Source organism: Polymorphobacter multimanifer (genome assembly GCF_014205635.1).
In the GTDB taxonomy this organism is placed as follows: domain Bacteria; phylum Pseudomonadota; class Alphaproteobacteria; order Sphingomonadales; family Sphingomonadaceae; genus Sandarakinorhabdus; species Sandarakinorhabdus multimanifer.
In genome coordinates, this window is record NZ_JACIIV010000007.1 from 1 (window position 1) to 54,217 (window position 54,217).

At 66.1% G+C, this 54,217-nt stretch carries 59 protein-coding genes, 1 tRNA gene and 2 pseudogenes (1 of these 62 cut by a window edge); 28 read left to right on the forward strand and 34 right to left on the reverse strand.

The window, feature by feature from the left end; all coding sequences use genetic code 11:
• The 6 genes and pseudogenes from FHS79_RS05365 to FHS79_RS05385 all read right to left on the reverse strand — a co-directional run.
• Positions 1–767: IS256 family transposase (locus FHS79_RS05365; protein WP_184196548.1), on the reverse strand; the 767-nt coding region annotated here is incomplete at its 3' end.
• Between the two features lie 427 nt (positions 768–1,194).
• A pseudogene (locus FHS79_RS19410) lies at positions 1,195–1,305 on the reverse strand (PEPxxWA-CTERM sorting domain-containing protein); the annotation flags it as partial.
• 9 nt (positions 1,306–1,314) lie between these two features.
• A pseudogene (locus tag FHS79_RS18735) lies at positions 1,315–2,436 on the reverse strand (NF038122 family metalloprotease); the annotation flags it as partial.
• Positions 2,437–2,709: 273 nt separating this feature from the next.
• A tRNA-Leu gene (locus FHS79_RS05375) sits at positions 2,710–2,796 on the reverse strand.
• A 225-nt stretch (positions 2,797–3,021) separates the two neighbouring features.
• Complete coding sequence (locus FHS79_RS05380; protein WP_184196551.1) at positions 3,022–4,242, reverse strand: acyl-CoA dehydrogenase family protein; 1,221 nt, start codon at positions 4,240–4,242, stop codon at positions 3,022–3,024.
• Between the two features lie 81 nt (positions 4,243–4,323).
• Entirely contained in the window at positions 4,324–5,061 is a 738-nt protein-coding gene (locus FHS79_RS05385) for an MJ0042-type zinc finger domain-containing protein (protein ID WP_341534419.1), read from the reverse strand.
• A gap of 20 nt (positions 5,062–5,081) precedes the next feature.
• Here FHS79_RS05385 and serS point away from each other — a divergent pair, with 20 nt between their 5' ends.
• Together serS and surE are read left to right on the forward strand one after the other, a co-directional pair.
• Complete coding sequence (gene serS / locus FHS79_RS05390; protein WP_184196558.1) at positions 5,082–6,359, forward strand: serine--tRNA ligase; 1,278 nt, start codon at positions 5,082–5,084, stop codon at positions 6,357–6,359.
• Positions 6,360–6,369: 10 nt separating this feature from the next.
• On the forward strand, positions 6,370–7,143 hold the full coding sequence (gene surE, locus FHS79_RS05395) for a 5'/3'-nucleotidase SurE (RefSeq protein ID WP_184196561.1): 774 nt from the start codon (positions 6,370–6,372) through the stop codon (positions 7,141–7,143).
• A 266-nt stretch (positions 7,144–7,409) separates the two neighbouring features.
• On the opposite strand, the gene FHS79_RS18740 is transcribed toward surE, so the two are convergent.
• The 4 genes from FHS79_RS18740 to FHS79_RS05415 form a co-directional block, all read right to left on the reverse strand.
• Positions 7,410–8,150 carry a PEPxxWA-CTERM sorting domain-containing protein gene (locus tag FHS79_RS18740; RefSeq protein WP_243452689.1) on the reverse strand — a complete coding sequence of 247 codons (741 nt, stop codon included), beginning with the start codon at positions 8,148–8,150 and terminating at the stop codon, positions 7,410–7,412.
• Positions 8,151–8,413: 263 nt separating this feature from the next.
• A complete protein-coding gene (locus FHS79_RS05405) occupies positions 8,414–9,220 on the reverse strand; it encodes a PEPxxWA-CTERM sorting domain-containing protein (RefSeq protein WP_184196564.1) in 807 nt (268 codons plus the stop codon).
• Between the two features lie 607 nt (positions 9,221–9,827).
• Positions 9,828–10,559, reverse strand: a complete 732-nt coding sequence (locus tag FHS79_RS18745; RefSeq protein WP_243452690.1) for a PEPxxWA-CTERM sorting domain-containing protein — start codon at positions 10,557–10,559, stop codon at positions 9,828–9,830.
• A 305-nt stretch (positions 10,560–10,864) separates the two neighbouring features.
• A complete protein-coding gene (locus FHS79_RS05415; RefSeq protein ID WP_243453543.1) occupies positions 10,865–11,410 on the reverse strand; it encodes a PEPxxWA-CTERM sorting domain-containing protein in 546 nt (181 codons plus the stop codon).
• Here FHS79_RS05415 and FHS79_RS05420 point away from each other — a divergent pair.
• The 5 genes from FHS79_RS05420 to FHS79_RS05440 all read left to right on the forward strand — a co-directional run bounded on the left by FHS79_RS05420 (position 11,400) and on the right by FHS79_RS05440 (position 15,754).
• Positions 11,400–11,669: a hypothetical protein gene (locus FHS79_RS05420; RefSeq protein ID WP_184196567.1), complete on the forward strand. Its 270-nt coding sequence runs from the start codon at positions 11,400–11,402 to the stop codon at positions 11,667–11,669. The two genes, FHS79_RS05415 and FHS79_RS05420, sit on opposite strands and share 11 nt — an antisense overlap.
• A gap of 356 nt (positions 11,670–12,025) precedes the next feature.
• The gene (locus FHS79_RS05425) at positions 12,026–12,775 is read left to right on the forward strand and encodes a M23 family metallopeptidase (protein WP_184196570.1); all 750 of its coding nucleotides are present in this window, start codon (positions 12,026–12,028) and stop codon (positions 12,773–12,775) included.
• A gap of 88 nt (positions 12,776–12,863) precedes the next feature.
• The gene (locus FHS79_RS05430) at positions 12,864–14,249 is read left to right on the forward strand and encodes a leucyl aminopeptidase family protein (protein WP_184196572.1); all 1,386 of its coding nucleotides are present in this window, start codon (positions 12,864–12,866) and stop codon (positions 14,247–14,249) included.
• Positions 14,246–15,115, forward strand: a complete 870-nt coding sequence (locus tag FHS79_RS05435) for a C40 family peptidase (protein WP_184196575.1) — start codon at positions 14,246–14,248, stop codon at positions 15,113–15,115. Before FHS79_RS05430 ends, FHS79_RS05435 begins: the two co-directional genes overlap by 4 nt.
• Before the next feature lie 120 nt (positions 15,116–15,235).
• On the forward strand, positions 15,236–15,754 hold the full coding sequence (locus tag FHS79_RS05440) for a hypothetical protein (RefSeq protein WP_184196577.1): 519 nt from the start codon (positions 15,236–15,238) through the stop codon (positions 15,752–15,754).
• A gap of 57 nt (positions 15,755–15,811) precedes the next feature.
• Here the strand turns inward: FHS79_RS05440 and FHS79_RS05445 are convergent, their stop codons facing one another.
• From FHS79_RS05445 to FHS79_RS05460, 4 genes are all read right to left on the reverse strand, one after another.
• Positions 15,812–16,357, reverse strand: a complete 546-nt coding sequence (locus FHS79_RS05445; protein WP_184196580.1) for an HD domain-containing protein — start codon at positions 16,355–16,357, stop codon at positions 15,812–15,814.
• Positions 16,358–16,368: 11 nt separating this feature from the next.
• A complete protein-coding gene (locus FHS79_RS05450) occupies positions 16,369–18,090 on the reverse strand; it encodes a class I adenylate-forming enzyme family protein (protein ID WP_184196583.1) in 1,722 nt (573 codons plus the stop codon).
• Between the two features lie 77 nt (positions 18,091–18,167).
• Positions 18,168–19,307 (reverse strand): acyl-CoA dehydrogenase family protein, encoded by a 1,140-nt coding sequence (locus FHS79_RS05455; RefSeq protein ID WP_184196586.1) that lies wholly within the window; start codon positions 19,305–19,307, stop codon positions 18,168–18,170.
• 1 nt (position 19,308) lies between these two features.
• Complete coding sequence (locus FHS79_RS05460) at positions 19,309–20,481, reverse strand: acyl-CoA dehydrogenase family protein (RefSeq protein WP_184196589.1); 1,173 nt, start codon at positions 20,479–20,481, stop codon at positions 19,309–19,311.
• Positions 20,482–20,576: 95 nt separating this feature from the next.
• Between FHS79_RS05460 and lgt the strand changes: the two genes are divergently transcribed.
• Genes lgt through pgeF form a run of 4 tightly spaced genes read left to right on the forward strand, consistent with a single transcriptional unit; the run spans position 20,577 to position 23,693 of the window.
• A complete protein-coding gene (gene lgt / locus FHS79_RS05465; RefSeq protein WP_243453537.1) occupies positions 20,577–21,437 on the forward strand; it encodes a prolipoprotein diacylglyceryl transferase in 861 nt (286 codons plus the stop codon).
• On the forward strand, positions 21,434–22,423 hold the full coding sequence (locus tag FHS79_RS05470; RefSeq protein WP_243452692.1) for a class I SAM-dependent methyltransferase: 990 nt from the start codon (positions 21,434–21,436) through the stop codon (positions 22,421–22,423). The genes lgt and FHS79_RS05470 overlap by 4 nt, the downstream gene beginning before the upstream one ends.
• Entirely contained in the window at positions 22,420–22,929 is a 510-nt protein-coding gene (locus FHS79_RS05475) for a GNAT family N-acetyltransferase (RefSeq protein WP_184196592.1), read from the forward strand. Before FHS79_RS05470 ends, FHS79_RS05475 begins: the two co-directional genes overlap by 4 nt.
• Complete coding sequence (gene pgeF / locus FHS79_RS05480) at positions 22,926–23,693, forward strand: peptidoglycan editing factor PgeF (protein ID WP_184196595.1); 768 nt, start codon at positions 22,926–22,928, stop codon at positions 23,691–23,693. Before FHS79_RS05475 ends, pgeF begins: the two co-directional genes overlap by 4 nt.
• On the opposite strand, the gene FHS79_RS05485 is transcribed toward pgeF, so the two are convergent.
• Both FHS79_RS05485 and FHS79_RS05490 read right to left on the reverse strand, forming a co-directional pair.
• On the reverse strand, positions 23,683–24,438 hold the full coding sequence (locus tag FHS79_RS05485) for a MauE/DoxX family redox-associated membrane protein (protein WP_184196597.1): 756 nt from the start codon (positions 24,436–24,438) through the stop codon (positions 23,683–23,685). The genes pgeF and FHS79_RS05485 overlap by 11 nt on opposite strands.
• A 69-nt stretch (positions 24,439–24,507) precedes the next feature.
• The gene (locus FHS79_RS05490; protein WP_184196599.1) at positions 24,508–25,743 is read right to left on the reverse strand and encodes a penicillin-binding protein activator; all 1,236 of its coding nucleotides are present in this window, start codon (positions 25,741–25,743) and stop codon (positions 24,508–24,510) included.
• On the opposite strand from FHS79_RS05490, the gene rsmI reads away from it, so the two are divergent.
• Genes rsmI through gshB form a run of 4 tightly spaced genes read left to right on the forward strand, consistent with a single transcriptional unit; the run spans position 25,744 to position 28,752 of the window.
• Positions 25,744–26,616 (forward strand): 16S rRNA (cytidine(1402)-2'-O)-methyltransferase, encoded by an 873-nt coding sequence (rsmI, locus tag FHS79_RS05495; protein ID WP_184196602.1) that lies wholly within the window; start codon positions 25,744–25,746, stop codon positions 26,614–26,616.
• Positions 26,616–26,987: a YraN family protein gene (locus FHS79_RS05500; RefSeq protein ID WP_184196605.1), complete on the forward strand. Its 372-nt coding sequence runs from the start codon at positions 26,616–26,618 to the stop codon at positions 26,985–26,987. The genes rsmI and FHS79_RS05500 overlap by 1 nt, the downstream gene beginning before the upstream one ends.
• Positions 26,978–27,787: a transglutaminase family protein gene (locus FHS79_RS05505; RefSeq protein WP_184196608.1), complete on the forward strand. Its 810-nt coding sequence runs from the start codon at positions 26,978–26,980 to the stop codon at positions 27,785–27,787. Before FHS79_RS05500 ends, FHS79_RS05505 begins: the two co-directional genes overlap by 10 nt.
• Positions 27,788–27,798: 11 nt before the next feature.
• Entirely contained in the window at positions 27,799–28,752 is a 954-nt protein-coding gene (gene gshB / locus FHS79_RS05510; RefSeq protein ID WP_184196611.1) for a glutathione synthase, read from the forward strand.
• A gap of 91 nt (positions 28,753–28,843) precedes the next feature.
• Here gshB and FHS79_RS05515 read toward each other — a convergent pair whose 3' ends face one another.
• From FHS79_RS05515 to FHS79_RS05525, 3 genes are read right to left on the reverse strand one after another with little or no spacing between them, the layout of a single operon-like run.
• The gene (locus tag FHS79_RS05515) at positions 28,844–29,236 is read right to left on the reverse strand and encodes a hypothetical protein (RefSeq protein WP_184196614.1); all 393 of its coding nucleotides are present in this window, start codon (positions 29,234–29,236) and stop codon (positions 28,844–28,846) included.
• 57 nt (positions 29,237–29,293) lie between these two features.
• Positions 29,294–30,016: a hydroxyacylglutathione hydrolase gene (gene gloB, locus FHS79_RS05520; protein ID WP_184196617.1), complete on the reverse strand. Its 723-nt coding sequence runs from the start codon at positions 30,014–30,016 to the stop codon at positions 29,294–29,296.
• Positions 30,016–30,432 carry a VOC family protein gene (locus FHS79_RS05525; RefSeq protein ID WP_184196620.1) on the reverse strand — a complete coding sequence of 139 codons (417 nt, stop codon included), beginning with the start codon at positions 30,430–30,432 and terminating at the stop codon, positions 30,016–30,018. Before FHS79_RS05525 ends, gloB begins: the two co-directional genes overlap by 1 nt.
• Before the next feature lie 85 nt (positions 30,433–30,517).
• Between FHS79_RS05525 and FHS79_RS05530 the strand changes: the two genes are divergently transcribed.
• The gene (locus FHS79_RS05530) at positions 30,518–31,240 is read left to right on the forward strand and encodes an SIMPL domain-containing protein (protein ID WP_184196623.1); all 723 of its coding nucleotides are present in this window, start codon (positions 30,518–30,520) and stop codon (positions 31,238–31,240) included.
• 2 nt (positions 31,241–31,242) lie between these two features.
• On the opposite strand, the gene FHS79_RS05535 is transcribed toward FHS79_RS05530, so the two are convergent.
• From FHS79_RS05535 to FHS79_RS05550, 4 genes are all read right to left on the reverse strand, one after another.
• Positions 31,243–31,998, reverse strand: a complete 756-nt coding sequence (locus FHS79_RS05535) for a hypothetical protein (RefSeq protein ID WP_184196626.1) — start codon at positions 31,996–31,998, stop codon at positions 31,243–31,245.
• 16 nt (positions 31,999–32,014) lie between these two features.
• Positions 32,015–32,737: an alpha/beta hydrolase gene (locus tag FHS79_RS05540; protein WP_184196629.1), complete on the reverse strand. Its 723-nt coding sequence runs from the start codon at positions 32,735–32,737 to the stop codon at positions 32,015–32,017.
• Between the two features lie 44 nt (positions 32,738–32,781).
• Positions 32,782–33,378 (reverse strand): PEPxxWA-CTERM sorting domain-containing protein, encoded by a 597-nt coding sequence (locus tag FHS79_RS05545; protein ID WP_184196632.1) that lies wholly within the window; start codon positions 33,376–33,378, stop codon positions 32,782–32,784.
• Positions 33,379–33,497: 119 nt separating this feature from the next.
• A complete protein-coding gene (locus FHS79_RS05550) occupies positions 33,498–34,295 on the reverse strand; it encodes a DUF2189 domain-containing protein (protein ID WP_184196635.1) in 798 nt (265 codons plus the stop codon).
• A gap of 148 nt (positions 34,296–34,443) precedes the next feature.
• On the opposite strand from FHS79_RS05550, the gene thrS reads away from it, so the two are divergent.
• The 4 genes from thrS to FHS79_RS05570 all read left to right on the forward strand — a co-directional run bounded on the left by thrS (position 34,444) and on the right by FHS79_RS05570 (position 37,794).
• Entirely contained in the window at positions 34,444–36,447 is a 2,004-nt protein-coding gene (thrS, locus tag FHS79_RS05555) for a threonine--tRNA ligase (protein ID WP_184196638.1), read from the forward strand.
• Between the two features lie 23 nt (positions 36,448–36,470).
• Positions 36,471–36,710 carry a UvrB/UvrC motif-containing protein gene (locus FHS79_RS05560; RefSeq protein WP_243452693.1) on the forward strand — a complete coding sequence of 80 codons (240 nt, stop codon included), beginning with the start codon at positions 36,471–36,473 and terminating at the stop codon, positions 36,708–36,710.
• Positions 36,711–36,808: 98 nt separating this feature from the next.
• The gene (gene infC / locus FHS79_RS05565; RefSeq protein WP_184196641.1) at positions 36,809–37,333 is read left to right on the forward strand and encodes a translation initiation factor IF-3; all 525 of its coding nucleotides are present in this window, start codon (positions 36,809–36,811) and stop codon (positions 37,331–37,333) included.
• 14 nt (positions 37,334–37,347) lie between these two features.
• Positions 37,348–37,794 (forward strand): AAC(3)-I family aminoglycoside N-acetyltransferase, encoded by a 447-nt coding sequence (locus FHS79_RS05570; protein WP_274603690.1) that lies wholly within the window; start codon positions 37,348–37,350, stop codon positions 37,792–37,794.
• A gap of 22 nt (positions 37,795–37,816) precedes the next feature.
• On the opposite strand, the gene FHS79_RS05575 is transcribed toward FHS79_RS05570, so the two are convergent.
• Entirely contained in the window at positions 37,817–38,482 is a 666-nt protein-coding gene (locus tag FHS79_RS05575) for a hypothetical protein (protein WP_184196647.1), read from the reverse strand.
• An 89-nt stretch (positions 38,483–38,571) separates the two neighbouring features.
• On the opposite strand from FHS79_RS05575, the gene FHS79_RS05580 reads away from it, so the two are divergent.
• The 3 genes from FHS79_RS05580 to ccmE are packed head-to-tail and all read left to right on the forward strand — an operon-like array spanning position 38,572 to position 39,871.
• The gene (locus FHS79_RS05580; protein WP_184196650.1) at positions 38,572–39,300 is read left to right on the forward strand and encodes a heme ABC transporter permease CcmC; all 729 of its coding nucleotides are present in this window, start codon (positions 38,572–38,574) and stop codon (positions 39,298–39,300) included.
• Positions 39,297–39,443 carry a heme exporter protein CcmD gene (gene ccmD, locus FHS79_RS05585; protein ID WP_184196653.1) on the forward strand — a complete coding sequence of 49 codons (147 nt, stop codon included), beginning with the start codon at positions 39,297–39,299 and terminating at the stop codon, positions 39,441–39,443. The genes FHS79_RS05580 and ccmD overlap by 4 nt, the downstream gene beginning before the upstream one ends.
• The gene (gene ccmE / locus FHS79_RS05590) at positions 39,440–39,871 is read left to right on the forward strand and encodes a cytochrome c maturation protein CcmE (protein WP_184196656.1); all 432 of its coding nucleotides are present in this window, start codon (positions 39,440–39,442) and stop codon (positions 39,869–39,871) included. Before ccmD ends, ccmE begins: the two co-directional genes overlap by 4 nt.
• A 3-nt stretch (positions 39,872–39,874) precedes the next feature.
• Here ccmE and FHS79_RS05595 read toward each other — a convergent pair whose 3' ends face one another.
• The 6 genes from FHS79_RS05595 to FHS79_RS05620 all read right to left on the reverse strand — a co-directional run bounded on the left by FHS79_RS05595 (position 39,875) and on the right by FHS79_RS05620 (position 46,650).
• Complete coding sequence (locus tag FHS79_RS05595; RefSeq protein WP_184196659.1) at positions 39,875–41,095, reverse strand: argininosuccinate synthase; 1,221 nt, start codon at positions 41,093–41,095, stop codon at positions 39,875–39,877.
• A 10-nt stretch (positions 41,096–41,105) separates the two neighbouring features.
• Entirely contained in the window at positions 41,106–42,599 is a 1,494-nt protein-coding gene (locus FHS79_RS05600; protein ID WP_184196662.1) for a S10 family peptidase, read from the reverse strand.
• Between the two features lie 9 nt (positions 42,600–42,608).
• Positions 42,609–43,862 (reverse strand): SAM-dependent methyltransferase, encoded by a 1,254-nt coding sequence (locus FHS79_RS05605; RefSeq protein ID WP_184196665.1) that lies wholly within the window; start codon positions 43,860–43,862, stop codon positions 42,609–42,611.
• Positions 43,863–43,941: 79 nt separating this feature from the next.
• Complete coding sequence (locus FHS79_RS05610) at positions 43,942–44,394, reverse strand: hypothetical protein (protein WP_184196667.1); 453 nt, start codon at positions 44,392–44,394, stop codon at positions 43,942–43,944.
• 49 nt (positions 44,395–44,443) lie between these two features.
• Positions 44,444–45,760, reverse strand: coding sequence for a 23S rRNA (adenine(2503)-C(2))-methyltransferase RlmN (gene rlmN, locus FHS79_RS05615; RefSeq protein ID WP_184196670.1), 1,317 nt, complete (start codon positions 45,758–45,760; stop codon positions 44,444–44,446).
• 29 nt (positions 45,761–45,789) lie between these two features.
• On the reverse strand, positions 45,790–46,650 hold the full coding sequence (locus FHS79_RS05620) for an MBL fold metallo-hydrolase (protein WP_184196672.1): 861 nt from the start codon (positions 46,648–46,650) through the stop codon (positions 45,790–45,792).
• Between the two features lie 70 nt (positions 46,651–46,720).
• Here FHS79_RS05620 and FHS79_RS05625 point away from each other — a divergent pair, with 70 nt between their 5' ends.
• The 3 genes from FHS79_RS05625 to FHS79_RS05635 are packed head-to-tail and all read left to right on the forward strand — an operon-like array spanning position 46,721 to position 48,325.
• Positions 46,721–47,071, forward strand: coding sequence for an ArsR/SmtB family transcription factor (locus FHS79_RS05625; protein WP_184196674.1), 351 nt, complete (start codon positions 46,721–46,723; stop codon positions 47,069–47,071).
• Positions 47,049–47,555, forward strand: a complete 507-nt coding sequence (locus FHS79_RS05630) for a rhodanese family protein (RefSeq protein ID WP_184196676.1) — start codon at positions 47,049–47,051, stop codon at positions 47,553–47,555. The genes FHS79_RS05625 and FHS79_RS05630 overlap by 23 nt, the downstream gene beginning before the upstream one ends.
• A complete protein-coding gene (locus tag FHS79_RS05635) occupies positions 47,555–48,325 on the forward strand; it encodes a sulfite exporter TauE/SafE family protein (RefSeq protein WP_184196678.1) in 771 nt (256 codons plus the stop codon). Before FHS79_RS05630 ends, FHS79_RS05635 begins: the two co-directional genes overlap by 1 nt.
• A 105-nt stretch (positions 48,326–48,430) precedes the next feature.
• On the opposite strand, the gene FHS79_RS05640 is transcribed toward FHS79_RS05635, so the two are convergent.
• The gene (locus tag FHS79_RS05640; protein ID WP_184196680.1) at positions 48,431–49,204 is read right to left on the reverse strand and encodes a glucose 1-dehydrogenase; all 774 of its coding nucleotides are present in this window, start codon (positions 49,202–49,204) and stop codon (positions 48,431–48,433) included.
• Positions 49,205–49,396: 192 nt separating this feature from the next.
• Here FHS79_RS05640 and FHS79_RS05645 point away from each other — a divergent pair, with 192 nt between their 5' ends.
• Positions 49,397–52,180, forward strand: coding sequence for a TonB-dependent receptor (locus FHS79_RS05645; RefSeq protein ID WP_184196682.1), 2,784 nt, complete (start codon positions 49,397–49,399; stop codon positions 52,178–52,180).
• 72 nt (positions 52,181–52,252) lie between these two features.
• Here the strand turns inward: FHS79_RS05645 and FHS79_RS05650 are convergent, their stop codons facing one another.
• From FHS79_RS05650 to FHS79_RS05660, 3 genes are read right to left on the reverse strand one after another with little or no spacing between them, the layout of a single operon-like run.
• Positions 52,253–52,894 (reverse strand): MarC family protein, encoded by a 642-nt coding sequence (locus FHS79_RS05650; RefSeq protein ID WP_184196685.1) that lies wholly within the window; start codon positions 52,892–52,894, stop codon positions 52,253–52,255.
• The gene (folD, locus tag FHS79_RS05655) at positions 52,891–53,754 is read right to left on the reverse strand and encodes a bifunctional methylenetetrahydrofolate dehydrogenase/methenyltetrahydrofolate cyclohydrolase FolD (RefSeq protein ID WP_184196688.1); all 864 of its coding nucleotides are present in this window, start codon (positions 53,752–53,754) and stop codon (positions 52,891–52,893) included. The genes FHS79_RS05650 and folD overlap by 4 nt, the downstream gene beginning before the upstream one ends.
• Positions 53,751–54,053 (reverse strand): YggT family protein, encoded by a 303-nt coding sequence (locus FHS79_RS05660; RefSeq protein WP_243452695.1) that lies wholly within the window; start codon positions 54,051–54,053, stop codon positions 53,751–53,753. Before FHS79_RS05660 ends, folD begins: the two co-directional genes overlap by 4 nt.
• Before the next feature lie 118 nt (positions 54,054–54,171).
• Between FHS79_RS05660 and FHS79_RS05665 the strand changes: the two genes are divergently transcribed.
• Positions 54,172–54,217, forward strand: partial view of a 3-hydroxybutyryl-CoA dehydrogenase gene (locus tag FHS79_RS05665; RefSeq protein WP_184196691.1) — the beginning only. The gene runs 818 nt beyond the window's last position; the window shows 46 of its 864 coding nt (coding positions 1–46); the start codon lies at positions 54,172–54,174; its stop codon lies beyond the right edge, outside the window.

Here is a 54,217-nt window from a genome sequence, read left to right on the forward strand (position 1 = left end):
TGGGCATTGCGGGAGAAGTGGACGCGGCAGCGTTGCCATGCGGCGCTGAAGACGCGGGAGACGGAAGCCTTGATGCCCTCATGGGCATCCGAGATGATGAGCTTCACGCCGCGCAAGCCGCGACGCGCGAGGCTGCGCAGGAAATCGGTCCAGAAGGTCTCGGCCTCTGACGCGCCGATTGCCATGCCGAGCACCTCGCGGCGACCATCGCTGTTCACGCCGACCGCGATGGTGACCGCGACCGAGACGATGCGGCCGTTCTGGCGGACCTTGAGGTAGGTGGCGTCGATCCACACGTATGGCCAGTCGCCCTCGATCGGGCGATCGAGGAACGCCTTCACGCGGACATCGATCTCTTCGCACAGCCGGCTGACCTGGCTTTTCGAGATGCCGCTCATTCCCATCGCTTTGACGAGATCATCGACCGATCGCGTCGAGATGCCTTGAATATACGCCTCCTGCACGACGGCGGTCAGCGCCTTTTCGGCAAGGCGTCGGGGCTCGAGAAAGCCGGGGAAGTAGCTGCCCTTCCTGAGCTTGGGGATGCGCAGTTCAACGGTGCCGGCACGGGTCTCCCAGTCGCGCTCCCGGTAACCGTTGCGCTGGGCGAGCCGCTCGTCGCTCTTCTCTCCATAGCCAGCGCCCGTCAGGCCACCCACCTCAAGGGCCATCAGCCGCTGCGCGGCAAAGCCGATCATCTCACGCAAAAAATCAGCGTCTGCGCTCTTTCCCACAAGCGCCTGCAGGTTCATCGTATCGTCGGTCATCGGTGATCTCCGTTGGTTGGATATTGCAACCCAAACCTAACCGAAGATCGCCGATGGCCAACCGCGACCTACACCACCACCTGGGACACGACCTTGCGGTCCGCAGCAAAACGGTCTCGCCTGCTGTGCTGTGTGGAAGCCAGGCATGGACAGCGGCGCGGACGATCCGGATCTTTCCGAAGACCTCGGCAATCGTCGGTCCTGCTTTCGCCAGGTCAATACGGCAGCCGTCTGCTCTTCAACGAACGCCGGCCTGTCTATCGGCTGCCGAGTTCATTGCATCAGCAAACCCAAAGCCGTGTGCTGCTGCTCGGAATGGTCAAAGCCAAAGGCAGCAATTCGCGGCTTGAAAATGTTGCAGCGCCTGGCCTCGAAGACGCCGGCGACATCTGACTGCCGCCGGCTATCTGCATGGCGCAATGTCGCCTCAGGCAGTGAGGCTGCGGCGTCCCCGACGGCGTGCCGCAGCGCCGACCATCCCGAAGCCGGCGATCAGCATCGTCCAACTTTGCGGCTCAGGCACAACGGTCGCCCAGTCATACCCCATCGCATCGAAAGCGAACAAATCGAACTTGGTAAAAACCTGGCTTGGACGGGTCCCGCCCGGCCCGGTTGCCGTCGGGTCCATCAGGCCCAGCGGCGGCGCGATATTCAGCAGCGTGTCGTCCTTCCAATGGCTCGCCTGGCGCAGATCGCCATTCAGCCGACCAGTGGAAAGTGGTGCCATACACGTCATGCCGTTGATCGAATAACAGGCACTGCCGCCGATCGACCAGTCTCGCACGAAATCACCGCCGAAATCGCCATAGCGGAACAGATCATGCACCGTTCCCCAGGCAATATTGTTCAGCCCGCGAACGCCAGGCAGTGCCCTGCCTGGCAATGCGTTGACATCGGCAAGATCGACACCCGAGCGGAAGCCAAGTGCATGGCCGATTTCGTGCGCAGCAACGCCAACGAAATCGAACGCGCCTGGCGTGATGCCGTCGGTAGGGTCGAAATCCCAGACGAAGGCACTGCTGAACGACACCGATCCGTCGCGCGCGCCCGGATTGTTGGCGGCATAGACCGGCGCGAGGCCCATCGCCTTCATTTGCGCAGTATTCACAGCGATATTGTTGTTATCGAACGTGTTGTTGTCGTCGAAAAACCGCAGGCGAGAATCGATTGCGCCCGACGCTGGAGGCTCGTTCGACACAAAGCTGATGGGAGCGCCGCTCAAAGTCGTCATTGCGCGCCTGTCGATAAACGTCTTGGCATCTGCAGCGAGCGCGCTCTGGACGGTATTCACGCCAACCGTGTTTGTTGTCGATCCCGTCGAACCAAGAATGCCTGGCCCGAGTGCTGAAAACCGCACATCGAGATTGATCGTGATATTGTCCCTGAACAGGCCGGAGAACAACGCTCCTGCGGCTTCGAAGCCCCTGCGTGCGTCGGTTCCGATGCCGACACCGCCGAGGTCGTTCAGGACGAACTGCATGCCGCCGCCGCTGCCCCCCGACATGCTGGCGACAGCCGCATTGAAGGAACCGGAGTCGAAGCTGCCCTGATTGTCATCGAACTGATGGTTGCATTCGGCCGTATGCACATGGCCGATCGCCTGCGCAAAAACCGGCGTCGACGAAACCGCAGCCAACAGCACCACTTTCAACAATGTCTTCATTTTCATCCCCCGATTCAGTCCCTGCGCATATCCGTCCGATGTCGGGTGTGGTTAGCAATGTTTAAAATGCAACATGCGACAATTCTTGCTGGTGGTGGCGATGTCGTCGGTCTTGCATCTGTTCAGGCCCATGGTCACCAAAGGCCTTGGCACGATCACCGGCATTGCGGCCATGGTGCCGGCCAGCGGCGTGTCCTCCGAGTTGCGTGGTGCTCTGGGGGGGGCCAATAATCGCGTCGATCGCGGAAATAGCCCTCGGATGATCCCGACGGAAAGGGTTGGTGCGGCCAAGAAGACTCGAACTTCCACGGGCTTTCGCCCACAACGACCTCAACGTTGCGCGTCTACCAGTTCCGCCATGGCCGCACAGACCCTGTTGTACGGGGGCTGGCCCCGCCCGGTAGGAGGGTGCGGTTAGCAGGCAGGCGCTGGGGGCGCAAGGGGGGATGGCTTGTGCGCCAATGTGAAAGGCAGCGCCGCGGCAAAGCCGCGGCTGACGTCAGACGAGTTCGGCCAGCGAAGCTGTCCGCCTCGCTGGCCGAGCACTGCGCCGTGTCTCGCGACAGCTTCGCTATCGCTCGCCGGCTTGGCTCAGTTATACCTTCTCAACTCGTTCTTCGCGATCGCCTGCCGATGCACCTCGTCGGGCCCATCCGCCAGCCGCAGCGTGCGCTGACCGGCATAGCCGCTCGCCAGACCGAAGTCCTGGCACACGCCGCCGCCGCCATACGCCTGGATCGCCATGTCGTGGATCATGCAGCTCATGTTCGGCGCCACGACCTTGATCATGGCGATCTCGTTGGCAGCACCCTTGTTGCCCACCGTGTCCATCATGTACGCGGCCTTGAGCGTCAGCAGCCGCGCCTGCTCGATGGCAATGCGCGAATCGGCAATCCGCTCATGCCACAGGCTGTGCTCGGAAATCGGCTTGCCGAAGGCAACGCGGCTCTTCAGCCGCTTCACCATCTTCTCGAGCGCCCGCTCGGCGGCGCCGATCGAGCGCATGCAATGGTGGATGCGGCCTGGCCCGAGGCGCCCCTGCGCAATCTCGAAGCCCTTGCCCTCGCCGAGGATCATGTTGCCCACCGGCACCCGCACATTGTCGAGGATCACCTCATAATGGCCGTGCGGCGCATCATCATAGCCGAACACCTTGAGCGCCCGCAGCTTGTTGATTCCCGGCGCATCGAGCGGCACCAGGATCTGGCTCTGCTGCGCATGGCGCGGGGCGCTGGTATCGGTCTTGCCCATCACGATGGCGATGGCACAGCGCGGGTCACCCACGCCCGAAGACCACCATTTGCGGCCGTTGACCACATATTCGTCGCCTTCGCGGCGGATCGACGTCTCGATGTTTGTCGCATCCGAGCTAGCCACCGCCGGCTCGGTCATCAGGAAGGCCGAGCGGATCTCGCCCGCCATCAGCGGCCGCAACCACGTCTGCTTCTGCTCCTCCGAGCCATAGGTGCGCAGCACCTCCATGTTGCCGGTGTCGGGCGCCGAACAGTTGAACACCTCGCTCGACCACATGGCGCGGCCCATTTCCTCGGCCAGCGGCGCATATTCGAGGTTGGTGAGGCCAGGCCCCTTCCACTCGCCCTTGTCATGCTCGCAGATGTTGAGGAACATGTTCCAAAGCCCCGCCTCGCGCGCCTTGGGCTTCAGCTCCTCGATCACCGGCAGCACCTTCCAGCGCTCGCCCTCGGCCACTTCCTGCTCGTAGCGCGCTTCATTGGGGTAGATATGCTCGTCCATGAAACCGCGCAGCTTCTCGATCAGCGCCTTGGATTTGTCGCTATACTCAAAAATCATCCGTCGTTCCTTCAGCCGGCAGTCCGGCATGGTGTGTCATGCGGGCGGCGCCAAATCCAGCCGCAAAACAGGTAGGGACGCTCAGCCACTCACCAGCCGCAGCGTCCGCGCGCCACCCGGCACATCGGTGAGCGTGCTGGTGAAGCGCGCACTCGTGCCCGGCTGCAACGCCGCCGCCGGCACGTCGATCGACCAGCGCCGCACCACGCCGCCCGGCGCTTCGAGCGTCGCCTTGAGCACCGCCGTCCCTGCCACCGAGCGGCCCGTGTTGCGCACCTCGCCTTCCACTTCGAGCAGCATCGTTCCCGAAGGCAGCGGCGTCAGCCGGCCCGATGCCGTGATCACCAGCGGTGATGGCCCGGGCTGCAGCGGCCGCAGCCATTCGCCCACCACCGGCACCCGGTCCGGATCGATCCGCTCCAGCGCCACCCCGCCGGCAAGCACGGCCGCCGCCAGCAGCAGCAACACGCCGATCAGCCAGCCGATCCAGGCAAAGCTGCGCCGCGGCTCGTCGTCAGGCTCCTCTTCCGCAGGCAGCTCGGGCACCGGCTCGGGCACCGGCTCATCAACGGGTTCGACCTCGGGTTCAGGCACCGGCTCCGGCAGCGGCGGCTCGACCGCCTCGGGAAGCGTCCAGCGATGGTCGCATTCGGCGCAGCGCATGCGTTTGCCACCCAGACCCAAACCGGCCTGGGCCAGCCCTTCATTCAGCTTGTAGCGCGCACCGCAGTTGGGGCAAATCACGATCACGGCTGTCACACTAGGCGCAATCCGGGCGAAGGTGAATCCCCATTTTGCAAGTCTCTTGTCTGTCTGCACCGAGCGGCTAAGACAGCGCGATGCACGATATCCGCGCCATCCGAGCCGATCCCGCCACCTTCGATACCGGCCTCGCGCGGCGCGGGCTGGCCGCCCCCTCGGCCGCCATCCTCGATGCCGATGCCGGCCTGCGCGCCGTGCAGACCGCGCTGCAAGCCGCCCTCGCCCGCCGCAACAGCCTGTCGAAAGACATCGGCCAGGCCCGCAGCCGCGGTGATGGCGCCACCGCCGAAGCGCTCACCGCCGAAGTGACTGCGCTCAAGACGCAGGTCCCAGCCCTCGAAGCCGAGGAGCGTGACCGCCAGGCCATAGTCGAAACGCTGCTCGCCGAGCTGCCCAACATCCCCGCCGATGATGTGCCGCATGGCACCGACGAGACCGGCAATGTCGAAGTCGCGCGCTTCGGCAGCATCCCCGCCTTCGATTTCACCCCGCTCGAACACGACGTGCTCGCAGCAAGGCTCGGCTACGATCCCGATGCCGCCGCAAAGATCGCCGGCGCCCGCTTCGCTGTCCTCGGCGGCGCCCTCGCCCGCCTCCACCGTGCACTCGGCCAGTATATGCTCGACACCCAGGTCGCCGCCGGCTGGCGCGAGATGGCGGTGCCACTGCTGGTGCGCGCCGACGCCGCCTTCGGCACCGGCCAGCTCCCCAAGTTCGGCGAGGATCTGTTCCAGACCACCGATGGCCGCTACCTCATCCCCACCGCCGAAGTCTCGCTCACCAACCTCGTCCGCGAGAGCGTCATCGAGGACGACACCCTGCCGCTGCGCCTCACCGCCCTCACCCCCTGCTTCCGCTCGGAAGCCGGGAGTGCGGGGCGCGACACGCGCGGCCTCATCCGCCAGCACCAGTTCGAAAAGGTCGAGCTCGTCAGCCTCTGCACCCCCGAACAGGCCGAAGCCGAGCACGAACACATGCTCGCCTCCGCCGAAGCCATCCTCACCGCCCTCGGCCTGCCCTTCCGCCGCATGCTGCTCTGCACCGGGGACATGGGGTTCACCGCCAAGCGCACCTTCGATCTCGAAGTCTGGCTGCCAGGGCAAAATGCCTTTCGCGAGATCAGCAGCATCTCCTGGTGCGGCGATTTCCAGGGCCGCCGCATGAATGCGCGCCTCAAGACACGCGGCGAAAAAGGCACCCGCGGCTTCGTCCATACCCTCAACGGCTCGGGCCTCGCCGTCGGCCGCACGCTGGTCGCAGTCCTCGAAAATTGCCAGCAAGCCGATGGCAGCGTCATCATCCCGGCGGTGCTGCACCCGTATATGGGCGGCATCACCCAGCTCACCCCCGCCTGAAAGGCACCCCATGCGCATTCTCGTGACCAATGACGACGGCATCAACGCGCCCGGCCTCGTGGCGCTCGAAGCCATCGCCGCCGAGCTTTCGGACGATGTCTGGGTCGTCGCCCCCGCCGAGGAGCAATCGGGCGCCGGCCACTCGCTCACCCTGTCGCAGCCCGTGCGCCTGCGCGAAATCGGCCCCCGCCGCTTCAGCGTGCGCGGCACCCCCACCGATTGCGTCATGCTGGCGCTGGGTGCGGTGATGGCCGACCACAAGCCCGATCTCATCCTCTCGGGCGTCAACCGCGGCGGCAATCTCGCCGAAGACGTCACCTACTCGGGCACCGTCTCGGCCGCGATGGAAGGCTGCCTCGCCGGCATCCGCTCGGTCGCACTCAGCCAGGTGATGATGAACTACACCGCCGGCCAGGAAGATTTCAGCACCGCCACCACCCACGGCGCCGACATCATCCGCCGCATCGCCGCCGTCGATTGGGCGCCGGGCATGCTCATCAACATCAACTTCCCGCCGGTCATCGCCGCCGATGTGCGCGGCGTGCGCGTCACCGAGCAGGGCTTCCGCGATTATGGCAACATCCACCTCGTCAAGCGCACCGATCCGCGCGGCTTTCCCTATTATTGGCACGGCTTCGGCAAGGAAAAGGCCGATCCCGGTCACCGCACCGATCTGCAAGCGATGCACGAGGCCTGCATCTCGGTCACGCCGCTCCACCTCGACATGACGCACTATGCCAGCCTCGAAGCACTGCGCACCGTGCTCGGGCCACTTTCCGAATAGCAAAAGGCCCGCAGGATCGCGCCTGCCGGCTTGCGGATCATCGGGTCGATCAGGCGACGAGCGTAAGGCTCGAGCTGCACACCAGGAGCCCGACAAGGCCCAGGCGACCGATCAGCATGGATGCGACAGCCGTGTCAGCGCCGGCCAGAAGCTGGCAATTCATGCTTCAGGTCTTGCCCGGTGGGCATCGCAGCAAGCCCCATGAACGACGACGGGCGCCATCGGCAATGCCGACGGCGCCCGTGCCACTGCAATCGACCTGAGTGTCAGGCAACGACAGTCGTGTTGCGGCGGCGACGTGCCGAAACGCCGACCAGGCCGAAGCCCAGGATCAGCATCGCCCAGGTGCCGGGCTCGGGAACGAACGACGGCAGCGGCTCCGACGAGAACTGACCACCGATGGTGGCGCGGAAATCGTTGACGCGGTTGCCATTGGTGCTGAACGCGTTGGTGACGGCGGTCAGTGCCAGCGAGAAGTCCGAATTCGAGATCTGGTCGAAGCTCAGGAAGTCGGAGGTGTAGGTGATCGTGCCACCACCTTCGGTGCTCGAACCGAAGCTGCCGGCCGAGCTGCCGACGGTGCCGTTGACCGAACCGCCGGTGAACACTGCGGAAAGCAGGTTGAAGCCGGTGATGCCATTTGCCGTGATGGGGTTGTTGGCGAGGATCGAGAAATTGCCCGTAGCGCCCAGCAGGCTGAAGGCGCCGGCATTGTTGACAACGCCGCTCGGCATCGACGCATCGAGGGTGAAGCGGGCATTGACCGACTGCAGAGCGGCCGGGACGCCATCAAGGGCGAGGGTGAAGAACACCGGCACGCCGCTGGCAGCGTTGTCCGTGGCCGAAGTCGTGGTGAACAGGCGGCTGGTGCCGTTGTCCCCAACGAAGCGAACGTTGAGGCTGGTCGTTGCCGGGCTGATGGAAGCAAAGGTGGTAAGAGCAGATGCTGGCGCGGCGGCAATGCCCGCAGCCAACAGGCCGAGGCCAAGGATTTTAGATACTGACATGCAACACTCCCAACCAGGTGAACGACAAAAGCATCGCCCACCACGCAACAGGCGGTCTGGTCCCGTGAATCGAACCAGCCTGACCCGCCGTGCCCCTATAAGCATGTCTGCCTGTTAAGGTTGCCGGAAAATTAAGCGTTATCGATAATTTTGCACTTGCTAACGTTTGTAAACCCAAGATTGCGCAAGACGTTGTACCGGATATGAAGAGGGCGCCGCAGCTCCTCGCTGCGGCGCCCCCTCATTTCACCCGACAGTTCAGGTCAGGCGACGGCAACCTTCTGGCGCCGACGCGCCGAAATGCCGACCATGCCGAATCCGAGGATCAGCATTGCCCATGTGCCAGGCTCGGGAATGAAAGCCGGCACCGGCTCCGACGAAAACTGCCCGCCGATTGTCGCTCGGAAACCGGCCAGTCCCGGGTTGCCATTGGGCGCAAACGCGTTGGTGACGGCCGTCAGCGCCAGCGAAAAATCGGAATCGATCACATCGCTGAAATCGAGGAAATCCGACGAATAGGTGATCGTTGCCCCACCGATGGTGCTCGCACGAAAAGCGCCGGTCGTCTCGCCGATTGTACCGTTGAGCGATGCTCCGTTGAAGACGCCGGAAAGCAGGTTCGTTCCAGTGATCCCGCCGGTCGTCACCGCGTTGTTTGCAATGATCGAAAAGCTGCCTGAAGCGCCGAGGAGACTGAAGGCACCCGACGAGCCGACATCGGAGTCAGGCATCTGCGCATCGAGCGTGAAAGTCGACGCAACCGACTGCAGGTTCGGAATGCCCAAGCCCAGGGTGAAGATGACCGGCACACCCGATGCAGCCCTGGCGCCCTCGGTAAGCGAGGTATAGAGCCGATCCGTTCTGTCGCCGTTGACGAAGGTCACATTCAGATCGGTTGTCGAAGGACTGATACTTGCAAAGGTGGTCAATGCTGCTGCCGGGGCAGCAATGGTTGCAGCAACGAAAAGGCCCGTCGCGGCCAAGGATTTGATTAAGCGCATGCTACTCTCCTCATACCTGCGACGGTTTGGGAACCGCCGCAACGCGTAGCAGGAGCCCGATCCGCCCATCGGACCAACCACCTGTTATCTCCGGCCAACATCATGGTTTACGATCAGTTGCACCGCTCGTCGCAGTCCATGATTGCCTTACATTGTTTTACATTTGTTAGGCACATAAGGCGGGAACTAACTCGACCAAGCGCAATGTCACTCGGCGATCGAGACAGAGAACGCGGTCGGTCCGGCCGGCAGCGCCCTTCGGCAGTGACAAAGATATGGAGGATCAGCCCGCACGACCCCACCGGCTACAAAGATCCGAAACGCCACCCGAAACGACGACGAGGCCGAGGGGCAAGACACCGGACGCCCGGCGCGCTGCCCGCGCACGGCAATGGATCTGCAGGGCAACATTTTGATCTCTGTGCCGCCGGAATGTCCTGATCGCCATTCCTGTCAAAGACCTTTCGCATCGATGAGTCTGAATACTGAATTCATTCTCGAGATCAAGCTTCTGACACAGCAAAATACGTCAGCACTTCGTTAGGCCTTCTTACCGACTACTTTACGTTCTATGATGAGGGGCAATGCAAAGCTCGATGAGAGCCGGCCAAGCCGAAAAAGAAAAGGCGCTGCGGATTGCTCCACAGCGCCTTTCCCGGAACCAGGAAGCTTGGTGTCAGGCGACGACGACGTTGCGACGACGACGGACCGACACACCGACCAGGCCGAAGCCCAGGACGAGCATCGCCCAGGTGGCGGGCTCGGGAACGAGCAGGCGCGGAGCCGGTTCGGACGAGAACTGGCCGCCAAGGGTGGCACGGAAACCGCGCAGACGGCCCGCACTGTTGCCGAACGCATTGTTCACGGCCGACAGCGCCCAGGACAGATCCGACGCAACGATGTCGGAGAATGCGAGAAAGTCGGAGGTGAAGCTAATGGTCGAGCCGCCAACGGTGCTGGCCGTGACACCACCGGTGCCGCCGCCGATTTCACCGTTGAGGCTTGCGCCACCGAAGGTGCCCGAGAGCAGGTTGGTGCCGGTGATGCTGCCGAGCGTGACGGCCGCATTCGAGATGATCGAGAAGGTGCCGGTCATGTTGGCGAGGCTGAAAGCGCCCGCGCCGCCGCTCGCCGACGGGATCGTCGCATTGATGGTCAGAAGCGACTGCACGCCCTGAAGGACCGGCGGTGCACCGGCGATCGAGAACACGACAGGCACACCCGAGGCCGAAGTGGCGCTGTTGCTGAGCGTGGTGATGAACGAGCTGGTGCCGGCGGTGCTGACGAAGCGCACATTGCGCGTCTGCGTTGCCGACGAGAAGCTTGCGAAGGTGACCACGGCGGACGCCGGGGTGGCAATACCGGCAGCAACAAGGCTCGCGACCGCCAAAGACTTGAACATCGACATTAATCTTTCTCCCTGTTCGTCGGCCTTAATCAGGCCTTCACCCCCAATAACAAAAGCCTAACCCGCCCACCGAATCAGCGCTTCCCCTAGGATGCATCTCTCTCCTACGGTATAGGTCACTGCGCTGCAAGATGGGTTAATCGATGGGGCAGGATAGTTGCCCAAAATCACCATAGTGCTTGGCCAAGTGACCAACTGTGCACCATGTTGCGCAGCGGAAAGGGCCATTCTTCGCGGTCTAGATAAAGAAAAGGGCGCCGCGGACCATGTCCGTGGCGCCCTTTTGGCAAGCTGAAATTGAAGGGTCAGGCGATCAAGACGCGGCGGCGACGGCGAACCGACACGCCGACCAACCCGAAACCCGCAACGAGCATGGCCCATGTGCCAGGTTCCGGGATCAGCGCCTGTGCCGGATCGGACGAGAACTGCCCACCGAGCGTGGCGCGGAAATTGCGCAGCCGCGACGGCGTTCCGAAATTGCCGAACGTGCTGAACACGGCGGACAGCGACAGCGACATGTCTGCTGCGGTCAGCGCGGAAAAGTCCAGGAAGTCCGACGTGAACGAGATGGTGGAGCCGCCAACGGTGCTCCCCGACACGCCACCCGTGCTGGCGCCGATGGTGCCGTTCAGCGCGGCATCGCTGAAGAACACGGTCAGCAGGTTCGTTCCCGTTGCGCTCAGATATGAAACCGGATCATTGGCCGTGAACGCCATCGTGCCCGAGAGGCCGGAAAGGCTGAACGCGCCTGATCCACCCGTCTGCGAAGGCAGCGTCGCGTCGAGCTTCAGTGTGCTGGCAACGCCCTGCAGGACCGGCGGCGCGCCGAGGATCGAGAAGATGACCGGCACCGCCGATGCTGCAGTGGCGCTGCTGTTCAGCGTCGAAATGAACCGGCTCGTTTCCGCACCACTCACGAACCGCACGTTGCGCGTCGTCGTCGCCGAGGAGAAACTCGCGAATGTCACGACAGCCGAAGCGGGGGTTGCCACACCTGCAATCACAAGGGCTGCCACAGCCACGGTCCTGAACGTCGACATCGTCATTTTCTCCCTGCTTGCTGAAATGGACCCATTCACCGGGGGGCGTTATCTCAATCGACATTTCTGATAACTGAAGTGCTGCAGTGCCGCAAGCCGGAGTGCCGCAAAGCCACTTGATTTTATTAACAAATTCATTACAGCCACGATCGTTGTTATATCAGGCGCAAGCATTGTCACTCGCCTCGAATTGCTCGTGCACCACGTTCGGCCACTGCGCTCCGGGCCAAACAACTGGAAAAACATCGACCTTGCCGCTAAGCAAAGACAGTGCGTCGTCGTTATTCCTCCGCCCTGGCAACGTTGGCCATGGTCGCACTGCTTGCAGCCTGTGCGCCCAGCCCGGGTCGTCGACAAGGCCCGCAAGCCGTTTCCAGGGCATCCTCCGCCGCAAAAGCAGCTTCCCAGGCGCGCGAATCACGTGGCGTGCGCACCTATGTCGTCCGCCCCGGAGACACCGGAATCGCCATCGCGCGCGATCAGGGTGTGCGCTGGACCGATGTAGTCACGCTCAACCGGCTCGAGCCACCCTATCTGCTGCGCGTCGGAGACTGGTTGCAGCTGCCCGCGCGCTCGGCCACGCTCGCCTCGCGTCCTCCCCGGCGCACGACCCCGGCACGCCCCGCCAATGCGCGGCGCTCCACGGCGACCCCTTCAACGCCAACCTCGATCGAGGCCCGCGCCCGCGCCTTCTCCCTCGATGTGGAAACGCTCATCACCGGCACCGAGCCTGCCGGCCGCGCCGGCCCTGCAACGCCAAGGTCCTCCGCCGCAACGCCGCGGCCGGTCGCAGGCGCACCCGCCTTCCGCTGGCCGGTCGATGGCCGCCTGCTCGCCGGTTTCGGTCCCAAGCCCGCCGGCCGCTTCAACGATGGCATCAATCTCAAGGCCGGCGCCGGCAGCCCGGTGCGCGCCGCCGCCGATGGCACCGTCGCCTATGCCGGCGATGCCATCACCGGCTTCGGCAACCTCGTCCTCATCCGCCACGAAGGCGGCTGGGTCACCGCCTATGGCCATAACGAGGCGCTGCTCGTCCAGCGCGGCACCAGCGTCAAGGCCGGCGAGCCGATCGCCCGGGTCGGCAGCACCGGCGCCGTCGCCGAGCCGCAACTGCATTTCGAGATCCGCAACGGCCGCACCGCCATCGATCCGCTCAGGCTGCTGCCACCGCGTTGATCCCCCACGGGCTTGCGATTTGCGCCCGGCATGGCAAGGGCTGGTTGGTGATCCCCATCTCCTCCCCCGCCGCACCGGATGCCCTGGCATGACCGAATTTTCCGCCCTGCTTGTCCTCGACGATGGCGGACCGGCGTCACGCCTCGTGCCACTGGCTCCCGAAGCCCTTGATGCCTGGCTGCGCACCGCCTCCGAGCGCCACCGCAGCCTGGTGGCGGCCCATCGCTTCAAGGCCGCCGCCGGCGAAGTTCTGCTGTTGCCCGGCGATGCCCCCGCCGAACTGCTGGCACTCGCCGGCCTCGGCAGCGCCGCCCCCGGCCCCTTCGCGCTGGCCGCCGCCGCGTCCCGGCTCCCGCCCGGCCGCTGGCGGAGCACGGCGCCGCTCCCGCTTCTGGGCTGGCTGCTCGCCCAGCATCATTTCACCCGCTACAAGGCTGCCACCAACGCCGGGCCGCGGATGCTGCTCGCCAGCGAGCCCGTCGCCCTGCGCGACGCGGTCGCCATGGCCGAGGCCACCGCCCTGGCACGCGACCTCATCGACACGCCCGCCGCCGACATGGGCCCGGCCGAGCTCGCCGCCGCCGTCGCAGCCCAAGGCCGACAGTTCGGCGCCACGACGAACACCATCGTCGGCGAAGCGCTCATCGACGCCAATTTCCCGCTCATCCACGCCGTCGGCCGCGCCGCCGCCCAGGCGCCGCGGCTCATCGACCTCGCATGGGGTGATCCGGCCCACCCCCGGCTCACCATCATCGGCAAGGGCATCACCTTCGATTCCGGCGGTCTCAACATCAAGCCCGGCAATTCGATGGGGCTGATGAAGAAGGACATGGGCGGCGCCGCCACCGCCCTGGCGCTCGCCCGGCTGGTCATGCAGGCGGGGCTGCCGGTGCGGCTGCGGCTGCTCGTGGCAGCGGCCGAAAACAGCATCAGCGCCAACGCCATGCGCCCCGGGGACATCATCGCCTCGCGCGCCGGCAAGACCATCGAGATCACCAACACCGATGCCGAGGGCCGCCTCGTCCTCGCCGATGCGCTGGCGCTCGCCGCCGAGGAAAAGCCCGCGCTGATCCTCGATTTCGCCACGCTCACCGGAGCCGCGCGCGTCGCACTCGGCCCCGAGCTGCCGGCGCTGTTCACCCCCGATGATGCGCTCGCCGCCGATTTCTACACCGCCGCCGGCGCCACCCACGATCCGCTGGCCCGGCTGCCGCTCTGGGCGCCCTATGCCGACATGCTCAAGTCGCCGATCGCCGACATGGTCAACAGCGCCGATGGCCCGATGGCCGGCGCCATCACCGCCGCGCTGTTCCTGAAGGCGTTCGTCCCCGCCGGCCAGCCTTGGGCGCATTTCGACACCTTCGCCTGGAACAGCGCCGCGCGCCCCGGCCGCCCCAAGGGCGGCGAGGCCCTCGCCCTGCGCGCCAGCTTCGCCCTGCTTACGGCGCGGTTCGGGGCGCGGTTCGCCCGATGAGCCTTCCCGATGTCCGCATCACCGGCCCCCGCCCGGTGCTCGATCCGCGCATCCACATCGCCCGTGGCGATCTCGTCGAGATCGGCCTCGCCGGCACCGTCGCCGCCGGTCGCTACACCGCCCCGCTGCCGATGGTCGCCACCCGGCCACGCACCCCGCTCGCCGCCGAGCCCGATGCCGACGCCCCAGCCGTCTCCGAACTGCTCCACGGCGAACCCTTCGACGCCTACGACATGCAAGGTGACTGGGCCTTCGGCCGCACCCTCCACGATGGCTACACCGGCTGGGTGCCGCTCGCCGCGCTCGCCGACCCCCCGGAAGAGCCCGCGCCTGCGCACATCATCACCGCACGCAGCGCCCCGGTGTTCGCCCGGCCGGACATCAAGGCCCCCGTCCTCCACCACCTGCCGCTCGGGAGCCGCATCCACGCCGTCCCCTCCGCACGCTTCCTGGCGCTGGCCGGCGGCGGCCATGTCCACAAGGCGCATGTCGCCCCGCACGCTGCGCGCTCCCCCCTCGCCATCGCACGACTGTTTGCTGAAGCCCCCTATGTCTGGGGCGGCCGCACCCCCGATGGCGTCGATTGCTCGGGCCTGGTTCAGTCCGCTCTCGCCGCCCTCGGCATCCCCTGCCCCCGCGATTCGGACCAGCAGCGCGAAAGCCTCGGGCGCCGCATCGACCCGGCAGACGCACAAGCCGGCGACATCGCCTTCTTCCCCGGCCATGTCGGCTTGCTCACCGCACCCGGCAGCCTCCTCCACGCCAACGCGCACTGGATGCGCACGATCGAGGAGCCCCTCGCCGATGTCCTCGCCCGCCTCGGCGGCAGCGAATACCTGCTGGCCGTCAATCGCCTGCCCGCCTGACCCCCCTCGACGAAGTGAAAGCCCGCCACGACGCGACAACTCGTGCCCGGTGCCGCAGTTGATCCTTCGGCCAGTTCATGTATCCTGCCCTCCAGTATCTGTAGCGAGGTCGATATGCGCATGATGATTGTCGCGGCCAGCGCCGCCCTTACCATTTTCGCCGCCGCTGCGGCGGCATCAACGGCTGCCGAGCCCAGCCGTGCTCTCGATCTGAAGGCCGAGGATCGGCGCGCGCTGGTCATCGGCCTGGCGTACAGGCTGGGCGGCAAGTTCATCATCTCCGGCCTCGACAACGCCGAGCCCACCTGCTCCGAAACTGGAACCTGCGTCACCACCACCGCCCTGCTGGAAATTCCGTTCCGCAACACGGCCATCGGCTCGCTCGATGATCTGGTGGACAATGTGCAGATCGGCAGCGACCCCGCCGTCGCCATCGTCAGCCTCCAGTCCGCACGCTGGGTGGGCCGCGGCAGGCTGGAAATCACCGCCATGACCTATGACGGTTCCGACAAGCGCTGGAAGCGCGCCACCGCCGTGATCGGCAATCAGGCGCTTGCGATGACGGGCCCCAACATGGGCTGGCGACCGGGCCGGCGGTTCATCGACTCATGGGAAGTGTCGGAGCTGCCCGCCGCATAGCCACGCGCAGAACCATGGGTGATGCAGCGGCCGGTCATTCCCGGTCGCTGCAGCCCCTCAGATCATCCGCTTCGGCGCCGAGAACACACGGCAGACTACATCCTCGAAGCTCGCCAGATCATCCGCCGGATACGCCGGGTCGAACGCCGGCGCATCCCAGTCATCGACCAGCTTCACGGCAAATCCATACCAGCTCTCCGCCGCAAACCCCTCGCGCAGCGTCCCCGGCTTGCCCAGATACTCGTAATAATATTTGCCCTGGAAATCCTGGTGGTGCTTCACCGCCATATAGATGTCGTCAGCCACATAAGGCTTGAGCATTTCCGCCGCAATCGGCCCATGGTTGGGGATGCTGAACAGCTTGCCCAGATCATGGCAAAGCGCTGCCACCACCTCCTCGTCGCTCGCCCCGGCCCGCCGCGCGAGCGTCCCCGCCATCAGGCTGTGCTGCAACTGGTTGGCACCGAACCCCACTTCGATCGCCTCCAGCCGCGCCAGCGAGTCCATGATCTGCCTGGGCGCAGCACTCACCTGGTGCTTGCCGTGCTCGGCAGCGATATGCGCCCAATCTTCGCGGGTGCCTTCGACCATGGTGGTGAACATGCGCTGTCTCCTCAGCCTGTATGGACGCCCCGATAATGCTTGCGAAGCGTCACCTTGTCGATCTTTCCCGAGCCCAGCTTGGGCAGCTGCTCGCTCGAGAACCACAGCCGCGCCGGCACCTTGAAGCTCGCCAGGTCGCGCTTCACAAACTCGATCAGCGCTTCGCCCTCGAGTGCTGCGCCGTCCTTGGCGTGCACCACCGCCCCCACGATCTCGCCGAGCCGCTCGTCGGGAAGCCCGAACACACACGCCTCCGCCACCGCCGGGTGCGCATAAAGCGCCGCTTCCACTTCCTGGCACGAGATATTCTCGCCGCCCCGGATGATGATGTCCTTCTTGCGGTCGACGATGAACAGATAATCATCCTCGTCGAGATACCCCAGGTCGCCCGAGCGGAACCAGCCATCGCCGGGGAAGGCCTCGGCGGTGGCGTCGGGCTTCATCCAGTAGCCGCGCACATTGGCCGCCGAGCGCAGGCACACCTCGCCCACCTCGCCCGCCGGCAGCGCCACCGCGCAATCGGCGGCATCGGCGGCAACAATGCGAATCTCCACCAGCGGCGGCGAGGCACGGCCGGTGGAATTGGGCTTGGCGCGATAGTTGTCGCGCAAATTGCCGGCCCCCACGCCATTGGTCTCGGTCAGCCCATAGCCCTGCAGCGGGTTCTTGCCCGGCAGCTCCTTGATCAGCCGTTCGACATGCTCGGGTGGCCGCGGTGCCCCGCCGGACGCGATATCGACCAGCGACGAGGTGTCGTACTTCGCCCGGCCGGGGTGCATCATCATCTCGAGGCTCATGGTGGGCACGCCGACGAAATAGGTGGCGCGTTCCTTCTCGATCAGCCGCAGCGCCTCGCCGGCATCCCATTTGTGCATGATCACCATCTTGCGGCCGATCGCGACCGAAACGAGCATCACCGGCACCGAGCCGGTGATGTGGAACAGCGGCACATTGAGCAGCATCACCTGCTGCGCCGGCGGGGCGATCCCCTGCTGCTGTGCCAGGCTGAGCAGCGCCAGCCCCATCACCAGATAGTTCATCGTGCCCGACACCACGCCGCGATGCGTCGACACCGCCCCCTTGGGATGGCCGGTCGACCCCGAGGTGTACATGATCGTGGCATCGTCCTCGGGGCTGATCTCGGGGAGGAACCAGGTCGTATCCGGCGAGGCCGCCATCTCGTCCTCGGAGCGCGCAAAGCCCAGCTCGTTCGCCACTTCGGCACTCGTCCGCACCGTCAGCACGCAACCGGCATAGCCCGCCGCCTTCACCCGCCGAGCCCGCTCCTCATCGGCGAGCACCAGCCGCGTGCCTGAATCCTTCAGGCCGTAGTCGAGCTCCTCGGCGGTCCACCAGGCGTTCATCGGCACGGCAACGCCACCCAGATGCGTGATGGCGATAAACGCCTCCACCCATTCGGGATAGTTGCGCATCGCGATCGCAACCCGGTCGCCCTTGGCGATGCCATGGCGGTGCTGCAGCATCGCCGCCATCCGCAGGCTGCGCGCCTGCACCTGCGGAAAGGTCAGCCGCTCGTCGCCATAGACAAGAAATTCCTTGTCGGCGTTGACCGCGAAGAAATAGGCAAAGAAATCGCGCAGATTGGCAGGGGCCGCCGAAAACACCGGCAGCGTGACACCGCGCACAACAGCCTCCCCCACCGCCAGCGGCCCACCGGGGGCGATGATCTGCGCCACGGTGGCATCGATGGCAGTGTCGAGTGCGCTCTTCATAACTTTCCCCAAGGAAGCCGCACCGTGTCTCCGGCGCTTGCAGGCGCCATTTGTGCCAAGGTCGGCACGCTTGGCAACTAATAACCGATCATCAACGCCATCCGGTCGCCATGAAAGCCCGAATCACCGAACGTCTCCGCCGCCGCCCGCGCCCGCTTCATGAAGAAGCCGATGTCGTAATCGTCGCTCATGCCGATCCCGCCATGCATCTGCACCGCCTCGTTGGTGGCAAGCTTCACCACATCGCCGGCCTTGGCCTTGGCCAGGCTCACGAACAGCGGCGCCTGCGCATCCCCGGCATCGAGCGCCTGCAAGGCCCGCAGCGTCGCCGAGCGTGCCAGTTCGATCTCGCAGAACAGATGCGCCGCACGGTGCTGCAGCGCCTGGAAGCTGCCGATCTTCGCCCCGAACTGCTCGCGCTGCTTCAGATAATCGACCGTGGTGGCAAAGCTCTGCCCCGCCACGCCGAGCATCTCCGCCGCCAGCCCGGCACGCCCCACATCGAGCACGGCTTCCAGCAGCCGCCCGCCCTTGCCAACCTCGCCGAGCACATCGGCGCCATCGACCTCGACGCCGTCCAATGTCACCCGCGCCGTCCCGCGGCTGTCGACCATCGATCGCCGGGCAATGCTCACCCCGGCGGCATTGGCCGGCACGAGAAACAGCGTGATGCCCTTGCGGTCCCCCGTCTCGCCGTCGGTCCGCGCCGCCACGATCAGCCAGTCGGCCGCCCCGCCATCGAGCACGAACGGCTTGATGCCGCTCAGCCGAAAGCCATTGCCCGAAGGCTCGGCGAAGGTCGCGACATGAAAGGGCGCATGCCGCGCCGCCTCGTCCGCCGCCAGCGCAAACAGCCGCTCGCCCGCCGCGATCAGCGGCAGATGGTTCGCCTGCTGCTCGGCCGTGCCCCCCTTCACCAGCGCCGTGGCCCCCAGAAGTGCGGTCGAAAGCATCGGCGCTGCCGACAGATTGCGCCCCATCGCCTCGAGCACCAGCCCGGCCTCGACCGCCCCCAGCCCGGCGCCGCCATGCGCCTCGGGCACCATCACGCCGGCAAAGCCCATCTCGGCCATCGCCTTCCAGGTGGCGCGCGAGAAGCCGATCGGATCATTGGCATCGCGCAGCCGCCGATGCTCGGCCACCGGCGCCGCATCGGCAAAGAACCCGTCCGCCGCTTCGCGGATCATCTTCTGGTCGTCGTTCAGTACAAGCGCCATCTCAAGCTCCCGGAAGTGCAAGCACGCGCTTGGCGATGATGTTCAACTGCACTTCGCTGGTGCCGCCCTCGATCGAATTGGCGCGGCTGCGCAGCCAGGAGCGCGCCAGGTCACCTTCGCCCTCGTTGTCGCCCTCCCAGGCCAGCGCGTCCGAGCCATTGACGCTCATCAGCAACTCCATCCGCTGCTTGTTGAGCTCCGTGCCATAGTATTTGAGCATCGAGCTGAGCGCCCCCGTTCCCTGCCCGGCGCGCGCCTCGTCCTTCACCCGCTCCATCGTCAGCAGAAACGCCCAGGCATCGACCTCATGGCGAATGATCTCGGCGCGCAGCAGCGGGTCGATATTCTCGCCGAGCACCTTCTTCGCGATCTGCGAAACGCTCGACCGCGTGTCGGCCCCGTCCATCCCGCCGATCATCTCGCGCTCGTGCGTCAGCAGATACTTCGCAATGTCCCAGCCCTTGCCGGCCTTGCCCATCAGGTTTTCCACCGGCACGCGCACATTGTCGAAGAAGGTCTGGCAAAAGGGCGAGGCCCCCGAAATCAGCCGGATCGGCGAGGTGCTCACCCCCTCGCTCGCCATGTCGAACAGCAGGAACGAAATGCCGAGATGCTTCGCTGCCGCCATATCGGTGCGCACCAGGCAGAAGATCCAGTCCGCCTTGTCGGCATAGCTCGTCCAGACCTTCTGGCCGTTGACGACGAAGTGGTCACCCTCCCGCACCGCCGAAGTGCGCAGCGAGGCAAGATCGCTCCCCGCCCCCGGCTCTGAATAGCCCTGGCACCAGCGGATCTCGCCGCGCGCGATCTTCGGCAGATGCTCGAGCTTCTGCGCCTCGCTGCCATATTTCAGCAGGGCCGGCCCCAGCATCCAGATGCCGAAGCTCGAAAGCGGCGGCCGCGCCCTGATCGCGCGCATCTCCTGCGCCAGCACCTTCGCCTCCGCACGGCTCAGCCCGCCGCCGCCATAAGCCACAGGCCATTCGGGCACCGTCCAGCCCTTCGCCGCCATCGCATCGAGCCACTGCTTCTGCTCAGGGCTGGAAAAGACGAAGTTCCGCCCGCCCCAGCACACATCCTCCTCGCGCTTGACCGGTGCGCGCATCGCAGCGGGGCAATTGGCTTCCAACCACGCTCGCGCTTCTGCGCGGAAGCTCTCCAGATCATCAGCCATCACGCTCTCCCACTGGCAAAATCCATCCCCGCAGTTATGGTGCGCGGCATCCAAGGGGGCAAGCCGGTCCGCCCTTGGCAATATGAGAGGGTCGCGTGCTCGCGTATCTGCAGACCGCGCTGGATTTCACCAGCCTCGGGCTCAGCCCCGAAATCTTCACCATCCCCGGCTTCAGCCTGTTCGGGCTCGATCTGGGGCCGTTCGCGCTGCGCTGGTACAGCCTCGCCTATATCGCCGCCATCGGCTTCGGCTGGTGGCAGCTCGGCCGCATGATCAAGCTGCCGCACCCGGTGATGAACGCCGAGCAGCTCGACAACTACATCACCTGGGCGGCACTCGGCGTCATCCTCGGCGGCCGGCTCGGCTATGTCCTCTTCTACAACCCGACGAAATATCTGGCCGATCCGCTCGCCATCCTGCGGCTCTGGGATGGCGGCATGAGCTTCCACGGCGGCTGTGCCGGCGTCATCATCGCCTGCCTCGCCTTCGGCCGCTCGCAGAACATCTCCGGCCTGCGAATCCTCGATGCCGTCGCCACCGTCAGCCCCTTCGGGCTCCTGTGTGGCCGCCTCGCCAATTTCATCAACGGCGAGCTCTACGGCCGCGCCACCGGCACCGAATGGGGAATCATCTTCCCCGGCGGCGGCCCCGAGCCGCGTCACCCCTCGCAGCTCTACGAAGCCGCCCTCGAAGGCGTGCTGCTGTTCGCAGTGTTGCAATGGCTGCACTGGAAGACCGGCGCCCGGCTCCGCCCCGGCCTTCTCTCGGGCGTCTTCGGCGTCGGCTACGGCCTCTCGCGTTTCATCGTGGAAAACTTCCGCGAGCCCGATGTCCAGCTCGGCATCCTTTCGACCGGCCTCACCATGGGCCAGACCCTCACCCTGCCGATCATCCTCGCCGGCCTCTTCCTCATCTGGCGCGCGCGGTCGCGCCAGCCTGTCGGGGCGCTGGCTTGACCGAGCTTGCGGACGCCCTTGCGGCCCGCATCGCAAGCGACGGCCCGCTTCGCCTCGATGCCTGGATGGCGGCGTGCAACAGCCATTATTACGCCGCCCAGGATCCGCTGGGCCGCGATTTCACCACCGCCCCCGAAGTCAGCCAGCTGTTCGGCGAGATGATCGGCGGCTGGATCGGCGATCTCTGGCTCCGCGCCGGCCAGCCCCCCCTCACCCTCGTCGAGCTCGGCCCCGGCCGCGGCACCCTGATGGCCGATGCCCTGCGGCTGCTGGCGCGCATCCCCGGCTTCACCCCAAGTCTGGCCCTCGTCGAAACCTCGCCAACGCTGCGCGCCGTCCAAGCCACAACGCTCGCGCAACACCCCCCCGAATGGCACGACGACTTGTCGACGCTGCCCACCGACACCGCCCTCATCGTCATCGCCAACGAATTCTTCGACGCCCTGCCCATCCGCCAGCATCTGGGCCAGGGTCAGGAGCGCGCCGTGGGCCATAACGGCGAGCGCTTCCTCGCCGCCACCCTCCCCTCCCCCGAAACCACTTCCCAGGAGCGAAACGAAACCGGCGAAGCCCTCATCGCCACCCTCGCCGCCCGGCTCAGGGCGCAGGGCGGTGCCGCCCTCATCATCGACTATGGCCAGTCGGAAACCGCCGCCGACACGCTGCAAGCCATCCGCGCAGGCACCCCGCACGACCCTTTTTCATCCCCCGGCGAGGCGGATCTGACCGCGCATGTCGCTTTTTCAGCCCTCCAGCACGCCGCAAATCTCCCCTCCCACGGCCCAATCCCCCAGGGCCGGTTCCTCGCAGCACTCGGCATCCACAGCCGCGCCGCCGCCCTCTCCCGCGGCAAACCCATCGCAGAAGCGGCAAAGATCGCCGCCGGCCTTGCCCGCCTCACAGCGCCTGCGCAAATGGGTGCGCTGTTCAAGGCCATGGCCCTCACCAGCCCCGGCTGGCCCACCCCCGCAGGATTCGACGCATGATCCACTACCGCGATGCCGAGCCCCATGAAGGCGCCACGCTCGGCGGCATCGCCCGCGCCACCTTCATCGAAACCTTCGGCCACCTCTACAATCTCAACGACTTGGCGAGCTTCCTCGAAAAAGGCTCCGACACCGCCCAGTCCACCGAGCTCGCCGACCCCGCCCTGGAAGTCCGCTTCGCCTGCGCGGGCAGCACCCCCATCGGCTTCGCCAAGCTGAGCGGCATCACCCTCCCCGTCGAGCCGGCCGGCCCCGCCATCGAACTCCGCCAGCTCTACATCTTCAAGCCCTGGCACGGACAGGGCATCGCCGAGGCGCTGATGGACTGGGTGCACACCCGCGCCGCCGCCCGGAGTGCACAGGAAATCTGGCTCTCGGTCTGGGCCGAAAACCACCGCGCCAGGCGCTTCTACGCCCGCCAGGGCTTCACCGAAATCCGCCCCTATGCCTTTATGGTGGGCGAACAGGCCGATGAGGACATCTTGTGCAGGAAGGTCCTGAAATGACCGAAGTCCCCTTCGTCAGCGTCCCCCAGCTCGCCACCCCGCACGGCTTCCTCACCCGCCAGGGCGGCACATCGACCGGCCTTTACGCCAGCCTGAACGTCGGACTCGGTTCCGACGACACCTTCGAAAACGTGCGGGAAAACCGCCGCCGCGCCGTGGCAGCCGCCACCCCCGGCGCCGCCCTCGCTACCCTCCACCAGGTCCACAGCTGCGACGTCATCACCATCACCACCCCCTTCCCCGATGCCGACCGTCCCCACGCCGATGCCATGGTCAGCAACACCCCCGGCGTGGCACTCGGCATCCTCACCGCCGACTGCGCTCCCATCCTCTTCCATGACGCCAAGGCCAAGGTGATCGGCGCCGCCCACAGCGGCTGGAAAGGCACCCTCGGCAACATTGCCGCCGCCACCGTCGATGCCATGGTCGCCCTCGGCGCCGCTCCCGAGCGCATCACCGCCGCCATCGGCCCCTGCATCCAGCGCGCCAGCTACGAGGTCGACGACGCCTTCCGCGACCGCTTCCTCGCCCAGGACCCGGAATTCGCGCACTTCTTCACCCAGGGCCGCCCCGGCCACGCCCATTTCGACATGCCCGGCCTCATCGCCCTCAGCCTTGCGCGCGCCGGCGTCCGCACCATCATCACCACCGGCCACGACACGCTCACCAACCCCGATCTCTGGTTCAGCTACCGCCGCACCACCCACCGCGCCGAGCCCGATTATGGGCGCCAGATCTCCTTGATCGCCCTCGCTAGCGCATGAGCCATGCCGGCCAGACGAGCATCGCCAACGCCATCGCCACCATCATCAAATTCTCGGTCAGCGAAACAAAACCCAGCGGCACGTTCGAATTGCCCCCCACGCACGCACATTTGAGCTCGCGCTTCTGCACATACACCGCGTTGATCACCGACACCGCGCCAACACCGCCGATGAACAGCGCCACCGGAACCGACAGCCACGGCAGCACGCCGCCAAGCATCAGCACCCCGGCCAGCGCTTCCGCAAAGGGATATACATAGGCATAGGGCACCCAGCGCCGCGCGAGCAGGTCATAGCCCAGGAACATCGTCGCAAAGCCTTCGAGGTCCTGCAGCTTCTGCACCGCCAGAATGCACATGGCGATCGCGATGAACCATCCTGGCGTCCGAACCGTCAACAGCGCGCCGCTGGCCGCCCATGTCACTGCAACCGCCATTGCCGCCGCCATCGCGAAGATCGCGATCACCGGCCGGTAGCTGGTGGCATCGGGGTCGGCAATCGGCTTGCCCAGGAACCGCCGCACGTCGTCATGCCCGCCGATCCGCACGCCGTCGATGAACGTCTGCGGCGTCGTCTTCACGTCATGCTCGGCCTTGAAGGCATCGGTTTCGGCACGCGTCGTCAGCCAGCGATCGTCGACCGCATAGCCCGCGCGGCCCAGCAGATAACGGCTCTTGATTCCATAGGGACAGACATGGTCGTCCGTCACCATCCGGTAGAGCGTGGCTGTCTTCGTTGCACCCATGCTTCGCCTGCCAATTCCTGCGTTTCACGCATCATTGCACATCCGGCGTGAGCCTCAATGCGAGCGCCGCTACTCGCCGAAGCCGCGCGGCGCCGGTGACACCACGTTGAACTGCCCCTCGCCGATCTGCTCCACCTCGAGCGCGCGCTGTGCCACCCGGCTGCCGGCAAAGCGGAACGCGCCATCGATGCCGGCAAAGCCCTGCCGGCTGTCGAGCGCATCGGTCGGGAACGGCGAATCGATCTTCCAGCGGCCGGCAATCGAATTGACCAGCAGCACGGCATCATAGCCAAGGCTCGCCAGCCGCGACGGCGTGCTGTTGTAGCGGGCGCGGTAGCGCGTCGACAGCGTGCGGAAATTGCCATCGGGCACCGTGGCAAACAGCGCCCCCTTCATCGCGGCAGCGCGCGCCAGCCCCGGCTCGTTGTTCCAGAGCTCGGTGCCCAGCAGCGTCACCGTGCCCGGCGCGGCACCGAAGCGGCTGAGCGCAGGCAAAAACTGCGCCGAATTGCTGCCCGAATCGGCAATGAGCAGCGCCTGGAACGGCACCGGCGCCAGTTCCTGCGTGTTCGCCCGGCTGCGCGCGTCAAAGGCCGTCACGGTACGCACTGCCGCCCCCAGCTTCGCGGGCTCGCGCGTATAGCTGGCCACCGCAGTGGTGCGGCCACCCGCAGCTTCCACCGCGCGCACAAAGGCCGTCTGCGCACGCTGGCCATAGGTGCCGGCCGGCACCAGCGCTGCAAAGCGCTCCACCCCGCGGCTGCGCGCATAGGCCACCACCCGCGCGATCGCCTGCTCGGGCTGGAACCCCAGAATCCACACATTGCCGCCCGCCACCGAGACATCGTTCGAGAACGAGATCACCGGCACCTGCCTGGCAACCGCCTGTGCGGCCACCGCGCGGACATCGCCCGCCAGCAGCGGCCCAAGGATCAGCCCGGCGCCTTCCGCCAGCGCCCGCGACGCCGCCTGCGAAGCGCCAGGTGCGGTGTCATAGACACGCAAATTGATCTGCGCATTGCCAAGGTCGGTCAGCGCCAGGCTGGCGGCGTTGGCCATCGATTGCCCCACCGGCGCATTGCTGCCCGTCAGCGGCACCAGCAGCGCCACACGATTCTGCTTGGCTTCGGGCAGCGGCAGCGGGATCGCCGCCTCGGGCGCCGCGATCACCGGCGGCGGCGGCGGCGGCGCACCGGTCGCCGGCCGGCGCTGCTGCGGCGCGCAGGCGGCCACCAGCAGGGTCAGGCCCAACCCCAAAGTGCGCCATACTTGCAGGCCATGGGGAGAAAGCGCCAAGGTACGCATATGCACAGTCCTAACCAGTTCGAAGGCGCTCACGCGCCGCTGTCTGCCAATCTCGAACCGGGCCTCTACATCGTCGCCACCCCGATCGGCAACCTGGGGGATGTCACCCGGCGTGCCGCCGCCGTGCTGGCCGCCGCCAGCGTCATCGCCGCCGAAGACACGCGGGTCACCGCCAAGCTGCTGGCACACCTCGGCCTAAAGGTGCCGATGCAGGCCTATCACGATCATTCCGCCGAACATGTCCGGCCCGCGCTCATCGCCCGTGCCGCGCACGAGGTGGTGGCGCTGGTCAGCGATGCCGGCACGCCGCTCATCTCCGATCCGGGCTACAAGCTGGTCCGCGATGCCCGCGCCGCCGGGGTGCGCATCGTCACCCTGCCCGGCCCTTGTGCCGCCGTCGCCGCCCTCACCCTCGCCGGCCTGCCGACCGATCGCTTCCTGTTCGCCGGCTTCCTGCCCGCCAAGGCCGCCGCCCGCGCGACCGCGATCGCCGAGCTGGCCGGCGTGCGCGCCACGCTGGTGCTCTACGAATCCGGCCCACGCCTTGCCGAGGCGCTGGCTGCCCTGGCGGATGGCCTTGGACCCCGTCCCGCCGCCATCTCGCGCGAGATCACCAAGCGCTTCGAGGAAACGCTCACCGGCACCCTGCCCGAGCTCGCCGCCGCCATTGCCGAGCAGCCGCGCAAGGGCGAGATCGTCATCACCATCGGCCCGCCGCTGGCAGCTCCCGTCGCCGATGAAGCGACCCTCGATGCAGCGCTGCAAGCCGCCCTCGCCACCGCCACCCTCAAGACCGCGGTGGCGGAGGTGACCGCCGCCCTCGGCCTGCCGCGCGCGCAAGTCTATGCTCGCGCGCTGGCACTCAAGCGCTGATGCCGGGCCGCCGCCAGCGCGCCGAGCGGCGCGGCCGCTGGGCCGAAGCGGCCGCGGCGCTTTATCTGCAAGCCAAGGGCTACCGCATCCTCGCCCGCCGCGTCCGCACGCGAGTCGGTGAAGTCGATATCGTGGCGCGTCACGGCGACACGCTGGTGTTTGTCGAGGTAAAACTCCGATCCACTCTCGACTCCGGGCATCAGGCGCTGCATCCTGCCGCCCGGCAACGGATCGATGCGGCCGCCAGGGTGCTGACCCCGCGCTATCTCGGCGCCTGCACCACGACGCGGATCGATGCCGTTCTGATCAGGCCATGGGGTTGGCCGCAACATCTGATCGCCGCATGGCGGGAGACGGGACGATGGACGTGAGGACGACCGGAGAACTGAACGCGATCGGTTTGGTGGACGATGCGGACATCGATCTGGTCGAAGCTGCCATTGCGCTCGCCGTTGCCGATCGTCCCACTGCCGATGCAAGCCGCCTGCGCCGCCTCGTCACCGGCTGGGCGATCGCCCTGCAACGCGATCCCGAGCCCGTTTCCGCCAGCGGCCGCGCCCGCCGGCTGGCAAGCCTCATCGCCAGCGAATCGGGGCTTTCGGGCGCCACCGAGGATTATGACAATCCGCTCAACTGCGATCTGATCGCCGTGGTCGAGCGCCAGCGCGGGCTGCCCGTGGCGCTGTCGCTGCTCTATGTGGCGCTCGCCCGCCGCGTCGGCTGGAAGGCCGATGCCCTCAACCTGCCCGGCCATGTCATCGTCGAGGTCAAGGCCGGCGTCGATTCCGCCCTCATCGATGCGTTCGACCATGGCACCGTCATCACCCGCGAGCGCGCCCTTGCCATCGCCCGCAGCGCCGGCGGCGAACCGTCGCCCCGCTTCGAGCCGATGAGCAACCGCCATATCCTCATCCGCCTCGTCACCAACCAGGCCAGCCGCGCCCGCTCGTCCGGAGACATCCGCCGCGCGCTCGGCCTTTACGAGCGCATGACCGTGGTGGCGCCGCGCATGGCGAGCCTGTGGTGGGAGCGCGCCCGGCTCGAACAGATGGTCGGCTACAACAGCGCCGCGCGGGCCAGCCTCACCGCGATGCTCGAAACCACCCACGACCAGGGTCTCACCCGCCGCATCAAGGCTGCACTCGCCGCCGTCGCGCGCTCCGACAGCTAGGATCTCACATCATGTCACTGCGCGTCGCGGTCCAGATGGACCCGATCGAAACGATCAATGTTGCCGGTGATTCGAGCTTCGCGCTGATGCTGGAAGCCAGGGCGCGCGGTCACAGCCTGCACCATTATCTCGCCACCTCGCTCTCCGCCGAGAGCGGCCGCGTGCGCGCCCATGCCCGGCCACTCACCGTGCAGCGCGAGCCCGGCCGACATTTCGACTGGCAAGGCGAAGCCGCCACACTCGACCTCGCCGACGATGTCGATGTCGTGCTCATGCGGCAGGACCCTCCCTTCGACATGGGATATATCACCGCCACCCACCTCCTCGAGATGGTGAGCGACCGCACCCTTGTGGTCAACGATCCGGCCGAGGTGCGCAACGCTCCCGAAAAGCTGTTCGTGCTGCGCTACCCCGATCTGATGCCCCCCACACTCGTCACGCGCAGTCTCGCCGAAGCGATGGACTTCCGCGCCCGCCACGGCGCCATCGTCGTCAAGCCGCTCTACGGCAACGCCGGCGCCGCCGTGTTCCTCATCGACAAGACCGACGGCAACCTCCCCGCCCTTGTCGAGCTGTTCGGAAGCGTCTGGAACGAGCCTTTCATGGTGCAGGCCTTCCTCCCGGATGTGGCGCTGGGAGACAAGCGCATCGTGCTGGTCGATGGCGTGCCGACGGGCGCCATCAACCGCCTGCCCAAATCGGGCGAAATCCGCTCCAACCTCGCTGCCGGCGGCAGCGCCCAGGCCACCGACCTCACCCCGCGCGAAGCCGAGATCTGCGCCCGCATCGGCCCGGACCTTGCCGCGCGCGGCCTCATCTTCGTCGGTATCGACGTCATCGCCGGCTATCTCACCGAGATCAACGTCACCTCCCCCACCGGCATCGTCGCCATCGACCGCTTCAATAACACCAACACGCCCGGCCTGATCTGGGACGCGATCGAACGCCGGGTCGCAAAACGGTAGCGAACAAGCCAGCCCCCGGAAACTGACTGAGCCGCATCAATTTTCGTCGCCCCGGACTTGATCCGGGGCCCCGCTTTTTTCTGCCAGCGCCTCAGCGCCCGTCCTTCTTTCGCGCCGGATTCGCCGGCGGCACATCATCCTCGTTCACCCGTTCCCAGGTGGTCAGCACACATGTGCCGAACTCGATGCCGCTGAAGTTCTGGAACACATCGACCCGGTCCCCGCGGCACTGCCGGCTCTGGGTGGTCACGATCCTTGCACTTCGATCGGGCGAGAACAGCGGGCACTGGCCAGCCTTGTTCTGCCACCATTGCCCGCCGCTGCTCACGAAATAGCCGGCATCGGAATAGCGGCTGTCGCGAATGCTGCGCATCTCGATGCACGAGCGGGTCTCGGGCTCGCTGCTCGGCGCGGCCAGCGCTGGAGACGCTGCTGCCGACAGGGCGGTTGCCATGCCGATGGCGAAGACTCGACGCATATTCATCAATTCGCTCCTCAAGCCCCCCATCCAAAATACTGCATTCGGCGCCATGACGCGAGTCTAGCCCCGAAATGCATCCTTCGCTGCCCGGCGTGCCGCCAGTTCCGCCACGCTGCCGGCGCGAACAAAGGGATTGGTCGCCGCCTCCATCGCCAGCGAAAACGGCACCGTCGGCTCGCCGCGCGATCGCAGCGCATCGATCGCCGATGCCCGCGCCACCAGCGCTGCATTCTCGGGCTCCACCGTCAGCGCAAAACGCGCATTCGACTGCGTATATTCATGCGCACAGAACACCCGGGTGGCCGGCGGCAGCGCCATCAGCTTGCCGAGCGCCTCGTGCATCTGCGCCGGCGTCCCTTCGAACAGCCGCCCGCACCCGAGCGCAAACAGCGTGTCCCCCGGAAACAGCACGCCTTCAAAGGCATAGGCAATGTGTCCCGCGGTGTGCGCCGGCACATCGATCACCCGCGCCGTTTCTGCCCCGATCCGCACCTCGTCCCCCTCGCCAACCGCCCGGCCGATGTGCGGAATCTTCGCCGCCTCACCCGCCGGTCCGGTCACATGCGCGCCCGTCGCCGCCACGATCGCAGCATTGCCGCCGACATGATCGGGGTGCCAGTGCGTGTTCAAAATCTGCGCGATCTTCCACCCCCGCGCCGCCGCCGCCGCCAGCACCGGCTCGGCCACCGCAGGGTCGATCACCGCCGTCTCGCCGGTCTGCCGGCAATGCGCCAGCCAGACATAATTGTCGGAAAGCACCGGAACGCCGACAACCTCCAGCATCACCAGGCTCCGGTGTTGGGCATCGACGCCCAGGGCTCGGCCGGCGCCAGCGCAGGGCCAGCCTGCAGCAGCTCGACCGATATCCCGTCGGGCGAGCGCACGAACGCCATATGGCCGTCACGCGGCGGCCGGTTGATCGTCACCCCGCCGTCCATCAGCCGCTGGCAGCTCGCGTAGATATCCTCCACCGCATAGGCGAGATGGCCGAAATTGCGGCCACCGTCATAGCCCTTCTCGTCCCAATTGTGCGTCAGCTCCACCTGCGCGCGCTCGTCGCCGGGCGCCGCCAGGAAGATCAGCGTGAACCGCCCCTTCTCGTTGTCGATCCGCTTCATCTCCTTCAGCCCGAGCAGCTCGAAAAAGCGCAAGCTTTCCGCCACGTCGGACACCCTCACCATCGTGTGCAGATATTTCATGTGCCGGTCCTCGTCATGTCATGTGCCTTGGCCGTAAGATGGGGAAGCCGTGCTGCACAAGCAAGCGCGGCACCCGGGAAACGACATGACCGAAAACCGCTCGCTGCCGCTCGTCATCGCCGCCGCCATCATCGCCGCCGGCCTCATCATCGGCCTTGTCGGGGGCGGCCTGCTGCTCGGTGACGGCCTCACGCGCGCGAAGCTCGCGGACCGTGCCGTCACCGTCCGCGGCCTCGCCGAGCAGGACGTGACCGCCGATCTCGCCACCTGGACGATCGGCACCACAGCGCTCGGCACCGACCTCGCCGGCCTGCAAGCCAAGGTCGATGCCGATGGCGAGCGCGTCACTGCCTTTCTCCGCAATGCCGGCTTCACGGCGGAAGAGATCGAGAGCGGCGAAATCTCGGTCAACCAGTATTTCAACAACAACATCAACAACGTCACCATCCGCCGCAAGTTCAAGCTGCGCACCACCAAGATCCAGCAGGCCCGCGCCGCCTATGCCGAACAGGCCACATTGCTCCGTCAGGGCGTGGTCTTCGATTCGGAAGGCGTGGGCATGGTCTACAGCTTCACCCGGCTCAACGATGTGAAGCCGCAGATGATCGCCGCCGCCACGAAGAACGCCCGCGAAGGTGCCGAGCAGTTCGCCAAGGATTCGGGCGCGGAAGTCGGCGGCATCAAGTCCGCCTCGCAGGGCTATTTCTCGATCATTCCGCGCGACGGGGACAGCTCGGGAAGCTCCGCTGGCAGCTCGCCCTTCCAGAAAGTCCGCGTGGTCACCACGATCGACTTCTACCTCGAATAGCCTCAGTCGAGCTTCAGCGCCGCCTCGGCCGCCTTCACTGCCGGCCATTCCGGGTCACCGCTCGCCGCCGCCGTCCACGCCGCGCGCGCCAGATCCTTCTTCCCCTGCGCCCAGGCGATGGCGCCGGCTTCGAACTGCACATCAAACGCCGCCTCGCTCTCCGGCGCCGTCCGCCGGCCCGCCTCCAGCACCGCAGCTTCGGCGGCCGCAAAATTTCCCAGCCGCCGCGCCAGCGTGGCCTTGAGCAGCCAGCCGCCGGGCACCGCCGGGTCGAGGCCCAGTGCCGCATCGAGCGCCGCCATGCCCTCGGACTCGCGCTTCAGATCCACCAGCGCCTCGGCGCGCAACAGCTGCAGCGCAGCGGCTTCCGCTGGTGCGGGCTCGAGCTCGAGCCCCGCCAACGCAAAGCGCAGCGCCGGCTCGGGCTTCTCCGCCAGCAGTGCCGCATTGGCGCCCGCCGTCCAGAGCGCCCGCGCCGTCTCTGCCCCATCTTGCCCCGACCCAGCCAGCGTCGCCGCCGCCTCGAAGCTGGTCAGTGCCGCGTCATGGTCGCCCTTCTGGAATTGCGCCAGCGCCAGGCAATGCCGCGCCGCAGCCCCTCCGCCCTCGATCCGCCAGCCATTCGCCACGGCAATCCCGCGCTCGGGCGATGTGCGCGCCACCTGCGAACAAGCGCGAAACCGCGACAGGTCCGAGGCCAGCGGCACCGCCTGCGCCGGCACCGCCAGCAACACGCCCGCCCAAAAAACTCGCCTCATCGCAAAACACGCTTCATCACAACTCGTCCACCAATGCCAGCAACCGCGCGATATCGGTCTCGCGCGAAAGCCGATGGTCACCATTCTTGATGAGCACGGCCTGAACATCGTCCGAAGCCAGCCGCTCGGCAATGTCGAGGCTCAGCCGCCACGGCACCGCATCGTCGCGCTGGCCATGCAGCAGCCGCACCGGCGCCGTAATCGCAATGGCGCCCCCGAGCATCCGGCACGCGGCCGCATCGTCCAGAAACACCCGCGAATAAAGATAATCGCCACCATAGCCACTCGGCCGGCTGAAATGCCCCTTCACCGCCAGCGCCGCCGCCTCATCCGGCGCAATTTCCAGCCCCCAATCGGGAAAATCGGGCGCCGCCGCCACCAGCACCAGCCCCGCGAGCCGCGCGCCCAGCATCACCCCGGCGCGAAGCGCAATCCAGCCCCCCATCGAGCTCCCCACCAGCACCACGCGCGCCCCCGGCGCCACATGCGCCAGCACCGCCAGCGCATCCCCGGTCCAGCGGCCGATGCTGCCTTGCAGAAAATCCCCGCCGCTCGCCCCGCACCCCGAATAGTCGAGCAGCAGACACGCCCGCCCCCGCGCCACAGCCCAGTCGAACAGCGCCGTCGCCTTGCTGCCGCTCATGTCGGACATGTAGCCGGGAAGAAACACCAGCACCGGCCCGTCGCCGCCGGTGAAGCGAAAGGCGAGCCGGCTGCCATTGTGATCGAAGCTGGTCATCGCGTCGCAGTAGTGCTGCGCCACCACCCTGGCAAAGCGGAAAATCAGGCGCGCACGGCAGTCCGCAGGTCGCGACCGCGGCGACGCATCGCGAAGCCGGTTGCGCCAAAGCCGAGAAGCATCATCGCCCAGCTCGCCGGCTCGGGAACACCGGGAACGACCGGTGCAGCGGCGGAATTGATATTGATGTTGTCGACATTGACGCTGAAACCGGTGTTCGAAATGCCGAACACCAGCCGATCGACGACGATAGCCGAACCGGGATTGTAGAACGTCCGGAAGCCGGCGGTCCCGACGCGGGTGAAGTTCGAGACATAGGCCTGCGCATTGCCCAGATAGCCCGTCACCGTGAAATTCTGCGTCTGCCGCGTTGCGCTACCCGACCCGCCATCGAAACTGTCGAGCGTGAAATAGCCACCTGTGATGTCGAACGCGCCTGCCGACTGGGCATAAAGGCTGCCGCCGGGGTTGCCGTAGCTGTTGTATGTGACCACGCCGGACACTGCATTGACCGTGAATCCATCCTCGACATAATTGTTGAGGGTGCCGACCGCATCGAAAGTCAGCGTGGCAGATGACGCGGGGACGGCAGCGGAAAGCAGAAGCAGCGCCAATGCGCCACCGGCGAAATTGATTCTCATGAAATGCCTCTTTTTGAACGGCTTGAGCGCCGATCCTTGTTGGTAAAGAGGCAATTAAGTTTTACAATACACCCAAATGGGGATCGACTGCACAGCCCGGCGCAAACGCCCGCGCCGAGTCAACGATGCACGGCACGCGTATAAAGGTGCCAGGTTGCATAGCCGAGCACCGGCAGCGCCAGCATCAGCCCCACGAACAACGGCAGCGCACCGAGCAACAGGATCAGCGCCACCCGCAGCCCCCAGCCGAGCATCACCGCCGGGTTGCGCCGGAACACCGCCACCGATGTCGCCACCGCGGCGCCCGCAGCCGTCCCCTTGTCGACCGCCAGCGGAAAGCTGAACGCCGACACCGCCAGTGTCACCACCGCGAACAGCCCGCCCACCAGATTGCCGACGATGATCATGGTGAGGCCTTGCGACGTGCTGAACAGGTCACGCATGAAATCGGCGGGCGTCACCGGCCCCAGCCGGCCCAGCGTCGCGCCATAGATTGCCTGTGCGCTCGCCAGCCAGGCCAGGAACAGCACCAGCAGCATGGCGCTCAGCGCCAGCAGCGGCCCGCGCGGCCGGCCCTTCAGCGGATCGAGAAAATGGCTCCACCCCGAATCGAGCCCGGCTTCATGCCGCCGCGCCAGCTCGTAAAAGCCCGCCGCCGCAATCGGCCCGACCAGCGCAAAGCCGGCCGCCAGCGGAAAGATCACCGGAAACAGCGCTGCGTTGAAGGCCAGTGCCGAAGCAACGATGCCGACGATCACATAGATGATCGGCAACAACAGCAGGTCGCCGCGTCGCAGCTTGAAGTCCTCCCAGCCACGATTCAGCGCCCAGCCAAGATCGTCATTGGTCAGCGGTCGCGCTTCAAGGGGTGACGTCGCCGCTGAAGCGGCGGCATTTGCCTCGGTCTGGCCTTGCATGCCGAGTCTCCCTCGTCAGCCTCCCCCCACAACGGCAAGGATATACTTTTGCCACCAAAGCACAACCAGCACCCGGTCGCCTGCGCAGGTTGACATCACGCCCGCCATCCTCACAGGAAGCGGGGCAATCCGACCGACAGAAAGTCCCATGGCCGAACTCATTTCCCTCACCCTCCCCGATGGCTCCGTGCGACAGCTGCCGCGCGGCACTACCGGCGCGGATGTGGCCGCGAGCATCGGACCCGGCCTCGCCAAGGCCGCGATCGCGGCACGGGTGAACGGCGAGCTTGTCGATCTGCACCTGCCGATCGAAGCCGATGCGTCGCTGGCCCTCGTCACCCCGCGCGACGAGGCCGATGCGCTCGAACTCGCACGGCATGATTATGCGCATATCCTTGCCGAAGCCGTGCAGGCGCTGTTCCCTGGCACGCAGATCACCTTCGGCCCCTCGACCGACGATGGCTTCTACTATGATTTCGCCCCCGCCCCCGGCCGCGGACCCTTCACCGAGGAGGATCTGCCGGCGATCGAGGCCGAGATGCGCAAGCTCATCGCCGCCGACAAGCCGCTCCGCCGCGAAGTCTGGAGCCGCGAGGCGCTCGTCGAGCGCTGGACGCAGCAGGGCGAGAGCTTCAAGGCCGAATGGGCCGCGGAGCTTCCCGATGGCGAGCCGCTGACGATCTACCGGTCGGGTGAGGACTGGCTCGACATGTGTCGCGGGCCGCACCTGCCCAGCACCGGCAAGCTCGATCCGTCCGCCTTCAAGCTCACCCGCGTCTCGGGCGCCTATTGGCGCGGGGACCAGGCCAACGCCATGCTCAGCCGCATCTACGGCACCGGCTGGCTCAACAGGAAGCAGCTCGATGCGCACATGACGCGCCTCGAGGAGGCCGCCAAGCGCGATCACCGCAAGCTGGGCGCCGAGATGGACCTGTTCCATCTCCAGTCGGAAGCGCAGGGCTCGGTATTCTGGCACCCCAACGGCTTCATCCTCTGGCGCCAGCTGGAAGCCTATATGCGCCGCCGCCTCGATGCCGCCGGCTACGAAGAGGTCAAGACGCCGCAGTTGATGGACGTCCGCCAATGGGAGCGCTCGGGCCATTGGGGCAAGTACAGCGAGAACATGTTCGCCGTTCCCGACGAGGTGCCTTCCGCCGATGGCGAAGGCCCGGTGCTGAAGGGCACCGGCGACATGATGGCGTTGAAGCCGATGAACTGCCCGGCACACATCCTCATCTTCAAGCAGGGCATCAAATCCTATCGCGACCTGCCACTCAAGATGGCCGAATTCGGCTGCTGCCACAGGAACGAGCCGCATGGCGCCCTCCACGGCATCATGCGCGTCCGCCAGTTCACCCAGGACGACGCCCATATCTTCTGCCGCGAAGACCAGCTCGTCGCCGAAGTGAAGCAGTTCTGCGACCTGCTCGATTCCGTCTATCGCGACCTCGGCTTCACCCAATATGCCATCAAGCTGGCGCTGCGCCCCGAAAAGCGCTTCGGCAGCGATGCGATGTGGGACTGGTCGGAACAGTCGCTGCGCGACGCCGTCGCTGCCACCGGCCGCAACACCCCCGAATGGGGCTGGGAAGAGCTTCCCGGCGAAGGCGCCTTCTACGCGCCCAAGCTTGAATTCCACCTGACCGACGCCATCGGCCGCACCTGGCAGGTCGGCACGATCCAGACCGACACGGTGCTGCCCGAGCGCCTCGATGCCTCCTATGTCGGGGAGGACGGTGCCCGCCACCGCCCGGTCATGCTTCACCGTGCGATCCTCGGCACCTTCGAACGCTTCATCGGCATCCTCATCGAACATCATGCCGGCCGCTTCCCCACATGGCTCGCCCCGGTGCAGGCGGTGGTCGCCACCATCGTGTCCGACGCCGACGACTTTGCCGGCACCGTCGCCGCAGCCCTCAAGGCCGCCGGCATCCGCACCGACACCGATCTTCGCAACGAGAAGATCAACCTCAAGGTGCGCGAGCACAGCCTCACCAAGGCCGCGTACATGCTGGTCGTGGGCCGGCGCGAGGCCGAGGAAGGCACGGTGGCACTGCGCAACCTCGCCGGCGGCGAGCAGAAGGTCATGCCGCTCGCCGAAGCGGTGGCATTCCTGCAGTCCGACGCACTGCCGCCCGATCTCAGGCGCTGATCGCTCGGCTCCGATCGACAGTCATGGCCACCACTCGCCAGCGCCTCGAAGCCGAGATGCACGCGGCGGCGGCCGCCGGTGAATTCGAGCGCGCCGCAAAGCTCAGGGACGAGCTGCGCGCGCTCGATTTCGATCCGTCCGAAATCCATGCGCAAGTGCCGGGTGCCATGGGAATCGGCACCCAGCACCCCAAGCCCGTGCGCCCCGAAGGCTGGAAGCCGCCGAAAAAGCCCGATCCCATGACAAAAGGCCGTAAGCGCTAGCCTTTTGTCGCCGCCCCTTCCGGTCGACGCCGTTCGGCGCTACATAGCCACTGGAATCATTCCACAGGAGACCTTCCATACCAACTCCCCCGCGCCGCATGATGAACACGCCAGCACCCATGAATGGCCCGCGCTACGACGAGTTCATCACCGTCCCCAAGGTCCGCGTCATCGATCAGGATGGGGAAAATCTTGGCGTCCTCTACACCAAGGAGGCCATTGCCACGGCGCATGAGGCGGGGATGAACCTCGTCGAAGTCTCCCCAGGTGCGGATCCGCCGGTGTGCAAGATCCTCGATGTCGGCAAGTTCAAGTACGAAGCGCAGAAGAAGGCCGCTGCCGCGCGCAAGAACCAGAAGACGCAGGAGATCAAGGAGATCAAGATGCGTCCCAACATCGATGACCATGATTACCAGACCAAGATGAAAGCCGTGCAGCGCTTCATCGAGGAAGGGGACAAGGTCAAGCTGACGCTCCGATTCCGCGGCCGCGAACTTTCCCACGGCGAACTCGGCCTGCGCCTCCTCGAACGCGTCCGCGACGACGCCGCCGAATATGCCAAGGTCGAGCAGACGCCGAAGATGGAAGGCCGGCAGATGCTCATGGTGATCGCACCACGCTGACGGACCAGGCCTTCATTGTCCGCAAGCTCGGTTCCGATGACCTGAAGGCCGCGCGCCAGATGAACGCCCTGTTTGGACGCGCCTTCGAAGACCTTGAACGATATGAAGGCGCTCCACCCCAGGACCTCTGGCTGGCCCGGCTTCTGGCGCGCGACACGGTCACAGCACTGGTCGCCACCATCGACGAAACGGTCGTGGGCGGGCTTGTTGCATACCGGCTCGACAAGTTCGAGCAAGCAACAAGCGAGATCTGTCTGTACGATCTTGCAGTCGAAGAAGCGCATCGACGCCGTGGCATCGCCTCGGCTTTGATCAGCAGGCTACAGGCCATCGCCGCCGAAGCCGGAGCCAGCGTCATCTTCGTCCAGGCAGATTACAGCGACCCCCCGGCAATCGCCCTCTACGAAAGGTTCGGCAGCCGCGAAGCTGTATTGCACTTCGACATCAAACCAGCCGGCTGATCGTCCCTGTGGACGCGCACCCTCAATCCTCCGCCGCCCGCCCCATCACCATCCCCATCCCGCCACCGCCACCACCACCAGCACCCCCGCCGCCAGCACCACCGCGCCCGCCCCCCTCACGCGCACCCCCAGCCCGCCCACCCGCCGCAGCAGGCCGCGTCGGGCCCTGCGCCGGAATCAGTACCTCGGCCGAAATCCGGTCCAGATCGAGTGCCTCGCGCACGAAATCCCTGAGCGACACCACCAGTGCCGCCGTATGCACCGGCCGCCCCGCCACAAGCTCTTCCGCCGCCGATGCCGCCAGCCGCACCTGCTCCTCGGTGCCAAGCAGGATGATGTCGGAAAGTGCCGCTTCCACCGCATCCCTGATCCGCCGCGCGCGGTCGGACCCCTCGCCCGCTGCCGGCAGCTCCAGCAATGCCTCACCCTCGGCAGCTCCCTGCCGCCGCAGATCCCGCATATGCGTCGGATCGACCGTCAACGTACCCGTGAACGACCCTCCAAGCACCTTGTACGCCCCCATCAGCACCTTCAATCGCTCGTTGATCTGCCGGTTCTGCCGTTCGCGCCGCTGCTGGATGGTGAACATCGCCACCAACCGGATGCCCACCCCCACCAGCGCAAACAGCGCCAGCCCGATCAACGTCGTCACCACGCTTTCGAACGAAGAAAAATCAAACCCGCGCACGCCACACTCCCACAGTCTCCGCTCACCCTCCCATATGAGAGGCATCTTGTCTCTTTCCGGTTCAGCAGCACTCGCCTATATCCGCAGCCGTGCATCGCTACGCCAACCCGACGCGATTCCTGAAGATCGCCCGCATCGCCACGCCGCTCACGCTGGCGCTCGGCCTCATCCTCACCATTGCCGGCTTGTACATCGGCCTGTTCGCCTCCCCGCCCGATTACCAGCAAGGCGAGAGCGTGCGGATCATGTACGTCCATGTGCCGGCGGCCTGGCTCGGCTCGGGCGGCTATCTCGGCCTCGCCATCGCGTCCGCCACCGCCCTTATCTGGCGCCATCCGCTCGCCACCATCGCCGCCCGCGCCATAGCCCCCGCCGGAGCCGCGTTCAGCGCCATCTGCCTGATGTCCGGCGCGCTCTGGGGCAAGCCGACCTGGGGCACCTATTGGGTGTGGGACGCGCGGCTCACCTCGATGCTTGTGCTGCTCTTCCTCTACCTCGGCTATCTCGCCCTCGCCGCCGCCGAGACCGAGCGCGGCGGCGAACGCAAGGGTGCCGCCATCCTGGCCCTCGTCGGCGCCATCAACCTCCCCATCATCAAATACAGCGTCGAATGGTGGAACACCCTCCACCAGGGCAGCAGCATCAGCATCACCCAGGGCAAGTCCGCCATGGCGCCGGAAATCCTCACGCCGCTGCTCGTCTCGGTCGCCGGCTTCACCTTCCTGTTCGCCGCCATCGTGCTGATGCGGATGCGCGCCCTTCTTGCCGAGCAGCGCGTCGAAGCCCGCAGCCGCCGGCTGGCGGAGGCCGTCGCATGATCGGGCGCCCGGATCTCTGGGCCAGCTACATCTGGCCGTCCTACATCCTCACCATCGGCGGCCTCATCGCACTCCTCGTCTGGAGCTGGACCGCCATGCGCCGCGCCGAGCGCCGCGCAGACGCCTTGAAGAGGAAATCATGAAGCTCAAAGCCAAGCATCAACGCCTCACCCTCGTCGTCGGCGCGCTCGTGGCGCTGGGCGGCGCAGGTGTGCTTGCGTTCACCGCGCTCGGCGACAAGGCGACTTATTTCTACGCCCCATCCGATCTCGCCGCCGCCCTCCCCACCGATGCCATTCGCCTCGGCGGCATGGTCGAGGAAGGCTCGCTCGTCCGCGCCGGCGAGACCATCACCTTCCGCGTCACCGACATGCGGGCGCAGCGCGCCGTCACCTACACCGGCATCCTTCCGGACCTTTTCCGCGAAGGCCAGGGCGTCATTGCCGAGGGCACGTTCGACCCCGCCTCGGGCGTGTTCCGCGCCGACACCATCCTCGCCAAGCACGACGAGAACTACATGCCGCCGGAAGTGGCCGGCGCCATGCGCAAGACGGCGTCGGTTCAGGAGTAGCCGCTACCGGCCGTCGCGCCGCCCGAGCAGCCGCAGCCGCAGCGCATTGAGCTTGATGAACCCCGCCGCGTCGCGCTGGTCATAGGCGCCGGCATCGTCCTCGAACGTCACGATGCCCGCACTGTACAGCGAATTCGGGGACTTGCGGCCGACCACGCTCGCCGAGCCCTTGTAGAGCTTCAGCCGCACCGTACCGCTGACCTTGGCCTGGCTGTGGTCGATCGCCGCCTGCAGCATCTCGCGCTCGGGGCTGAACCAGAAGCCGTTGTAGAGCAGCCCCGCATATTTCACCGCCAGCTCGTCCTTCAGATGCGCCGCCCCGCGATCGAGGGTGATCTGCTCGATGCCGCGGTGCGCCAGGTGCAGGATCGTGCCGCCGGGCGTCTCGTACATGCCCCTCGATTTCATGCCGACAAATCGGTTCTCGACCAGATCGAGCCGGCCGATGCCATGGCGCCGACCCATCTCGTTCAAGGTCGCAAGCAGCGTCGCCGGCGATTGCGGGTCGCCGTTCACGGCAACCGCGTCGCCCTTCTCGAAGTCAACGGTGATGTATTCGGCCTCGTTCGGTGCATCCTCGGGGCTCTCGGTGCGGCTGTACACATAGTCGGGCACCTCCTCCCACGGGTCCTCGAGCACCTTGCCCTCGGACGAAGTATGCAGAAGATTGGCGTCGGTCGAGAACGGGCTTTCGCCGCGCTTGTCCTTGGACACCGGAATCTGGTGCGCCTCGGCAAAGGCGATCAGCGCCTCGCGGCTGGTCAGCGTCCATTCGCGCCACGGCGCAATGATGCGGATATCGGGTGCCAGCGCATAATAGCCGAGCTCGAAACGCACCTGGTCATTGCCCTTGCCGGTGGCACCATGGCTCACTGCATCGGCACCGACCTTCCGCGCGATCTCGATCTGCTTCTTGGCAATGAGCGGCCGCGCAATGCTGGTGCCAAGCAGATATTGCCCTTCATACAGCGCATTGGCGCGCATCATCGGGAACACATAGTCCGCCACGAACTCCTCGCGCAGATCCTCGATGAAGATATGCTCGGGCTTGATGCCGAGCAGCTGCGCCTTGGCGCGCGCCGGCTCCAGCTCCTCGCCCTGCCCCAGATCGGCGGTGAAGGTCACCACCTCGCAGCCATAGGTCTGCTGCAGCCACTTGAGGATAACGCTGGTGTCGAGCCCGCCCGAATAGGCGAGGACAACGCGGTTGATCGATTCAGACATGGTGATCGCCTTATTTGTAGCGGGCAATGAAGCGCCGGATGTCGGTGCTCAGCTTGGTGCGGTCGCTCGCCTGCACATACATCATGTGGCCCGATTGGTAATATTGGAAGTCCAGCCGATCCTGCGGAATGCCCGGCCGCTGCAGGCTGTACTCGGCGGCAAAGAACGGCGTGGCAAAATCATACCAGCCCTGCCCGATGAAAACCCCCATCGCCGTATTCTCGCGCATCGCCTTGCCGATCCAGGGGGTGAGGTTGAGATAGGCATCGCGCCCCGCGCCGATCCGCCAGTCCCAGCCCGGCGTGCCGCCGATCGAGATATAGCTGCGGTCGAGCGTCACCCCCAGTTCGCCGCGCGCATAGGCGTTCATCGCCGCGGGGTAGCTGGCGTCGATCCCGTAGAAGCTCGGGTCATTGTCGGGCCCCTCGCCGGCATTGTCATAATCCTTGCCGGTGTAGCGCGCATCGAGCCGGCCGATGCTCACCCCGCGGTCGCGCAGCAGCTCCTTGTAGAAGCGGTCGGGGGACACCCGCAGATTGGCGCGGTCGAGAAAGCCTTCCGATAGCCCGGTCAGCGCCGCGAAGCGCGCCCGCACCGCCGCCCGCTCGGCTTGCTCCAGCTTGGCACCCTTCACCAGCGCCGCCAGATACGGCCCCGTCGCAAACTGCCGCGCCGCTTCGACATGCGCTTCCACCGTCGCCGGCTTGTTCGCGACCGTGTCATGATACCAGCCCGCCGCCGCCATCGACGGCAGCGTCACCACGAACTGCATCTCATTGCCCTCGACCTGCGCTTCCAGCCCGAAGTCGAGGATCGTCGAGATGAGGATGATGCCGTTGACCGCAACATCATTGTAGCCCGAGTTCAACGCCTCGATCACCGCCGCCGAGCGGCTGGTGCCATAGCTTTCGCCGCCGATGAACTTCGGCGCATTCCAGCGACCGTTCTCGTTCAGCCACAGCCGGATCACCTCGGCCACCGCCTTGGCATCCTGCTTCACCCCCCAGAAGCTCTTCGCCTCGGTCTTGCCCAGCGCCTTGGACCAGCCGGTGCCAACGGGATCGATGAACACGATATCGGTCGCATCGAGCAGCGAATCCGGGTTGGGGTTGATCGGATAGGGCGGTGCGCCATCGTCCCTGGCATTGGGAATATCGACGCACTTGGGGCCGAAAGCCCCCATGTGCAGCCACAGCGAGCCCGAGCCAGGGCCGCCGTTCCACAGGAAGGTCACCGGCCGGTTGGCTTCCGGATTGTCCTTCAGATAGCTGGTGGTGAAGATCGCAGCCGTCGGCTTGTCGTCGGCGTCCTTCAGATGGATTTCACCGGCAATCGCCGTGTAGCGGATCGTCTGGCCACCGAAGGTGCCGCTGTGCTTCGTCACCGACCTGAACGGTGCGGCGATCGGCGCCCCCGAACTGGAATCGGGCTTGGCCTCCGGCTTGGCTTCCTGCGCGACGACAGGAGCGGCGAGCAGGGCGAGTGCTATCAGGAGTTTCTTCATCCGCGCTCGTTAGCGGGCGGCAGCCGTCCTGCCAAGCGCCGCCACCTGCGGTGCGAAGCCCTTTTCGATCTCGGCGATATAGTCGCGGGTCAGCGGCAGCACATCGCGCTTCTTCGCCAGCTGGATCTGCACATTCATATGGCCATCGTTGATGAACGCCGCGCGCGCTGCGGCCAGATAGAAGGTCCACATGCGGAAGAAGCGCGCGTCATACAGCGCCTCGATCTCGGCCCGCCGCGCCACGCACCGATCATACCAGGCATCGATCGTGTGCGCATAATGCAGCCGCAGCACCTCCATGTCGGTGATCCACATCCAGCTCTTCTCGATATGCGGAATGATCTGGCTCACCGCCGGGCTGTAGCCACCGGGAAAGATGTACTTCGCCGTCCACGGGTCGGTCGCTCCCGGTCCATCGGCGCGCGCGATCGTGTGCACCAGCGCCACGCCATCGGGCGCCAGCAGCCGCTCGATCGTCTCGAAATAGGTGCGGTAATTGGGCAGCCCGACATGCTCGAACATGCCGACCGAAACGATCCGGTCGAACTGCCCCTCCACGCGGCGATAGTCGACCAGCTCGAACTTCACATGCTCGGCCATCCCCTGCCGCGCCGTCTCGGCACGTGCATATTTCAGCTGCTCTTCCGAAAGCGTCACCCCCAGCACAGCGGCCCCGGTGTGGCGGTGCAGATAGCGCGCCAGCCCGCCCCAGCCGCAGCCGATATCGAGCACGCGGCACCCCGGCTTCAGATCGAGCTTGGCAGCGATATGCGCAAGCTTGGCTTCCTGCGCGGCCTCCAGCGTCTCCACCCCCGGCGCCCAATAGGCGCAGCTGTATTGCCGGTGCGGATCGAGGAACAGGTCATACAGCCGGTCATCGAGATCATAATGATGTGCCACGTTGCGCTTCGCCCGCCGCTCGAAATTGCGCTGGTCTATCCATGCCGCCACCGCCGCCTGCCGCCACAGCGCGAAGCGCGCGGTGTTGCTGCGCTCCCAACGAAGATTATACGTCACCAGGTCGACAAGGTTGCGCACATCGCCGCGCTCGATCACGAGCCGCCCGTCCATGAACGCCTCGCCTGCTCCCAGCGCGAGGTTGAGCGCCATCTTGCGCGGCGTGGCGCTGTCGGTCAGTCGGATCGCCACATCGGGCCTGCCAGCCTGGCGACTACCGTAGCGATATTGCTTGCCGCGAGCATCGGTAACGACCAGCTCGCCGAGCTGGATGAACTTGCGGAACAAACGGTCAAGCAGGAACATCGCGCAAATATAACCAAGTCACGAAATCCCGCCACCCCCCTGCTCGCAGGTGCAGCAGATTTCGTGCCAAGTCAGCGCCTCAACGCGAGTCGACCTCATCACTGCCAGCGTCATCATCCGACGTTTCGTCAACATCACCATGGTCACTGGCAACCGCTGCAAGCGGGTTCTCGCCGGTATCGGCTACCTCGTTCAGCGCGCCTCTGTCATCGGGATCGGCGCCGAGATCGTCATCACCCTCGCCGCCATCCGCCACCAGCGCGTCCGACACAACGGTATCGCCATCGTCCATCATCGGCTCGCCGGCATAGGCGCTCATGTCCACGCGGCCGGATGTCACCATCCCCTTCAGATGGTCGACGGTGTCGATATAGTCATTGTCATCATCGAGCCCGCTCTTCGCCTTGCGGCTGGCAAGCATGTCATGGTCATCGCCGGGGAGCCCCTCCAGACGGTCCTGCGCCACATCCTGCGCCTGGTCCTCGCCCTGCTGTTCGTTGCTCTCTGTCTGCGGTTCGCGCGGTTTCGTCATGCTGTCCTCCATCGCAGCATCAACTGCGAGGAGGCTCAGCGGTTGCCGCTCAGTCGACCCATTCGGCTTCCTTTTCCGCCGCGCGCCGATCGAGCTCGGCGCGGGTGATCTTCTCGCTCGCCGACTTGAGCTGGCCGCACGCCGCCATGATGTCGCGCCCGCGCGGCCGGCGGATCGGCGCGCTGATGCCCGCCTGGAAGATGATGTCCGAAAAACGGTTCACCCGCTCGTCGGTGCTCGTCTCATACGCCGAGCCCGGCCAGGGGTTGAACGGGATCAAATTGACCTTGGCCGGCAGCTTGTACTTGCGGATCAACCGCACCAGTTCATGCGCATGCTCGTCGAGGTCGTTCTTGTCCTTGAGCATCACATATTCGAAGGTGATCCGCCGCGCATTGCTCGCACCCGGATAGGCCGCGCACGCCTCGAGCAACGATTCCAGCCCGTATTTCTTGTTGATCGGCACAATCTCGTCGCGGATCTCCTTCGTCACCGCGTGCAGGGACACCGCCAGGTTGACGCCGATCTCGTCGCCGGCGCGGCCCATCATCGGCACCACGCCCGACGTGCTCAGCGTGATCCGCCGCTTGGAAAGCCCCAGCCCCTCGCCGTCCATCACGATACCGAGCGCATCGCGGACATTCTCGAAATTGTAGAGCGGCTCACCCATCCCCATCATCACGATGTTGGTGAGCATCCGTCCCGCGGTCGTGTAGTTCGAGCCGGGGTTGTGCGCGCCGGGGATATAGGGCCGGTCCTCGTCGTCGTCATCCCCATCTTCTTCGGGGCTGTCTGGCAATGCGGGCAGCGCCGGGCCGGAAGCACTGGGCCATTCCCCCAGCGCATCGCGCGCCAGCATCACCTGGCCCACGATCTCGGCCGGCGTCAGATTGCGCACCAGCTTCATCGTGCCGGTGAAGCAGAAGCGGCAGTTGAGCGTGCACCCCACCTGCGCCGACACACACAGCGTGCCGCGATAGGCATCGGGGATGAACACGCACTCGGCCTCTTCGCCATCATCGAAGCGCAGCAGCCATTTGCGCGTGCCGTCGATGCTCACCTGCGCGGTCACCACCTCGGGCCGCCCCACAACGAAATGCTCGTCCAGAAACGCCCGCGTCTCCTTGCTGATGTTGGCAAAGCCGCTCACTTCCGTGGCGCCGCGCTGGTAGATCCAGTGCCACACCTGCTGGGCACGCATCTTCGCCTGCTTTTCGGGGATGCCCGCCTCGATCAGCGCTTCGCGCAACTGCGGCTTGGTCAGCCCCAGCAGCGCCCGCTTGCCATCGGCACGGGCGGTGGCAGGCTTGCGCGCTGAAACCTTGGGATCGATCGGGCCGGGGCTGGCCATGAGTTCGGTATTCATGGGTCGGGCCTATACAGCGGTTGCGCCGCTCAGGCCATCCGCACCGGAATCTTCAGGAACACGCCGCCACGCGGGCTTGGCGCAGGAAGCTTGCCGGCGCGGATATTGACCTGGAGCGAAGGCAGGATCAGCGTCGGTGCCGCGAGTGTCGCATCGCGCGCCTGCCGCATGGCGACCAAATCATCCTCGCCGATGCCATCATGCACATGGATATTGTGCAGCCGCTCGTCCGCAACGCTCGTCTCGAAACGGAAATCCTTGCGCCCCTCGGGCAGATAATCATGTCCGACGAAAATGCGCGTCGCCCCCGGCAGCGCAAGGATGCGCCGGATCGAGCGATGCAGCGTGCGCGCATCGCCACCGGGGAAATCCGCCCGCGCCGTGCCATAGTCGGGCATGAACAGCGTATCCCCCACAAACGCCGCATCGCCGATCAGGTAGGTCACGCACGCCGGCGTATGGCCCGGAGTGTGAATCATCGCGATGGTCAGTTCACCCAGCGGCAGCGTGTCTCCCTCGCCCATCAGCACATCGAAATCGCTGCCGTCGAGCGGCACGTCATCGGCCTCGAACACCGGCGCGAACACGCCCTGCACTTGCGTGATATGCGCGCCGATCACCAGCCTGGCGCCAGTCCGGGCCCGCAACCAATCCCCGGCCGTCAGATGATCGGCATGCGCGTGCGTCTCGAGAATGTAGCGTAGCTGCAGCCCCTTGTCGGCAATCGCCGCCAGCAAGGCATCGGCCGACGCATGGCCCAGCGTCGCACTTTTCGGCTCATAGTCGAGCACCGGGTCGATCACCGCGGCATCGAGCGACGCCGGGTCCCACACCAGATGCGTGGCGGTGTTGGTGGCAGAATCGAAAAAGGTCTGAACGGTGGGGCGCATGGCCAAACTCCCTGGTTGATGTAGTCATATTAGCAGTTGCTAAATTAGAATCAACTTATATATTGGCGGTATGACGATGCCCATCCACCTCGATCCAGCCGCCTTCGCCGCCAGCGCGGCAGCCGCCGCCCGGCTGCTCCGCGCGCTTTCAAACGAGCGGCGGCTGATGATCCTCTGCCAACTCGTCGAGGGCGAGCGCACTGTCAGCGCCATGCTGCCGCTCGTCGGCCTTTCACAGTCCGCACTGTCGCAACATCTCGCCGTTCTGCGCGCCGAAGGCCTTGTCGCCACACGGCGTGACGGCCAGGCGATCCACTACCGCATCGCCGACCCCAATGCCGCCCGCCTGCTGGAAACCCTTGCCGCCATCTTCTGCCCACCCCAACCGGAGACGCCCGATGCTCACCCCCCTCAATCCTGAAGCCGTCAGAACCCGGCTCGATGCCGGCCAGGCCTGCCTGATCGACATTCGAGAAGCCGATGAATTCGCCCGCAGCCATGTCCCCGGCGCACGCTCGATGCCGCTCTCCACGCTCGGCGCCACCATCCCCGGCGATGGCATCATCTTCACCTGCCGCTCAGGCATGCGCACCGCCGCCAATGCCGCAAAGCTCGCCGCCCTCGCCCCCGGTGCCGCCGTGCTCGAAGGCGGGCTCGATGGCTGGGCCAAGGCAGGCCTCCCCGTCGCCACCAACGCCCGCGCCCCGCTCGAGATGATGCGCCAGGTGCAGATCGCCGCCGGCGTGCTCATCCTCACCGGCGTGCTGCTCGGCTTCACCGTGGCGCCAAGCTGGTTCGGGCTCGCCGGCTTCGTCGGCGCCGGCCTCACCGTCGCCGGCGTCACCGGCTTCTGCGGCATGGCAAAGCTCCTGGCGGTCATGCCCTGGAACCGCGCCGCCGCCTGATGGACACAGGCCTGATCATCGCGGCCGCCGGCGGCGCGGTGATCGCACTGCTGCTCGGCATCTTCGGCGGCGGCGGCTCGGTGCTCGCCACGCCTTTGCTCGTCTATGCAGTCGGCATCACCAACCCGCACATCGCCATCGGCACCTCGGCCGCGGCCGTTGCCGTCAATGCCCTTGCCGGCCTCGCGGTGCAGGCGCGCGCCGGCCGCGTCAAATGGCCGTGTGCGCTGGTGTTTGGCGGCGCCGGCCTGTCGGGCGCGCTGCTCGGCGCCCAGCTCGCCAAGCAGATCGACGGCCAGTTGCTCCTCGGCTGGTTCGCGCTGGCCATGGCGTTGGTCGGCACCTCGATGCTCGTGCCGCGAAAGGCCGACGGCATGGCAAACATCCACCTCACCACCAGCATGGCGATCAGGCTGGCGCCCGCCGGCCTCGGCGTCGGCCTCGCCTCTGGCTTCTTCGGCATCGGCGGCGGCTTTCTCATCGTGCCCGGCCTGATGATGGCCACCGGCATGACGCTGGCCAATGCCGCCGCATCGTCGCTGGTGTCGGTGGTGGTGTTCGGCGCCGCCACCAGCGCCAGCTATGCCGCATCGGGGCTCATAAATTGGCCGGTGTTCGCAGCACTGGTCGCGGGCGGCCTCGTCGGCGCCGTCGCTTCGGCGCCGATTGCGCGGCTACTCGCCGGCCGCGCTGCCCTCGCCCGTCGGCTGTTCGCAGTGATGGTGCTGCTCGTCGCCGCCTATGTCGCCGTCCGCGCCTTCGGCGGCTAAAGTGTGTTTCGGAAAAATTGGCACCGGTTTTCCGATGAAAACACACGACCACAAAGAACTGGACCCGCGTTTTGATCACAGCAAAACGCAATAGGGTCCAGGGGGTCACATGGCGCTGATGCCACCATCGACGAACAGGCCATGCCCCGTCACCATCTTCGCTTCGTCCGACACGAGATACACCGCCGCCCAGGCCACATCATCGGGCTCGCCCACCTGCCCCAGCGGAATCTGCCGGCCGAGCTTGGCCAGCCCTTCCTCGCGCCCGAGCGCGCCGGTCAGCGCATCGAGGATCGGCGTGTCGATGAACACCGGGTGGATCGAGTTGCAGGTGATGCCGTAGCGCTGCTTGGCACAATGCAAAGCCACCGACTTTGTAAGGTGCCGCACCGCTGCCTTGGCGCTGTTGTAGGCCGCACTGTTGTGCCCCGCGATCACCCCGGCAATCGAGGAAATGTTGAGGATCGAGCCGCGCACGCCGGTCGCCTTCACCGTCCGCGCCATCAGCGGCAGCGCCAGCTTGCAGCCGAAGAACACGCTGTCGAGGTCGATCGCATGCACCCGCCGCCAATCCTCGAAGCTCGTCGCCTCCACCGTGCTGCCCGCCGCAATGCCGGCATTGTTGACGAGGACATGCATGCCGCCGAACCGCTCCTCGGCCATCGCGATCGCCGCCTCCCATTGCGCCGGATCGGTCACGTCATGGCCGATGCTCGCCGCCTTGTCGCCATAACGCGCCGCCTGCGCCGCGGCACCGGCGGCATTGATATCGGTGAACAGCACCCGCGCCCCTTCATCGATGAAGCGTTGCGCCATCGCAGCCCCCAGCCCCTGGGCGGCACCCGTGATGAGGGCAGTCTTGTCGGCAAGGCGGTTCATGGCAAATCTCCTGTTGTGCCGCACTTTGGCGGCGCCATTGCTGCGCCGCTAGCTCTGGAAAACGTGACTTTGATACAACAGTGAAACAATTCCTTTGCGCGTTAACAAATCGCCCTCGACAGCGGCATCCACTCGGATAGGCTGGCCGGAATAAACACGCCGAAAAGGCGTTTTCTTGGGGAGATCATTGTCATGAAAACTGTCTGGCTCACGTCCGCTGCTGCGTTGCTTTTGCCCAACCTCGCCGTCACCGCGGCATCGGCACAGGAAGTGGCCCAGGCAGACGAGCCGTCAGCCAGCGAAATCATCGTCACCGCCACCCGCCGCGCCCAGTTGCTGTCGGACGTGCCGATCGCCGTCAGCGCCGTCTCGATGGACCAGATGCGCAATTCCGGCGCCACCGACATTCGCCAGTTGAACCAGCTGGCACCGTCGCTGCTCGTGTCCTCCACCGGCAGTGAAGCCAATGGCTCGGCGCGTGTCCGCGGTGTCGGCACCGTGGGTGACAATCCGGGCCTCGAAAGCTCCGTCGCCGTCTTCATCGACGGTGTCTATCGCAGCCGCTCGGGCATCGGTCTCAACGAGCTCGGCGAGCTCGAGCGGATCGAAGTGCTGCGCGGTCCGCAGGGCACCCTGTTCGGCCGCAACGCCTCCGCCGGTCTCATCAATGTCATCACCGCCAAGCCCAGCTTCACGCCCGGCGGCATCGCCCAGATCGATTACGGCAACTTCAATTTCTGGCGCCTCAGCGCCTCGCTCACCTCGCCGATCATCGGGGACAAGCTCGCCGGCCGCATCGACGGCGTCTATGTCAAGCGCAACGGCTTCCTCACCGACCAGATCTCGGGCGACACCATCAACGATCGTGACCGGATCTTCGTGCGTGGCCAGCTGCTGTTCACCCCCACCAGCGATCTCAGCGTGCGCCTGATCGGCGATTACAGCTATCGCGACGAGTCCTGCTGCGCAGCCAGCTACAACCCCGTGCGTGCCTGGAACGACCCCACGCGCACCGGGGAAGCCGCCAACACCAACCCCGATGGTGCCTTTCAGGAAATTCCGAACCCCATCCTCGATGTGCTCCAGAGCCTTGGTGGTCGCATCAACCAGCGGCCGTTCGATCGCATCGCCTCGGTCACGCCGGGCCGCGGCTTCCGCAACACCACGCGCGATTGGGGCGTGTCGGGCGAGCTCAACTGGGCCTTCGGCGATTTCAACCTGACCTCCATTACCGCCTATCGCGGCTACAAGGCAGGCGGCGCCGGCGATCTCGATTACAACAATGTCGACATTCTCTACCGCGCCGACGATGGCACCAGCTTCCGCGAGTTCGGCACCTTCACCCAGGAGCTGCGCCTGCAGGCATCGCTGTTCGACGACACACTCGATGTGCTGATCGGCGGCTTCTACTCGAACGAAAAGCTCAACGTGTCGGACAACATCAAGTTCGGCACCCAATACGGCGCTTTCGCCTCGTGCCGCCTCCTCACCTTGCTCTCGCCGTCCGCGGCGCTGCGCAATCCGGCCGCACCGGGCTGCCTCAGCCCGACCGGCGCCGCCACGGTGGTCGGCGCCTTCGGCCCGGCAGCTGGCGGAATCCTGATCGACGGCCTCAACCGCCTGTCGACCGTCAACAACGTCGGGGACAACGGCAGCCGCTACCGGCAGGTCAGCGAGAACTTCGCCATCTTCACGCACAATGTCTGGAACATCACCGACACGCTGGCGCTCACCGGCGGCCTGCGCTGGACCAGCGAGCGCAAGGATTTTTCGGCGCGCTTCAACAGCAACAACACCGCCTGCGTCGCCCAGCAGAACGCATTTTCACCCTTCCTGCCCGGCGGCGCCGCCGCCTTCCCGGCAGCCCTGCAGGGCTTCACCCAGGCGGTTGTCAACCTCACCTGCCAGGGCAACAGCTCTGCGGCGCTCAACGCGCTCGGCACCCTCGAGGACACCCGCCGCGAGAACGAGTTCACCGGCACCACCGTCCTGTCCTGGAAGCCGACCGAAGACTGGCTGGTCTATGGCAGCTACTCACGCGGCTACAAGTCGGGCGGCTTCAACCTCGATCGTTCGGCGCTGGGCCTGCCCATCTTTGCCCCCACCGATCCTCGCAACGTCGTGACCGCAGGCCTCTCCGGCAGCACCGTGCAGGCAATTCCGTTCGGCACCCGCAACCTTCAGTTCGACCAGGAGATCAACAACGCCTTCGAACTCGGGCTCAAGTTCAGCAGCCGCCAGTTCACCATGAACGTCGCGGCGTTCCGCCAGGAGTTCCGCAACTTCCAGTTGAACACCTTCAACGGCTCGGTCTTCCTCGTCCAGACGGTGAATGGCTGCAAGACCGACCTCGCCGGCGGCGATCGGGACACTTCGCCGATCACTGGTGGCTGCGCTGCCGATCAGGTGAAGCCGGGCCTCGTCAGCCAGGGCTTCGAAGTCGAGACGACGATGAGCCCCACCCGCGACCTGATGGTCACTGCCGGCTTCACCCTCGCCGACACCAAGTTCGCACGCAATCTCGTCGGCAACCAGAACGGCTCGGCGCTCGATCCGGCGCTGTTCCTGCTGCCGGGGCAGCAGATCTCCAACTCGCCGCTCTATGTCGTCACGGGCTCGTTCGGCTGGACGCCGGAGATCGGCACCAGCGGCCTGTCGGCGCTCATGTACACCGATTTCCGCTACAGCTCGGCATATAACACCGGCTCGGACCTGTTCCTCGAAAAGGAGCAGCAGGGCTTCATCGTGGTCAACGCCCGCATCGGCCTGCGCGGCCCCGCCGAACGCTGGGCGCTGGAATTCTGGGCACAGAACCTGCTCAACACCAACTTCGATCAGGTTGCCTTCAACGCGCCGTTCCAGGGTGGCGGCTCGCTCGCCAACACCCAGCGTTTCGGCGCGACGTCGAACCAGCTGTTCGCCAGCTTCCTCGGCGAGCCCCGCACCTACGGCGTGACCCTGCGCAGCCGCTTCTGACGCAAGGACAATCTTCCGCTTCCCGCCGCCCCCAAAGGCCGGCGGGAAGCGGTCCAGCCGGATCGGCCGGCGCTACAGCCCGAAGCTCTGCTTGATCCCGTCCACCACGAACTGCGCCGCAAGTGCTGCCAGCACCACCCCCAGCAGCCGCGTCAGCGCGCCCTCGAACTTTGCGCCCATCAGCTTCATGATCGGCCCTGCCGCCAGCAGGCACAGCAGTGTCAGCACCATCACGGCAGCAAGCGCGGCCAGCACAGCCCCAAGCTGCAGCGCATCCCCGGCGCGCGCCGCCAGCAGCATCACCGCAGCAATCGACCCAGGCCCCGCAAGCATCGGGATCGCCATAGGAAACACCGAGATGTCCTCTTCCTCGAGGCTCGCCGCACTCGCCACCACCTCCTCGGCGCGGTTCTCCCGGCGCTCGGTGCGCTTTTCGAAAACCATGTCGATGGCGATCAGGAACACCATCACCCCACCCGCGATCTTGAACGCCGCGAGGCTGATGCCGAGCGCGCTCAGGAACGGCTGGCCGCCGAGCGCGAACGCCACCAGCACGCCGGCGGCAATGACAAAGGACCGCACCGCCATCGCCCGGCGGTGCGCGGCACTCGTCCCGACCGTCAGCGACGAGAAGATCGGCACGCACCCCGGCGGATCGATCACCACGAACAGCGTCACGAACGCCGAAATGAACAGCGCGATCGCCTCGGTCATGCGCGTGCCCGCGCCGCCTGCAGCGTGTTCGCCAGCAGGCACGCAATCGTCATCGGCCCCACACCGCCCGGCACCGGCGTGATCCAGCCGGCACGCGGCAGCGCCGAGGCAAAGTCGACATCGCCCACCAGCCGGCCCTTGCCGTCCGCCCCCACGACGCGATTGATTCCCACATCGATCACGCAGGCGCCGGGCCGCAGCCATTCGCCCTGCACCATGGCCGGAATGCCCACGGCCGCCACCACGATCTCGGCACGCGCCACATGGCCGGCCAGGTCGCGCGTCCGCGAATGCGCCACCGTCACCGTCGCACTCTTCGCCGTCAGAAGTGCGGCCATCGGCTTGCCGACGATCGACGAGCGACCGATCACCAGCGCCTCCCTGCCCGAAAGGTCGCCCAGCGCCTCCTCGATCAGCATCAGGCACCCCTTGGGCGTGCACGGCACAAGTGCCGGCTGTCCGATCATCAGCCTGCCCGCATTCACCGGATGAAAGCCGTCGACATCCTTTGCCGGGTCGAGTGCTGCAATCACCTTGTCGGCATCGATGTGCCGTGGCAGCGGCAGCTGCACCAGGATCCCGTCCACCGCATCATCGGCGTTGAGCGTCGCCACCAGCGCCAGCAGCGCGTCCTCGCCCACATCGGCGGGCAGCTTGTGCTCGACCGACACCATCCCCGCCTCGCGCGTCGCCACACCCTTGTTGCGCACATAGACGCTGCTCGCCGGGTCCTCTCCCACCAGCACCACCGCCAGCCCAGGCGCACGCCCGCGCACGGACACGATCTCCGCAACGCCGAGCGCCACCTCGGCACGCAGCCGGGCAGCCCGCGCCTTGCCGTCGATCAGGATCGCGCTCACACCACCCCGGCATCGAGCAGCAGTGCCGGCAGCACCCGCTGGATCAGGATGATGATCAAAATCAGCACCATCGGCGCCAGGTCGATGCCACCCATGTCGGGTAGCACCCGCCGGATCGGCCGCAGCAGCGGCGCGAAAAACCGATCGAGCCCGGTCACGATGCTGTAGACGAAGCGGTTCTGCAGGCTCAGCACATTGAAGGCCACCAGCCAACTCAGCACCGCCCAGATCACCAGTGCCCAGACCAGCAGCTGCAGCGCGTAGATCACCACCCCCACCAGGGCTACCAACGTATTCATCACCATTCCTCGAATATCAGCCATCGCCTCCTACAGCCCGCCCCCCAATCCGACAACTCGCGTCTTGCCGCAGCGTCCCCCACCGCCTAACCGGGCGGGGCAAAACAGGAGCCTCAGGATGCAGACCATCGGAGTCATCGGCAGCGGGCTGATGGGCAACGGCA

Excerpts from the sequence above, each read along its gene's own strand:
- FHS79_RS05380 (WP_184196551.1), bottom strand. The coding sequence starts at position 4,242 with ATGATTTTTGAGTATAGCGACAAATCCAAGGCGCTGATCGAGAAGCTG.
- serS (WP_184196558.1), top strand. The coding sequence starts at position 5,082 with ATGCACGATATCCGCGCCATCCGAGCCGATCCCGCCACCTTCGATACC.
- surE (WP_184196561.1), top strand. The coding sequence starts at position 6,370 with ATGCGCATTCTCGTGACCAATGACGACGGCATCAACGCGCCCGGCCTC.
- FHS79_RS18740 (WP_243452689.1), bottom strand. The coding sequence starts at position 8,150 with ATGTCAGTATCTAAAATCCTTGGCCTCGGCCTGTTGGCTGCGGGCATT.
- FHS79_RS05405 (WP_184196564.1), bottom strand. The coding sequence starts at position 9,220 with ATGGGCGGATCGGGCTCCTGCTACGCGTTGCGGCGGTTCCCAAACCGT.
- FHS79_RS18745 (WP_243452690.1), bottom strand. The coding sequence starts at position 10,559 with ATGTCGATGTTCAAGTCTTTGGCGGTCGCGAGCCTTGTTGCTGCCGGT.
- FHS79_RS05420 (WP_184196567.1), top strand. The coding sequence starts at position 11,400 with ATGACCGGCACCGCCGATGCTGCAGTGGCGCTGCTGTTCAGCGTCGAA.
- FHS79_RS05430 (WP_184196572.1), top strand. The coding sequence starts at position 12,864 with ATGACCGAATTTTCCGCCCTGCTTGTCCTCGACGATGGCGGACCGGCG.
- FHS79_RS05435 (WP_184196575.1), top strand. The coding sequence starts at position 14,246 with ATGAGCCTTCCCGATGTCCGCATCACCGGCCCCCGCCCGGTGCTCGAT.
- FHS79_RS05440 (WP_184196577.1), top strand. The coding sequence starts at position 15,236 with ATGATGATTGTCGCGGCCAGCGCCGCCCTTACCATTTTCGCCGCCGCT.
- FHS79_RS05445 (WP_184196580.1), bottom strand. The coding sequence starts at position 16,357 with ATGTTCACCACCATGGTCGAAGGCACCCGCGAAGATTGGGCGCATATC.
- FHS79_RS05450 (WP_184196583.1), bottom strand. The coding sequence starts at position 18,090 with ATGAAGAGCGCACTCGACACTGCCATCGATGCCACCGTGGCGCAGATC.
- FHS79_RS05455 (WP_184196586.1), bottom strand. The coding sequence starts at position 19,307 with ATGGCGCTTGTACTGAACGACGACCAGAAGATGATCCGCGAAGCGGCG.
- FHS79_RS05460 (WP_184196589.1), bottom strand. The coding sequence starts at position 20,481 with ATGGCTGATGATCTGGAGAGCTTCCGCGCAGAAGCGCGAGCGTGGTTG.
- FHS79_RS05475 (WP_184196592.1), top strand. The coding sequence starts at position 22,420 with ATGATCCACTACCGCGATGCCGAGCCCCATGAAGGCGCCACGCTCGGC.
- pgeF (WP_184196595.1), top strand. The coding sequence starts at position 22,926 with ATGACCGAAGTCCCCTTCGTCAGCGTCCCCCAGCTCGCCACCCCGCAC.
- FHS79_RS05485 (WP_184196597.1), bottom strand. The coding sequence starts at position 24,438 with ATGGGTGCAACGAAGACAGCCACGCTCTACCGGATGGTGACGGACGAC.
- FHS79_RS05490 (WP_184196599.1), bottom strand. The coding sequence starts at position 25,743 with ATGCGTACCTTGGCGCTTTCTCCCCATGGCCTGCAAGTATGGCGCACT.
- rsmI (WP_184196602.1), top strand. The coding sequence starts at position 25,744 with ATGCACAGTCCTAACCAGTTCGAAGGCGCTCACGCGCCGCTGTCTGCC.
- FHS79_RS05500 (WP_184196605.1), top strand. The coding sequence starts at position 26,616 with ATGCCGGGCCGCCGCCAGCGCGCCGAGCGGCGCGGCCGCTGGGCCGAA.
- FHS79_RS05505 (WP_184196608.1), top strand. The coding sequence starts at position 26,978 with ATGGACGTGAGGACGACCGGAGAACTGAACGCGATCGGTTTGGTGGAC.
- gshB (WP_184196611.1), top strand. The coding sequence starts at position 27,799 with ATGTCACTGCGCGTCGCGGTCCAGATGGACCCGATCGAAACGATCAAT.
- FHS79_RS05515 (WP_184196614.1), bottom strand. The coding sequence starts at position 29,236 with ATGAATATGCGTCGAGTCTTCGCCATCGGCATGGCAACCGCCCTGTCG.
- gloB (WP_184196617.1), bottom strand. The coding sequence starts at position 30,016 with ATGCTGGAGGTTGTCGGCGTTCCGGTGCTTTCCGACAATTATGTCTGG.
- FHS79_RS05525 (WP_184196620.1), bottom strand. The coding sequence starts at position 30,432 with ATGAAATATCTGCACACGATGGTGAGGGTGTCCGACGTGGCGGAAAGC.
- FHS79_RS05530 (WP_184196623.1), top strand. The coding sequence starts at position 30,518 with ATGACCGAAAACCGCTCGCTGCCGCTCGTCATCGCCGCCGCCATCATC.
- FHS79_RS05535 (WP_184196626.1), bottom strand. The coding sequence starts at position 31,998 with ATGAGGCGAGTTTTTTGGGCGGGCGTGTTGCTGGCGGTGCCGGCGCAG.
- FHS79_RS05540 (WP_184196629.1), bottom strand. The coding sequence starts at position 32,737 with ATGACCAGCTTCGATCACAATGGCAGCCGGCTCGCCTTTCGCTTCACC.
- FHS79_RS05545 (WP_184196632.1), bottom strand. The coding sequence starts at position 33,378 with ATGAGAATCAATTTCGCCGGTGGCGCATTGGCGCTGCTTCTGCTTTCC.
- FHS79_RS05550 (WP_184196635.1), bottom strand. The coding sequence starts at position 34,295 with ATGCAAGGCCAGACCGAGGCAAATGCCGCCGCTTCAGCGGCGACGTCA.
- thrS (WP_184196638.1), top strand. The coding sequence starts at position 34,444 with ATGGCCGAACTCATTTCCCTCACCCTCCCCGATGGCTCCGTGCGACAG.
- FHS79_RS05560 (WP_243452693.1), top strand. The coding sequence starts at position 36,471 with ATGGCCACCACTCGCCAGCGCCTCGAAGCCGAGATGCACGCGGCGGCG.
- infC (WP_184196641.1), top strand. The coding sequence starts at position 36,809 with ATGATGAACACGCCAGCACCCATGAATGGCCCGCGCTACGACGAGTTC.
- ccmD (WP_184196653.1), top strand. The coding sequence starts at position 39,297 with ATGATCGGGCGCCCGGATCTCTGGGCCAGCTACATCTGGCCGTCCTAC.
- ccmE (WP_184196656.1), top strand. The coding sequence starts at position 39,440 with ATGAAGCTCAAAGCCAAGCATCAACGCCTCACCCTCGTCGTCGGCGCG.
- FHS79_RS05595 (WP_184196659.1), bottom strand. The coding sequence starts at position 41,095 with ATGTCTGAATCGATCAACCGCGTTGTCCTCGCCTATTCGGGCGGGCTC.
- FHS79_RS05600 (WP_184196662.1), bottom strand. The coding sequence starts at position 42,599 with ATGAAGAAACTCCTGATAGCACTCGCCCTGCTCGCCGCTCCTGTCGTC.
- FHS79_RS05605 (WP_184196665.1), bottom strand. The coding sequence starts at position 43,862 with ATGTTCCTGCTTGACCGTTTGTTCCGCAAGTTCATCCAGCTCGGCGAG.
- FHS79_RS05610 (WP_184196667.1), bottom strand. The coding sequence starts at position 44,394 with ATGACGAAACCGCGCGAACCGCAGACAGAGAGCAACGAACAGCAGGGC.
- rlmN (WP_184196670.1), bottom strand. The coding sequence starts at position 45,760 with ATGAATACCGAACTCATGGCCAGCCCCGGCCCGATCGATCCCAAGGTT.
- FHS79_RS05620 (WP_184196672.1), bottom strand. The coding sequence starts at position 46,650 with ATGCGCCCCACCGTTCAGACCTTTTTCGATTCTGCCACCAACACCGCC.
- FHS79_RS05625 (WP_184196674.1), top strand. The coding sequence starts at position 46,721 with ATGACGATGCCCATCCACCTCGATCCAGCCGCCTTCGCCGCCAGCGCG.
- FHS79_RS05630 (WP_184196676.1), top strand. The coding sequence starts at position 47,049 with ATGCTCACCCCCCTCAATCCTGAAGCCGTCAGAACCCGGCTCGATGCC.
- FHS79_RS05635 (WP_184196678.1), top strand. The coding sequence starts at position 47,555 with ATGGACACAGGCCTGATCATCGCGGCCGCCGGCGGCGCGGTGATCGCA.
- FHS79_RS05640 (WP_184196680.1), bottom strand. The coding sequence starts at position 49,204 with ATGAACCGCCTTGCCGACAAGACTGCCCTCATCACGGGTGCCGCCCAG.
- FHS79_RS05645 (WP_184196682.1), top strand. The coding sequence starts at position 49,397 with ATGAAAACTGTCTGGCTCACGTCCGCTGCTGCGTTGCTTTTGCCCAAC.
- FHS79_RS05650 (WP_184196685.1), bottom strand. The coding sequence starts at position 52,894 with ATGACCGAGGCGATCGCGCTGTTCATTTCGGCGTTCGTGACGCTGTTC.
- FHS79_RS05660 (WP_243452695.1), bottom strand. The coding sequence starts at position 54,053 with ATGAATACGTTGGTAGCCCTGGTGGGGGTGGTGATCTACGCGCTGCAG.